Raw genomic sequence first — 57,671 nt, 5'->3', positions numbered from 1 at the left:
AATCAATGCGATCTGTATCAACAACGTCAATGTCCATCACGAAGAAACCAAACTGGTTACGCCTGCGCTGCTGCCCGATGTGGCGCGCCTGGCCAAGCGGTTCGGCCGCTTCGGGATCCGGCTGTTTCTGAGCGTCAATTATGCGGCCCCCATCGAACTGTCGCAGCTGGACACCGCCGACCCGCTGGACGAGCGGGTCCAAGCCTGGTGGAAGCGTACAGCGGAAGACCTCTATACGGCGATTCCCGACTTCGGCGGGTTCGTCGTCAAAGCGGACTCCGAGAACCGGCCGGGACCGTTCACTTACGGCCGGGATCACGCCGACGGGGCGAATCTGCTGGCCGACGCGCTGGCTCCGCACGGCGGACTGGTCCTGTGGCGCTGCTTCGTGTACGACTGCCATCAGGACTGGCGCGACCGTTCGACAGACCGGGCGCGGGCGGCCTACGATCATTTCCGGCCGCTGGACGGCCGTTTCCGCAGCAATGTCGTGCTGCAGATCAAGAACGGACCGATGGACTTTCAGACACGCGAGCCCGTATCGCCTCTGTTCGGAGCCATGCCGCTGACTAATCAGATGATGGAATTCCAGATCGCCCAGGAATATACCGGGCAGCAGCGCGATGTCTGCTTTCTGGTTCCCCAGTGGAAGCAGACGCTCGACTTCGACACGCAGCTGAACGGACCGGGCAGCACGGTGCAGAAGATCGCCGCCGGCAAAGTCTATCCCTGGGCGCACAGCGGCGTCGCGGCCGTATCCAATATCGGCAGCGACGGCAACTGGACCGGCCATCATCTGGCGCAGGCCAATCTGTTCGGTTTCGGCCGCCTGGCCTGGAACCCGCAGCTGACGGCCGATGCGATCGCCGCCGAATGGAGCGTGCTGACTTTCGGGACAGAAGGCAAGGCGGCCGCTTTCGTAGAGGAGCTGCTGCTGGAATCCTGGCCGGTGTACGAAAGCTATACCGCTCCGCTCGGCGTCGGCTGGATGGTCCAGCCCCACTATCATTACGCGGTCGATGTGGACGGCTACGAATACTCGAAATGGGGTACCTACCATTTTGCGGACCGCAGCGGGATCGGCGTGGATCGCACACAGGCGACGGGAACCGGCTATACCGGCCAATATGCGCCGGTCAACCGGGATCGGTATGAATCGCTCGAAGACTGCCCGGACGAACTGCTGCTTTTTTTCCACCATGTCCCTTACACGCATCTGCTGAAATCTGGCAAAACGGTCATCCAGCACATCTACGACAGCCGGTTCGAAGGCGCAGCCCGCGTCGAAGACTGGATCAGACGATGGCGCGAATTGGAACACGAAGTCGACCCGGAGCGTTTTGCTTCCATGCTGGAACGCTTCGAGCAGCAGTTGGAGAATGCCCGCCAATGGCGGGATGTCGTGAATACTTACTTTTACCGCAAATCCGGCATTCCGGACGAGCGGGGGCGAACCGTTTACGCCTGAATGCTTTTGCGAAAATACCTTTTATCCGAGGAGGACTCACCATGCCCCATGCACAGCTCAACGCAGACCGGATCGATGCCTATAAGAACAAAGCCGCCCAGTTGGTCTCTCAAATGACGCTTCAGGAAAAAATCCATCAGATGATCCATGCCGCCCCGGCTATCGAACGGCTCGGCGTCAAAGCGTACAACTGGTGGAACGAAGGTCTGCACGGCGTTGCCAGAGCCGGGACGGCTACAGTATTCCCCCAAGCGATCGGCCTTGCGGCCACGTTCGACGAAGAGCTGCTCGAAAAAGTAGCCGACGCGATCGCGACGGAAACCCGTTCGAAATTCAATATGCAGCAGCGGTACGGCGATACGGACATTTACAAAGGATTGACGCTCTGGGCGCCGAATGTGAACATTTTCCGAGATCCGCGCTGGGGCCGGGGGCATGAGACCTACGGCGAAGATCCGTTTCTGACGGCCCGCCTGGCCGTCCGCTTTATCCGCGGGCTTCAGGGAGACGACGAGAACTATCTCAAGACCGCCGCCTGCGCCAAACATTTTGCCGTCCATTCCGGGCCCGAAGACGTACGCCACAGTTTCGACGCCGTCGTATCGGAGCAGGATCTGCATGAAACGTATCTCCCGGCGTTCAAAGCCTGCGTGCAGGAAGCCCGGGTCGAAGCCGTCATGGGCGCCTACAACCGGACGAACGGAGAACCCTGCTGCGGCAGCGAGAAGCTGCTCGAAGACATTCTTCGGGGAGACTGGGGCTTCGACGGCCATGTGGTCTCGGACTGCTGGGCGATCCGCGATTTCCATCTGCATCACAAAGTCACGGCAAACGAAGTCGAGTCGGTGGCCCTGGCCGTCAAGAACGGCTGCGATCTGAACTGCGGAAGCCTGTTCCTGTTTCTTCAGGACGCCGTCGACCAGGGACTCGTCACCGAAGAACAGATCGACCAAGCGGTGCGGCGCCTGTTCACGACACGTTTCAAGCTTGGACTGTTCGACGATCCGGCGGAGGTCCCGTTCTCTTCGATCGGCTACATGGAGACGGATTCCCCCGCCATGCGGGATCTGAATCTCAAAGCTTCGCGCGATTCGCTTGTGCTGCTCAAGAACGACGGCCTGCTGCCGCTCGACCCGGGCGCTCTGCGCACTGTCGGCGTTATCGGCCCGAATGCCAACAACCGTCGGGCCCTTGTCGGCAACTATGAAGGAACCGCGTCCCGCTACGTGACCCCGCTCGAAGGCATCCAGGATTATCTGGGCGGCGATGTCCGCGTTCTCTATTCGGAAGGCTGTCATCTGTTCCAGGAAAAAGTGGGCGGACTGGCCGCGGCCGGCGACCGACTGGCCGAAGCGCGAGGCGTCTGCGCGGAAAGCGACGTGATCGTCGTCTGCCTGGGCCTTGATTCCGGGCTCGAAGGCGAAGAAGGCGATATGGGCAATGCGTTTGCAAGCGGCGACAAGCCGGATCTCAACCTTCCGGGGCAGCAGGAAGAACTGCTGCGGATCGCTCAGGGCAGCGGCAAACCGGTTATTCTGCTGCTGCTTGCGGGCAGCGCTCTGGCCGTCACCTATGCCGAGCGGCATATTCCGGCTATCGTTCAGGGCTGGTATCCCGGCGCTCAAGGCGGCCGCGCTCTGGCCGAGTTGATCTTCGGCGAATTCTCCCCTTCGGGCAAGCTGCCGGTGACGTTCTACCGGACAAGCGAAGAACTGCCGGCGTTCACCGATTATGCAATGGAAGGGCGAACTTACCGCTATATGCAAAACGAAGCGCTGTATCCGTTCGGTTTCGGTCTGACCTACGGCGGCATCGAGATCGAATCGGCTTCGCTTGATACGGATTCCGCAGGCCGGAACGTCCAGGTGAAGCTCCGCCTCGCCAACCGCGGAGACCGCGAAGTCTCCGAAGTGATCCAGGCGTATGTCAAAGCCGAACGCGAACACACGCCAAATGCCCAGCTCAAAGCCTTCCGCAAAGTCCGCCTGGAAGCCGGCGCCTCGGCGGAGATCGAATTGTCCCTGCCGGACGAAGCTTTCGCCTTGCACGGCCAAGACGGCTCTCCGTCTGTCGCCGAAGGCCGCTACACGCTGCATGTAGGCTTCTCCCAGCCCGATTCCCGCAGTATCGAATTGACCGGCCGTACGCCGCACCGGTTCGAGCTGGTCGCCGGAGAGAGCGGCTTGACGCCAGTCCGCTCTTAAATCTCTAGGGAGGGATCGCGGATGACAGCAACAATCCCCACCGTGCAGACGGTGATCGACGCGCTTCTCGCTCCGGCGGGTTCCATGCCGGAGCCGACCGTGGACAAGCTGCTGCACGGCAGCCGCGATATGCCGGTGACCGGCATCGTCACGGCCTTTATGCCGACCCTGCGGATCATCGAACAGGCGGCCCGGCTCGGTGCAAATCTGGTCATCGGGCATGAAGGCCCGTTCTTCTCGCACCGGGAGCGAAGCGCCGAGGAAGCGGAAAGCCGGATCGCCTGCGCCAAACGGCAGGCGATCGAACGGTCCGGTGTCGCCGTCTACCGCTGCCACGACGCGCCGCACCGCTATGAGCCGGACGCCCTCACCGCCGCTCTCGTCGCAGCGCTGGACTGGACGCCTTATGTAAGCGAACATCGCCCCGAAGCGGCGCTGCTGCAGCTCCCTCCCGCTTCGCTGGACGAGTTCGCGGGACAGATCAAGCATCGGCTCGGCCTCGCTTCGCTGCGAATCTCCGGCGATCCCGAGGCGTTGTATTCACGGGCTGCCCTGCTCGTCGGCTGCCGGGGCGGAGGTTCTCTTGTGATCCCGCTGCTGGAACGAAGCGGCGCGGACCTGATCGTATACGGCGAAGGCCCCGAATGGGAGACGCCGGAATATGTCCGTGAAGCGAACCGGCTGGGTTCTCCGACCGGACTGATCGTTCTCGGCCACGCCGAGAGCGAAGAGCCCGGCATGGCCGCCCTTGCGGCCATGCTGTCCCGGTTGTTCCCACAGATTCCGGTGCGCCATATCCGGGAAGAACCGGTCTTTCGCAGCGTCTGAATCCGCTCTGAAGGAAAGACCGGCCGATCGCCGTCTCTTCAAAAAAACTTCCGGTTCGCTTTCCCCTGCGGGAAAGCAAACCGGAAGTTTTGTCTACTCTGCGTATATGCCGTTTATGCCGTTGTTGCGGATTCCACGTAATCGGCATATTCGGGCAGCAGATCGTAATAGCCGCTCAGCGAGTACCCCATGATCGTGTCAAATACAGCCGGATTCTCCCGGCGCAGAAGGTCGTCCGCATAACGCCAGGCATTTTGCTCCAGGCGCAGCGAGACGCGGGTGCGCGAGAGCTTGCCGCGAATCTGTACTAGTCGGTCGGACAGATATTCAAGCTCGGGATCGTGGGCATGGCCGAGTTCATGGGCCAGTACAACGCGCACATAGTCCTCGAACGGTTCAAGCGAACCGAACAAAAGCCTGCATTGTTCTTCGAGCACGCCAAGATAAAGGGTGATTCGATTGTCGTCGAGATTATATTTGCCGCCGATCAATCGTTTGCCGGGAAACAGATGTTCCAGCACCACTTCGATCTCGCTGTTCGAACGGGTCAAGACGTCGGTCACGGTATGTTCGATAAGGATTCTGTTCATGCGGTTTCTCCCGTTCCTTTTTTACCATACATATCGGCATGCTGCCGCTTTTTATAAAGGGAAGCCGGAGAATAGTATACCGCTATTAGCTGAAAAATGGAAACAAATAATAATTTTACCCGCTTTCTAACTTTTTGAAACAACTTACCAAGAACGGTCACATAAAAGGTTTCAATTTGGGATTGAACAGCGATCTTTACATGCTGTTCGCTTGGAAAATGGGAGCCGGTCCGTTACACTTTTAAGGTGGGATTTTTTTCTATCGAGGAGGCAGTTAACCGTGACCATGATTGAACTCAAGAACCAAACGGCCGTCATTACCGGGGCCGGCAAAGGCATTGGCCGCTCTATCGCCGAAGCGCTCGCCGCTGAAGGCGTACATCTGGGTCTGATTGCACGTACCGCTTCCGATCTGGAGACGCTGCGCACCGAATTGTCGGACAAATACGGCGTCAATGTATTCGTGCATGCGGCCGACGTCTCGATCCGCACAGAGATCGAAAACGCGGTGCAGGCCCTGCACGAACGGCTCGGCGCTATCGATATCCTGATCAACAACGCCGGCATCGGTTCGTTCGGCAAACTGGTCGAGATGGATCCGGACGAGTGGGAGCGCATCATCCGCGTCAACTTGATGGGTGCTTATTACACGACGCGCGCCGCCCTGCCGTTCATGATCGAGCAGAACAGCGGCAATATCCTGAATGTCGCTTCCACGGCGGGCGAACGCGGATTTGCGACCGGCTCGGCTTACTGCGCATCCAAAGCGGGCCTGATCGCCATGGGCGAAGCCGTCATGCAGGAAGTCCGCAAGTCGAATATCCGCGTCGTCACACTGAATCCGAGCACCGTCAACACGGAGCTGTCTATTCAGAACAATCTGCCTGTAGGCGACGAAGACCGGATGATGCAGCCGGAAGACGTAGCCGATCTGGCTGTCGCCACCCTCAAACTGCCGGCACGCGTATTCGTCAAATCGGCCAGCATCTGGACGACGAACCCGCAGTAGAATCGAATAGGAAGCGGGCGGGAGCGCTGTCGTTCCATGCCCGGCTCCGTTTGATGAAGCAAAAGCCTTTTTCGGCCTGCCACTCGGCCGAGAAAGGCTTTTTTGGCTTTTCTGTCCGGCTGCTTGTCCGTAGAAAGCGATCCCTGCTTCTTTTTGCCTATACATCCCACGGGGTTTTTACCGGTATAGCTTCTAGACGCCAGTTGACGATTTAGACACCGAAATTCGATGTGGGAAGAAGGTACATGATGATTATTGATAAAACCAGGACGGTTCTGCTGACACTCTCGCTGTTTGCAGCCGTCGGTCTTGCAGGCTGCGCCCCGGCCGAGAAAACGTCCCAAGCGCCGCAGGAATCGGACGGTCCGGTCACTTTGCGGTTCATGTGGTGGGGATCGGAGCAGCGCAACGAAGGCACCCTCAAAGCGATCGAATTATACGAATCCCAACACCCCGATGTCAAAATCGAAGGGATTCCGGTAGCCGATACCACGGCCGTTCAGACGCAGTGGGCGATCGAAAATGCCGAACAGCAGGCCGCAGACATCATTCAAGCCGATTATTCTTTCATTTTCAACTTTTCCGACCGCGATCTGGTTCAACCCCTGAACGCATTCGTCGACCAAAAAGCCATCGACGTTTCCTCGATCGACCCTTCCGTTTTGGCCCTCGGAAAAAAAGACGACCAGCTGTACGCTTTCCCTATTTCCCAAAACAACCAGGTTCTTGTCTACAATGTTCAAATGCTCCAAAAAGCCGGGATCCAGGCGCCGGAAGGCAGCTACCCGCTGGAAGAGTTTGAACGTATCTTGAGAGCGCTTAAAACCGCAAACCCCGAACCTGGATTCGCTCCGCTTGCCAATATGATCGACGTCAATTACTATCTGCGCTCCCAGGGGGCCCATATGTACAGCGAAGACGGAAGCACGCTCGGTTATACGGACGACAGCATCCTGGCCGATTATTTTGCTTTGAACAAGAAATGGCTGGATGAAGGACTGCTGCTCCAAAAAGCCAGTACCCGTCTCGACGAGAACAACTCGATCGTTACCGGAGAAGCCGCCTTTATTTCTTTTTCGAGCAACAATATCAGCGGTCTGAGCAATCTGACGGACACTCCCGTACAGCTGATGCGTTTCCCTTCCGTAGGCGAAAAAGACGGACACTGGGTGAAGCCTTCCATGTTCCTGGCCGTTTCCTCGTTCTCCAAGCATCAGCAGGAAGCTGCCGAGTTCCTCGACTTTTTTATCAACAATCAGGAAGCCAACGATATTCTGAACGCGGAACGCGGCGTGCCCGTGTCCAGCATGATTGCCAAACGATTGGCCGAGAAAAGTCCTCTGGTCGACGAGCAGGTCCGTTTCCTGGAAAATATCCGCAAAACGGCCGAGCCGCTTGATGCGCCGAATCCGACCAGCCACGTCGTCGTCAACAGTATCTACCAGTTGGTGCTGGAACAAGTGCTGTCCGGAAAACTCACGCCCGAACAGGGCGCAGCCGAATATCGCAAACATGCGGAAGAAATCATGGCCGACACGGTGGAGGAATCGAAATCATGAAAAAAACAAAATCCCTTCGCTTCTCTATCAAGATGAAATTGTACGCCGGATTCGGTCTGGTACTTGGACTGATGGCTATTATCGCCGTTCTCAGCTACTGGTATATGGTCTCGACCAATGACTCTTATACCCGATTGATCAACGAAGAGTCCGCTTCCGTTCAGTCGATCCAGAATCTGGCGCTGGCCGTCGAAGGTCAGCACAGTCATTTGTCCGAATACCTGCTGAACGGCAGCGAGAAGAATCTGACGGCTTACAAAGAGTCGCAGGTCCGCTTCCAGACTTCACTGAAAGAACTGGATTCCCTGATCACCGATCGGAGCGAACGACAGATTCTGGCCGGTCTCGATCTGCTTCAAAGTTACTTCAGCAGTGCGGCTTCGCAGATGATCGAGCTGAAAAAGCAGAACGATCCCGAAGCCTACCTGAAAATTCTGACCAGTCAGGAAACGGTATTGGACAAATTCAGCGGCATTTCGCTGGGCTTCGCCCAAACCAAGCAGGAACAGCTGGCTGCGCAGGCCCAAGAAACGTTCGAACAAGCCCAGGCCACCAAAGTGCTGGTTCTGATCTGCACTCTGATTACCCTGGCGATCGGTGCCTTTATCTCTTTGTATATCAGCCGTATCATCTCCAAGCCTCTGCTCAAGCTGCAGGCGATGGCGGTCAAAATCGCGGAAGGCGACCTGCGCGATACGCGGGTAGAAGTCGCCAACCGGGACGAGATCGGCGAGCTGGCCCGTTCCTTTAACTTCATGGGCGAGAATCTGCGCACGCTGATCCACGAAGTCAGCGCGCATTCCCAGCAGGTTGCGCTGTCGTCGGAACTGCTCTCGGCCAGCGCCGATCAGACCGGTCAGGCTACGGAGCATGTGGCCGGCATCACGGAGGAACTTGCCACGGGCAGCGACTTCCAGGCCGGTCAGGTCTCTTCCGGCGTCAAGCTGGTCCGTCACATGGACGAAGAAGCCCGCCGCATTTCGCAGCGTTCCTCGCAGGTAGCGGACTCCGCCGCGCACGCTTCCACGGTCGCTTCCGAAGGAGGCGACGCTGTCCGTACCGCCGTACGGCAGATGTCCGCCGTTCAGACCAATGTCAGCGATCTGGCTACGCGCGTCGGCCTCATGGGAGACCGCTCCAAAGAGATCGGGGATATCATCACGATCATCACCGATATCGCCCAGCAAACCAATCTGCTCTCGCTTAACGCTTCGATCGAGGCGGCGCGCGCGGGCGAACAGGGCCGCGGCTTTGCCGTAGTGGCCGGAGAGGTCCGCAAATTGGCGGAACAGACGGCCCTGTCCGGACAGCGGGTCTCCACGGTAGTCGGCACGATCCAAGACGACATGCAGTATATTACCGAAATGGTCGCCGAAGGCGCGCATGAAGTTCGCTCGGGTATCGAAGCGGTCGGAACGGCCGGCGATTCCTTCTCCCGGATCGAAGAAGCCGTCAAGGCATTCACCGGACAGATCCGCGAAGTCTCGGAAGCCGCAGCCGATATGTCGCATGAAACTTCGGGTGTCGTCAAAGTATTCGAAGAGATCAATCAAATCTCGGTCCGGATCGCCGAAGGATCCCAAAGCGTTTCCGCATCGGCGGAAGAACAGCTGGCCAGCGTAGAAGAGATCACGGCCGCTTCCAAAGAGCTGGCGGATCTGTCCCACGGTCTGCAGCAGAGCGTAGAAAAATTCGTCGTCTGATCCGTTTCCGGCACAGGCAATGAAACGAACCGACACGAATCGAAACGACAAACAAGCCTCCGGGATCTTTCCGGAGGCTTGTTCGATGATTCGAGGGTCTATACGCGAAACCCCGTTCCTCCCGCGCCCGTAATCGGACAGCCGCCGCTCGGACGGCTTACCGGGCAGCCGGATGAGCGATCGGAAGCGCCGGGTTCCTGCATCCGGGCAGAGTAAGGTTTTTTCCCATAAAAGAAATTCGGCTTCTCGATCGAATTGTCGTACCGTTTATGAAAAACATGCGTGGTCGCGGGCGACATCGGCGGAATCAGCCAAGCCCAATTCCCGGTCACCGCACGCCCCGCTTCCCGTTCGCGCTTCTCGAACGTCTCGAACTGTGCGGCTGCCGTATGGTGGTCGATCATACTGACGCCAGCCGACCGGTAAGATTCCAGCACCGCGACGTTCAGCTCGACCAGAGCCCGATCCTGCCATAATGTGCTGCGTCGGCTGCGATCTAGGCCCATCAGATCGGCGACGGCAGGCAGCTTGTTATAACGTCCTTCGTCCGCGAAGTTCCTCGCTCCGATCTCCGTCCCCATATACCAGCCGTTAAACGGCGCGCCGCCGTAAGAAAGTCCGCCGATTTCCAGCCTCATGCCCGAGACCGCCGGTACCGCATACCATTTGAGTCCCAACTGCTCAAAGCCCGGGATGTCCGGATGGCGGATCTCGACCTCCAGCACTTTTTCCTGCGGAAGCTCGAACCACTTGGGTGCGCCGTCATCCAGTTGGACGACCAGCGGCAGCACATCGAAGTCGGTTCGTGCGCCGCTCCAGCCGAGCCGTTCGCAGACCCGCGTAAATTCCAGAGAAGCCGGATCGCCGATGCGTCCGCCGTTCTCCGACTCATAGCCCGCGTAGCGGATCAGCTGCTCGTTCCACAGCCGAACACCGGGCCGTTCGCCGTGATCCGGTTTGAAGATCGTGATCGTCGGCCGGATCTTTCCCCGGTTCGTCGCATAGTCGAGATGCTCGATCAGCGCCTGCGCAATCTCTTCCTCGGACGAGAGCTTCCGCCGATCGATCACATGCAGACTGTCCCAAGGCAGACGCCCGATGCAGCGGTTGCTGCTGCGCCAGGCCATTCTTGCCCCGTGCCGCAGCTCTTCGTACGTATGCACATACGTCCCGCTCTCTTCGATCTCCCGGGCAATCTCCCCGATCCGCCGATCTGCCTCTTCCCCTGTACGTTCCAGCTCCGCATAACACTTCCGTATAAAAAGTTCCGCTTCTGCAAGCAGAGCCGTACGTCCATTCATCCAAGCTCACCTCGCCTTTGTAAATGATCTGAATCACATCTATTTGTATCATACGGCAGTAGGGTAGAAAGCAAAGAATTCTTTCACGAAGATTTGGTGTCAAAAAACAAAACTTGGCTCCGCCGATCCTTCAGAAAGTCCCGCATGCACCAAAAAACCGGGTCGGCCGCCCTGTTGTACAGGCGTACCGAACCCGGTTTTTCTGGGGAAAATCTTCCGTTCCCTGCATGCTTCCGCTGCATTCGCAGGTGTCGACGCGCTTAGCGGCCCATGTAGGCTTCCAGCATCCAGGCGTCTTTCTCGATGGCACTCTTCATGCCGATCAGCATATCTTCCGTCACTTTGTCTTCAATCGCTCCGGCCATTTCGATCGCTTCTTGGAGTTCCGCCGCTTCGGCGCGGAAATCGCGAACGAGCGTATCGACCATTTCTTCCGCCGTTTCGTCGCCCCGGGCTTCGGAGACGCTTGTCAGTTCCAGATACTCGCGCAGCGTAGCGGCAGGAGCCCCGCCGATCGTGAGCAGGCGTTCGGCCACTTCGTCCATACGCAGTGTCGCGGCATCATACAATTCCTCGAACTTGGCGTGCAGGGTGAAGAAGTGGGTGCCTTTGATGTACCAGTGATAATTGTGCAGCTTGGTATACAGCACCGACCAGTCGGCAACCTGTTTGTTCAGTGCGCGGTGCAGTTCGACGGCGGTATCCATATTCACGTTTGTTTTTACAGTTTCCATTTTATATTCGCTCCTTTATTTTAAATTTAGACTTGTTCTAAATCCTTGTTTAAATTATAACACTGCCGCCCGAAAAAAGCGAGGGGTATTCCAAAATATTTCGCCGGCTGCCCGGCGCAGAAGAAAATCAAAAACCCCGTCCACTGCCGAAGCGGCGGACGGGGTTTTGAGCGGCCTGCGCAGCAAAGCGCGAGACCCAGAGCGTATTATATACGCTCATGTATCGATTTGCGCAGCGTAGCGCGAGACCGGGAGCGTACTAAGCACGCTCCCGTATCGATTTACGCAGCAAAGCGCGAAACCCCGAGCGTACTACGCACGCTCCGGTATCGATTTGCGCAGCAAAGCGCGAAACCCCGAGCGTACTACGCACGCTCCGGTATCGATTTGCGCAGCAAAGCGCGAGACCGGAAGCGTATTATCTACGCTCCGGTGCCGATTCTTTCGCCAGCTCCGTGATGTAGTCGAAGAAGCCGGCTCCGTCGACATCGTACACGAGCTGGACGGGACGGCCGTCGGCCGTCTCGACCGTGCGGCCCTGGCTCGGTCCGTCGGGGATAACGATCGCATTCACGGTACGGCGCTCGACCAGCTCCGGCTTGCCCAGCGAAGCGGTGGTCAGCACATCCCACAGATAATAGGTGGAATTCGTCTCCATATACACCAGCGCCGGACAAAAAGCGTAGCACTGGCCGAGGAAATCGACCCCTTCGAAGCGGCGCTCCGAAGCCCAGCGGCTGCGGACCGCAGGCGTCAGCGGAACTTTGTTCGTACTCTCCAGCGCGACCAGATCGATCTCGATTCCGCTGCGGAATACGCGGTCGGCCGATTCCGGATCCCAGAATACATTCCATTCGGCCGTGCCGTCATGTTCCGGTTCCTGTACGTTGCCTGCCTGGAATGTGCCTCCCATCCAGAACAGACGCGCAATCTTCTCTTCGATCTCCGGCGCTTCGTCCAGAGCGCGAGCCAGATCCGTCAGAGGACCTGTGAACAGCAGGGTCGTCTGCCCTTCGGTGCGCTTGAGCGTCTCGATCAGATGGCGATGTGCCGGAAGAGGCGACAGCGGCGCATCCATTTTGCCGGATTCATTGAGAATCGGCAGAGCGTCCACGTAGAACGAATGCATGCGCCACTCCGCCGGAAACGGATTTTTGCCGCGCGAGTTGGATTTGGCCACTTCGACGGATCTGCCTCTGCCGAAACGGTCAATGATCTTGCGGCTGGCATCGGTTGCGGGTTCCAGGTAACCGTCAGCGGGAATCACCGACACGCCCGTTACATCCACGTCGTCCATTTGCAGCAGCAGAAACAGCGAGACCAGATCGTCCACTCCGCCGTCATGATTGAAATATACCGGTGTTTTCAAAACTTCCACTCCTCTAATCTTCATAATAACGTCCGTTCATTCTTGCCCTTGCCTACTTGTCGCAGCCCTGTTCATTATGACGCGTAAGGCGAATCGAGTAAAGACGGACCGCCGATAAAGCGAGTGGAATTCCGGCCGGCAGCAGCAGATCAGACGCCGGAAGACGGGGCTTCCCGCGTCGTTTCCTTCGTCTCCTGCGGAGCCCGGCCCGGCCAGAAAGCGGCGCGGCCGAGCAGCATCGTAATCGCGGGTACGAGGAAAGGACGGACAATAAACGTGTCGAGCAGGACGCCAAGCGCAGCCACGACGCCGAACTGTACCAGAACCTGGATCGGCAGCGTCGCCAGCACCGCGAACGTACCGGCCAGAATAACGCCGGCCGAAGTGATGACGGTGCCGGTCTCGCCGACGCCTTCGCGGATCGCCTGTCTTAACGGCAGCGTACGGCTTTTTTTCCAGATGCTCGAGATCATGAATATGTTATAGTCTTCGCCGAGCGCTACGAGGAATACGAACGCATACAGCGGAATCGCTCCCTGGATCGCGTCTTGTCCCATCACGTAATGCAGAATGAGCCAACCCAGGCCCAGCGCCGAAAAGTACGACAGAACGACGGTGGCGATCAGATAGACCGTCGCAACGACCGAACGCAGATACGCGAGCAGCAGGATCGCAATCAGACCGATCACGACCGGGATCACGATGTCGGTGTCCCGTTCCGTTGCCGCGCGGGTATCGGCCTGGGTCGCCGTTTGACCGCCGATCCAGACTTTGTCCGCCGCCGAATCGATCCCCGCTTCCGTCAATGCCGATTCGGTAACGGAACGCAGCTGCGCGACGTCATCCATCGCTTCGTTAGCGTACGGATTCACATTCAACTTTACGCTGTACAGCTGGATATCCGCATTCTCCGCTCCTTTTTCCGGTTCCGCCACCGCATCGACAAAGCCAAGATCGGCAAGTTTCCCGGCCAGTCCGGTATCTTGGCCTTCCGAGTCGACCATGACTTGTACCGGAGCCAGCTCACCGGGCGAGAATCCGTCCGCAATCGCATCGAACCCTTCAACCGAAGGCATATCGGACGGGAACGAAGACAGCAGATCATAGGTAAAGCGAACCTGCGACGACGCGGCCGCCAATCCTCCGAGCACGATCAGCGATGCGATGACGACCGTCCAAGGGCGTGTCGTGACCACCCGGCCGATCCGGCTCTCTTTCTTTTTGCGGTGGCTTGTCGGTTTGTTCCTGCGGCGCGCGCGCTCTTCTTCCATCTCCGGCGTGCGGGGCACAAACGGGAAGAACGAAGCCCGGCCGATGATCGCCAGCAGGGCGGGTACAAGCGTCAGGCTCGCAATCCCCATGATCAGAATCGCAACGCCGAACGGAACCGCGAACCGGTGGTACGCTCCATACTGAGCCAGCAGCAGCGTGAACAGCGAGAGCACAACGGTCAGTCCGCTCATGGCAATCGCGCCGGACGACTCCGTCAATGCCGCTTTGAGAGCGCTCCGTTTATCGGTCGTCTCCGTCAGACACTGCCGGAAGCGCGTAATCAGGAACAGACAGTAATCCGTTCCCGCCCCGAACAGCAGCACCGTCATGATCGAAATGCCCTGCGAATCCGCCACGATCCAGCCCCGGTCGGCCATGGTGCCCAGAACCGGACTGATGACGAGATAAGCGAAGCCGACAGCCACGATCGGAATCAAAGCCAGAATCGGCGAACGGTAGATCAGCAGCAGGATGACCAGAACCAGAACCACGGTGCCGATCAGCAGCGAGACATCGGCGTTCTGGAACAGCGCACCGGCATCGATCGCGATACCGACAGGCCCGGTGACCCGGGCCGACAGCTCCTCCGTCCCGGTCTTCACCGCAAACGGATTGCCTCCCAATACCGACTCCGCCCTTTCTTCAAGCAGCTTCGTGTTTTCCTTGAGCGCTTCGGTATCGGCCTCTTCGCCGAACGTCACCGGCAGGACGATCGTGCCTCCGTCTTCCGACAGCAGGCCCTGACGGGCCGGCTCCGGCAGCTTGTGCAGCGGCAGCACACCCGTTTGATCCGGCAGCGGATCGCTTTCCAGCGATTCCGTCAGCTTTGCCAGACTGCCCAGATCCGCTTCGCTTAACCCCCCGCTGCGATTCCAGACCAGCAGCGCGGCCTGGCCGCCGTCGCCGGGAAACTCCCTTTGTGCAATTTGGGCGGCCTGAACGGACGGATAATCGCTGCCCAGATCCGCCGCACCGTTATTTTCGCGTTCGCCGACTCCCGGCCAGATCAGATTAAGCAGAACCGCTGCGGCAATCCAGACGGCCAGAACGACCCATCTGCCGACCTTTCCGGCCAAAGCGCCCGCTATTCCTTTTCCTTTTCCGTTTTCCATGTCTTCCTCCTTCAGGGCATATCGACTCTGCCTCTTGGTAGATCTGTAATAGGTCATCGTTTTCCCATAGAAATGCGACTTTTCTTAAGCGTACAGTCATTGAACAACATTATGACTCATGAGTCATTTTTGGTCAACATCTAATATTTTTCTCCGCCAGAAGCTGATATCCCGTTTGGTTAACCCGTTAACTTGGCACACTCGCTCAAGAAGCGGGAACCGCACGTGATTCGGCGATTCCCGCTTCTTGAACGCTCTGCTCCCTACTGTCTGCCGGTCGAACCGGAGTTTACAGCCGGGGGCCGGATGATTCCGGTTCGATCGCGGGAGTACCGCCGATCAAACTGCCCGCTGCGGCTTCGGGTCCGTAAAAGAACCGGAGCTTGGACGGCAGAACCGCGATATCGGCCGGCGTCTCGAGATAGATTTCGCCGTCGCTGTCGATTCGCTTGGGCTCGTCGGTCTCGATCCGCAGCGCCGAAGTCCGGATATACTCGATCACGCCTCCGCTTTCCCGATAATCCGTCAGGTCCCCTCCGTTAATCACCTGCCAGGCCAGCGACAAGCCCGCTTCCCTCACGATCAGCACATCCAGCTGCCCATCGTGCACGCCTTCTCCGGGAAACGGCAGCTTCGCCGTGCCGAGCGACCGTCCGTTGGCGGCCAAGATCATTACGGCTTCGCTGTCCACGATGCCTTCGTCGTGCGTAAGGCGGAACCGGAACGGTTCGGCCTGGCGCAGCGTACGCAGCGTACTGAGGAAATAACTCAGCTTGCCCATCCGTTCTTTTTGATCGGAGTCGATATTTTCCGAAGTGTCCGTAATCAGTCCGATGCCGACAAAATTCGTAAAAATCCGTCCGTTGACCGTTCCGACATCGGTATCCAAAAGCCGGCCGGCCAGCACTTCTTCCGCAGCTCGGCCGATTTGCAGAGGCAGCCGCAGCGTACGCGCAAAATCGTTGCAGGTGCCGCCGGGCAGAATCGCGATTTCCGGTGCGGGATCCGCGGCGGCCGCACCGTTGATGCACTCGTGCAACGTACCGTCTCCGCCCAACAGCAGCAGCAGATCGAATTGGCCTCCGCGCTCGCGGCAAATCTTTTCTCCGTCGCCCGGATTCTGCGTCTGTACCAGCGTAAGTTCGCCGATTTCCCCAGCCAGTGCTTCCACCGCATCTCCCAGCTGTCCCGCTTTTTCCTTACCGGCTTTGCTATTGTATACCAGCATCGCTTTTTCCCAACGCATAGGCTCATCTCCCGTTCGCTTGATCGCGGGTCGGACGCTGTCCGGCCTTCTCCCCTAGTTATTACCCAGAAGACGAATCGAAAGATCGCACGACACCGGGAAAACCAGGAGAAGGCTCTGCCTGAATCTTCAATCGGCGGTATAAGCCTGCTGCGGAGCGGCCGTGATCTTCCAGGCGCCGGCTTCGACTTCCTGCGGAAGCATCGGACGCCCGTAGTAATAACCCTGCATCAAGATGCAGCCGCGGGATAACAGGAAGTCGGCCTGCTCTCTCGTCTCCACGCCTTCCGCGACTACTTCCAGGTCGAGCAGACGCGCGATTCCGATAATGCCGACGATCAAAGCCTGCTTGGAGACCAGGTCGCTGCTCTTGACGAAAGACTGGTCGATCTTGAGCGTATCCACCGGGATCTCGTCCAGTCTGCCCAGCGAAGAATGGCCGGTTCCGAAATCGTCCATGGAGACTTTGACTCCCAGATTGCGTACCTCTTGAAGCTGCGAGAGCGTGATCTCCATGTTTTTCATGGCGATCGACTCGGTAATTTCGAGCTCGAGCATAGGGCCCGGCAGGCCGCTCGAGCACAGCGCTTCGTCGACCATATCGAACAGAGTCATACTCTCGAATACCCGGTAAGACATATTGATCGAAACGCAGACCCGAAAAGTCTTCGCGTCATGCCAAGCTTTGTTCTGCCGGCACACTTCGCCCAGCATCCAGCGGGTCATCGGCACGATCAGCCCCGTTTCTTCGGCGATCGGAATAAATTCGCCCGGCGAAACGACTCCTTTTTCCGGATGCTGCCAGCGAAGCAGGGCTTCGAAGCCGGCTTCGCTGCCCAGACGCGCATCCCACTTGGGCTGGTACACGATAAAAAACTGCCGGTGTTCAAGCGCCAACCGAAGATCTTTCTCCAGCTCCATCTTGCGGCTGAGCTGCCCGCCGATTCCGGCATTGAAGAAAACGGTTTTGTCTTTGCCGGAGGTTTTGGCCTGGTACAGAGCCGCATCCGCCGCTTTCAGCAGGGCCGGACGGTCTTTGCCGTGAATCGGAAACAAGCTGAGGCCGGCACTGGCTGTCACATACAGTTCGTTGCCTTCGATCATGTACGGCCGACTGATTTCTTCGAGCAGGGCGTTTACCCGCTGCAGCAGCCGCGCCGGATCTTTTTCGGTTCCGACCAGCAGAAATTCATCCCCGTCCATCCGAAACAGCGATTCGCTCTCTTGGATCCGGGTATCGATACGCCGCGCGGCATGCGCCAGCAGCATGTCGCCGAGATCGCGGCCCAGCGTATCGTTGATCACTTTGAAACGGTCCAGATTGATCAGGACCATCGAACCCAGCCGGTTCTCGGTAAGGCGGCGTTCCGATTCTTCCGGAAGCGCGTAACGATTGCGCAGACCGGTCAGCGGATCGAGGAATGCGATCTGCTTGAGCGTACGGCGTTCGAACACCATGAAGATCCAGGTGATGCACAAAATAAGCGAGACCAACACCGATACGCCGGCCACCACATAGGAGGAAGGCAGTTCGGTATAGCCAAGTACGGCCGCGGGGGAACGCAGACCGTCGATCCGCAGCGCGCCCAGAAGCGCATACTGCATGGCGAATATGCCCGAACCGAGAATCAGCGCGGCCACCGGCTTCGACAAAGCGGACGAGGCCGAATGGCGAAAGTTGCCGAGCACATACAAAGCAAAGTAGCAAGCAATAAACATAATCGCCACCGAGAAAAAACCGACGACCGGATCAATGGCGACCACAAGGGCGGGTCTCAGCGCGAACAAGCCCAGAGCGGACATGACGGTCACGCCGAAGCCGAACACGCCGCCCGCAAGGCGGCTGGTTAGAGGCTTCTGTCTGCCGAACAGCAGAAGCATTATGTATGCGGACAAACTGGAAATCGCTACAGCCGAGACGGCAAGCTTAGGCTCGTAATGCAGCGCAATGCGATGATGATAAGACAGCAGACTCATAACATGGACCCACCAGGTTCCCATTCCGAGAACGATGGCAGCGGCGGCGGTAACAAGCCGCTTCTTGCCTTTTCCCGTCCAGCTTTTTCCCATGGCCAAACCAAAAGCCAAATAAGCGGAGAGCAGCGCGACCGACAGCGACAGAACGACAAGCATGCCGTTCCAATTCTCCGTTAAACCTGAGACAAGGACAGAGATCATAAATCGGTACCCACTTTGCGTTATGATAGTTGTTCGGACGGTATGTAAGGCGCTTGCTTCAGGCAAGTAAAACCTTCCCTCATTATATCGAATAAATATGCGAAATTCATTAAATCGATGGATTTAAGGTCAAAAAAATGCAAATTACGCAGCCAAACGCACAAAAAGAACCGGCAGCGGCTGCCGGTTCTTGTTTGTTCGGGATATCGGAGGATCGGATTGGCAGGTTCCCGGGCCCGAAAGCTTCGGACCCGAAAAGTCCGCCGCCGAATTATACGGCTTCTTCCGAGAACTGGCTGTTGTAAAGATCCGCATAAAACCCGCCTGCGGCCAACAGTTCGTCGTGTGTCCCCTGCTCGATCACTTCGCCCTGATTCATGACAAGAATCAAATCGGCTCCCTTGATCGTAGAGAGACGATGCGCGATCACGAAGCTCGTCCGGCCCTTCATCAGCTCGCCCATGGCCTGCTGGATAAAGATCTCCGTCCGGGTATCGACACTGCTTGTCGCTTCGTCCAGGATCAGGATGCGGGGGTCGGCCAGTATGGCGCGCGCAATCGTGAGCAGCTGCTTCTGTCCCTGCGAAATGTTCGACGCTTCTTCATTCAGCACCGTGTCGTAGCCTTCCGGCAGCGTACGGATAAAGTGATCGGCTCTCGCCGCTTCCGCCGCGCGCACAATTTCGTCTTCCGTAGCGCCCTCGCGTCCATACGCGATATTCTCGCGAATCGTGCCGCCGAACAGCCACGTATCCTGAAGCACCATGCCGAACAGCCCTCTCAGCTGTTTGCGGTCCATTTCGGACGTATCCACGCCGTCGATCTTGATCGCTCCGCCGTTCAATTCATAGAAGCGCATCAAGAGGTTGATCAGCGTCGTCTTGCCTGCACCGGTCGGTCCGACGATCGCGACGGTTTGTCCCGGAGCCGCCTGGATATTCATGTCGTTGATCAGCATCTTCTCTTCCGTGTAACCGAAACGCACATGCTCGAACTTCACTTCGCCTTTGCCGGTCAAGTGGCGTTCCAGCTTGCGGTCCGGCGTTTGTTCTTCCTCGTCCAACACCTCGAATACCCGCTCCGCCGAAGCGATCGCCGATTGGATGATGTTCGCGATGTTCGCGGTCTGCGCAATCGGCTGCGAGAATTGTCTGGCGTATTGGATAAAGGCCAAAATGTCCCCGATGTTGATCCGCCCGTTGGTCACGAAGATACCGCCGACCACACAGATCAAGACATATCCGATATTGCCGATGAAAGACATCAGCGGCATAATCATGCCCGAGATAAACTGGGCTTTCCAGCCCGATTCGTACAGCTCCGCATTATGACGGTCGAACTCCTTGAGAGAAGCTTCTTCGCGTCCGTAAGCTTTGACGACCCGCTGGCCGTTGTACATTTCTTCGACGTGTCCGTTCAGGTCGCCGAGCGAACGCTGCTGGCTCGCAAAATATTTCTGCGAACGTTTGGCGATGACAATGGTCACGACCAGACTGAGCGGAATGGTCAGCACCGTAATCAGCGTCATGATCGGACTGATCGTCAGCATCATGATGATGACGCCGATGATGGTCACAAGCGACGTAATGATCTGCGTCATGCTCTGCTGGAGGGTATTGCTGATATTGTCCATGTCGTTCGTGACCCGGCTCAGTACATCGCCGTAAGGATGCTTGTCGTAGTATTTAAGCGGCAGCCGGTCCAGCTTTTCCTTGACCTCTTTGCGCAGGCTGTAGGAAGTGCGCTGGGCGACGCCGGCCATCACGTACTGCTGGATGTAACCGAACAGGGCGCTGAACACGTACAGTCCGGCAAGAATCATGATGATCTGCCAGATGTAGGTGAAATCGACCGCGGCTCCGGGAATTCCCTGCGCTTTGGCGATCACGCCTTCGCTCAGCCGGTTAACCGCTTTGGCCATCACTTTCGGTCCCAAAATATTGAATACGGTACTGAGAATGGCCGTGATCAGCACGACCAGCAGATGGAACTTGTAAGGGGAGAGATAACGTGCAAGACGCTTCAGCGTCCCTTTGAAATTCTTCGGTTTGACAACAGGCATTCCCATGCCTCCGGGACCCATTCCCGGCGGGCCTCCACCGGGTCCCCGGTGCGGCGCTTTTTTCTGTTCACTCATAATAGGCTTCCCCTTCCCGAAGCGATTGGAGGACCGGCGTTGAGGCTGCAAAGCTGCGTTTCATCATCCCGCAATCTCCTCCGCCGACAGCTGCGAAGAGACGATCTCCCGATACACTTCGCTGCTCTCCATCAATTCCGCATGCGTGCCGATTCCGGCAATCCGTCCTTGATCCAGCACAATGATGCGGTCCGCGTCCATAACGGTGCTGACCCGCTGCGCGACCATCAGAACGGTCGAATCCTGCGTCTCCTGCTTGAGCGCGGCCCGAAGCTTTGCATCCGTCTTGAAATCGAGGGCCGAGAAACTGTCGTCGAAGATATAAATCTCCGGCCGGCGTACCAAGGCCCTGGCGATCGAAAGACGCTGCTTCTGTCCGCCCGACAAGTTCGATCCGCCCTGGGAAATCGGCGAATCGTAACCTTCGTCCAGCGTTTCGATGAATTCCGCCGCCTGGGCCGTCCGTGCCGCCTGGCGCACTTCTTCATCGGTCGCCGAATCGTGGCCGTAGCGGATATTCTCGGCTACGGTCCCCGTAAAGAGCAGCGCCTTCTGCGGCACATACCCGAGCTTCAGGCGAAGTTCGTCCTGCTTCATCTCGCGGATATCCACTCCGTCCACCCGTACGGAACCTTCCGACGCTTCGTAGAAACGCGGAATCAGACTGACCAGCGTCGATTTGCCGGAGCCGGTTCCCCCGATGATCGCCGTGACTTCGCCGGGACCGGCTTCGAACGAAATGTTCGAGAGCGCGGGTTCTTCCGCTCCGTCGTAGCTGAACGTTACATCGCGGAATTCAAGCCAGCCTTTTTGCCGTGAAGCGGTTGGGGAAGCGGGATCCGTAATATCGGGAATCGCCTCCAGCACTTCGTTGACCCGTCCGGCCGATACCGACGCCCGCGGAACCATGACGAAGATGATCGAGACCATGATCAGGGAGAACAGGATCTGCATCGCGTACTGGACAAAGGCCATCAGGTTGCCGAGCTGCATCTGGCCCGCGTCGATCCGAATACTGCCGAACCAGATAATGGCGATCGTCGAAAAGTTCAGGATCAGCATCATGGCCGGCATCATAAATGCCATGATCTTATTGACGCGAATCGCGGTATCTCTCAGATCGCCGCTGGCGTCGTCGAAGCGTTCGCGCTCGCTGTTCTCGCGGCCGAACGCCCGGATGACCCGGATGCCCGTCAGATTCTCGCGCAGTACAAGGTTGAGTCGGTCGATCTTCTTCTGCATCGCTTTGAACAGCGGCAGCGCGCTGCGGCCGATCAGCAGAATCAGCAGCGCCAGCACCGGAATGACGACTACCAGGACGAGAGAAAGCTTGGCGTCTTTGGAGACGGCCATGATAATGCCGCCGATCATCATCATAGGGGCCATGGCCATCATGCGCAGCATCATGGTCAGGACCTGTTGAATCTGCGTAATATCGTTGGTCGTACGCGTAATCAGCGACGCCGTGCCGAACTGGTCGAACTCTTTGAGCGTAAAACGCTGCGCGTGCGAGAATACCCGGCTGCGCAGATCGCGGCCGAAGCCCAGCGAGACTTTGGCGGACAGATAACTCGCCGCGATCGAACAGATCATCCCGATCATCGCCACTCCGAGCATCAACCCGCCGATTTGCCAGATGTACGGAATATCGCCGTTCGAAATACCTTTGTCGACGATATCCGCCATCAGCGTCGGCAGATACAGTTCCGACAGGGCCTGCACGAGCACCATGAACAGGACCAGAACGACGCCGACCCGGTAAGGCTTCAGCATGCGAAACAATTTCATCATAACGGTCTCTCTCCTTTATCGTCGGACGCACAAGCGCCCTTCTCTTGCCCGGACTCTTCGTTCTCGCGCTCGGCGAAATAATTGTGAGTCCGGTTCAGCAGCTGAACCAGAAGCCGGGTATCTTTTTCCCCCAGATAATCCGTCAATCCGCCGACCATCGATTCCATCTCGCGGATAAAGGAATCGGTAACCCGCACGCCTTCGTCCGTCAACGAAATCCGCACAGCCCGCCGGTCCGACGGATCGGAACCGCGCAGCACAAGACCGTCCGCTTCCAGGCCCTTGATCAGCTGCGTTACGGTCGGCGACGCCACATCCAGAATACGGCTGATTTCCGATACCATGATGCCCGGCTCGCCATGATCGACGCGGCTGCGCAGGACCATCAACAGCATGCCTTCGCTCTGTTTGCGGCCGGCCATCGGTCCGGAATGCTTCTTCTTGCCCCTGTGCTGGAACTTGCGGATCGTAATCATCAGTTCGCGGGCCAGGGGGCTTATACGGGGTTCCATTTCGCTGCTCCTTTCTGTTTTCCGTTATCGGCATAGGGATACGTTTTGCAAAAGAAAATCTACTTAGGTCGACTAATATTTAGCCTGCCTATCTATTAGCTAACTAATTGTATGCCCGGAAACGACGAATGTCAACTTTGACCGAAAGACCCTCATACGAGGGCCTCGGTGATGTAAGCGTACAGATCGGCGTCCAGTCCGAATTGAAGCGAGAATTCCGGATTTTCGGAATGGAAACGTTCGGCATTTTCTCGCATATGGTGATCGTCTCCTCCAAAAGCAAACGCAATTTCCCGCCACTGCGCGGCCAGCTGCCGCACGGCTGCGGAATCTGCGGGAGTCCCTTTCTCCATTTCGACCCGCAGCATGCGCACGACATGGGCAAACCGTTCCGCAGCCGAATCGAGTGAAGCGGAATCGCTGCTTTTGTAATAGCTGAGCATGCCCTGAAGCTGACTTTTCGTAAAATATTCATCCCGCCCCGCTTTCATCGCTCCCAGCAGCACGGTCAATTCTTCGACGCTCATCGCCTGCCGGGATTGGACGGTCCGCAGCGCTTCTTCCAACTCCCGAAGCAAGCGGTTTTTGGATTTCAGCTCTTCTCTCAGCCGCGCAATCTGCATGCCGATTGCCTCCGCCGTCCGATCCTGTTCTCCGCCCAGGATCCGGCGAATATCTTCGAGCGCAAGCCCCGCCGACTTGAGCGACAAGATGCGCTGCAGCCGGGACAGGTCTTCCGGCGTGTACAAGCGGTGCCCCGAAGCTGTATGCGCCGACGGAGAAAACAATCCGATCCCGTCATAATAGCGCAGCGTTCTGAGCGTCAACCCGGTCAATGCGCACAGCTCTCCGGTCTTCCAATAGTTCTGCATAGGCTGTTCCTCCTCTGAATCGGCTTGGTGCATACGGCTACCGCTCAAACTTCGTAACGTCTGCCGCACACGCGGCATATCGCTTCAGACGGCGAATCGCCGGCCATTCCGCTGGACCACGCCGCCATTCCCGCAAGCATCTCGCGCGAACAGTAACACTGCAGGCGAACCGGACGTTCCCCCAATCGCCGCATGCCGGATACCCACTCGTGATCATGCCAGGACTCTTCGCTGCGCAGGCTGCGGCGCAGCTGCGCCATCAAGCTTGCAGGCGCTCCCGGCAGCGCTTGAACGAATAAGGCTTCCGACGATACGCAGACGCCTTCCCTTATATCGGTCCGGGTACGCAGGCAGGTATCGATCTGTTCGCTCTGCCGGAAATAGTGTTCCAGATTCAGATCCATTCTGTCGTAGGGCAGATCCGTAATCCCCGTAAATTGGCGGGTTCCCGAAGCCCGGATGCAGCGAATACTCCCTTCGGAAACCGCGGCAGGTTCTTCCGAGAGATACGCCCTCACGTTCCCTTCGGCATCCGCGTCGACAAAGATCCGGCTGCGCAGTTCTTTCGAAACTATTTTGAACGTGAGCCGCTGTGTATCTTTGAGAGTACCCGTCAGTAAGCAAAGCGTCGAGAAACTTTGCGCCAAGGCCGCGGCAAGAAGCGGTGCCTGCTGCTTGCTGCGGGCCAACAGTTGGCGTACAAGCTTCGTATTGTCGATATGGAAGATTCGCACCCGATTGTCTGCGTCGATTCCCTGTACAAGCCGGTCTTCCTCCGAACGTTCAAACCCAAATGGCTGCATGACCTTCTCCCCTTTCTTACCCCCACTATAAAACATGACGTTACGTCAGGTTCAACCCCAAATTTTTGTACGCCAAAAAAACCTTCGCCGGATTGGCGAAGGTCAGGCTGTCGAGAAAGTCCTATTCGTAAGAGAAGCTTGTCAACTGCGGGAGAAATTCGTTAGCGGATGCTTACGATGTGCCTTTCTTCGAAAGGCTCTAGGTCGCGTGTTGAAATCGGGGAAAGGGATTGAAATTTAGCAGAATTTCCCCGATTAACGGTGCAAGTTCATATCCTGATTTTGGATGAACTTGCACCACAAAGGCGAACACTATCGTTCCTACACTGAATTTCTCCCTCCGCCTCCTCGCTTCACTTGAGTTCAGACCTTTCTCGACACGTTGACCTTCGCCGGATTGGCGAAGGTTTCTTTTTCGTCGGGCCGCGTTATTTCGTTCCCCATTCGTCCGGCAGCAGCGAGCGGTAAGGTTCCTGCAAAAAGCGGTCGTCCGCCAGGATCAGCACGCCCCGGTCTTCCTCGGTCCGGATCAGACGGCCTCCCGCCTGCTGGACTTTGTTCATGCCGGGGTAGACGTAAGCGTAGTTGAAGCCGTTGCGGCTCCGATCGTTGTAGTAATCCCGAATGATATCGCGCTCCAGCCCGATCTGCGGCAGGCCTACCCCGATCACGGCCACGCCTGTCAAGCGGTCGCCGGCCAGGTCGATCCCTTCGGAGAAAACGCCACCCATGACGGCGAAACCGACCAGCGTCTTCTCCCGATCCGCCGAGAACGCGTCGAGGAACCCCGTGCGCGCAAGTTCCGACATGCCCGCATCCTGTCCGAGAATCTCGATCTCCCCCGGGTCGATGCGCGTCTCGAACGCCTGCCGGATCTCCTGCAAATAAGCGTACGACGGGAAAAAGAACAGGTAGTTGCCCGGACGCTTGTTCACCGTGTCGGCCAGTGCTCCCGCCAGCGCATCCCGCGTCCGTTCGCGGTCGCGAAAGCGCGTGGAGAACGGCAGCACCGTGACGTCGAGCTGTTCGGGACTGAACGGCGACGGAATCGACAGCGTATAATCGTCTTCCGCAGAGCCGAGCATCTCCCGGTAAAAACCGAGAGGAGCCAGAGTCGCCGAGAAATAAACGGCGGAGCGGTAGTTTTTGGATGACTGGAGCAGCAGCTGCGACGGATCGAGGCAGAACATCTTCATCCGTACTTCGCTGCCGTCCGTCTCCACGTAAGTCACGTATTGATCGCCGTACAGCCGCCCGACCCGCAGAAAAGCCTGCGCGGAGAAATAGGCTTCCAGCAGTTCTTCTTCGGCTTCGCTGCCGTGTACGGTCACAAGCGCATGCTCCGCCTGTTCCACAAACGGCTCCAGCAGCTTGAACATGACTTCCGGCGGCTCGCTGCCGACGAAACGTCCCGCTTCTCCGGCCTGTTTGCGCAGCAGAATCAAATACGCGTTGACGCGGTCGGCCGCGCCGCGCACGCCTTCATGCACCTCTTTGTAGCCCCGCTTGATCGCGAGAAAAGCCGACTTCAGCAGTTCCGCAGAGAACATCTCGCGGCCGCGTTCGACCAGGTTGTGCGCTTCGTCGACGAGCAGCATCGATTTGCCGCGCTGTTCGTCGGACAGCCGCTTGAACGCGATACGCGGGTCGAAGACGTAATTGTAGTCGCAGACCACGACGTCCGCCGCGTAGGCGGCATCAAGCGAGAATTCGAACGGACAGACCGTATGTTTGCGCGCGTACTGTTCCAGCACCTCGCGTGTGATTCTCGTTTCGTGTTCGAACAGATCCATCAGGGCATCGTTCACCCGGTCGTAATAACCGATAGCGAACCGGCACTGGCCGCCCGCGCAGTCTTCTTCTTCCTTGAAGCAGACTTTGTCTTTGGCGGTAATCGTGATGGAACTGAGGTAGGCGCCGCTGCGTTCCAGCAGGCCCAGCGCTTCTTCCGCCCCGGCCTGCGTGGTCGTCTTGGCGGTCAGGTAATAGATGCGGCCGACCAGTCCCTCTCCGATCGCTTTGATTGCGGGAAACAGGGTCGAGATCGTCTTGCCCGTACCGGTCGGTGCCCGCGCGAGCAGGTTTTTCTCTTCGCGTACGGTCTTGAATACCGCTCCGGCGAACAGACGCTGTCCTTCGCGGTAGCGGCCGAACGGGAAAGGGAGTGCCGCGGCTGCGGTATTCCGCTTTTCTTCGCGCTTCTTGAGCAGCAGCGCATACGGCGCGTAACGCTCCGCCACCTCCTGCACGAATGCGGTCAGTTCTTCCGCCGTCTGCATGACTTCCCGCACGCTGCGCTCGCCGCCCGGCTTGTGTACATAGGTCAGCCGCACGCCGACCCGGTCCAGCTTCAGATCCAGCATCAGCATATAGGCATAGAATTTGGCCTGCGCCCAATGGACCTCATGTCCGGATTCGATCTGGTCCGCCGTTTCCGACGTCGATTTGATCTCGTCGATCGTATACGAACCGTCCTCGCCCTGCAGCAGACCGTCGCAGCGGCCTTCCACCTGAACGATCAGCTCGCCTTCGGCGCAGGTCAATTCCGTTTTCAAAAATACTTCCTTGCGGTCGTTCTCTCCATAATTCTCCTGGACTTCGCGGTGAATACGGGTTCCTTCCTGCAGCGCACTGCCGCCGAAGCGGGTGCCGGATTCCAGACTGCCGCTGCGGAACACGTACTCAACCAGCGGACGAACCGATGTTTTGACTTGATAAGCCATCTTGATTCCTCCTTTCCGTGAAACAAATCGCCGTTTGGGGCGACTTTCTTTTTTTGGGGACAATAGGGCAGACGAAACAGCGGCTGCGCACGTCTATCCATTATAGACGAACGGCTGCGCAAGTTCAGCCGGTCCTCGATGGCGCAAAAAAGCGGCTTTCGCAAAAGCGAAAACCGCCGATTTCGTGCAGGAAACCGCTTGGGGCATCCGGGCGCGAGAATCCGCTTCCCGGTGCCGTGCCGTTTACTGCAGCACGCGTCTTGCCGACACGTAATGATCCTGCCAGTATTTCAGATCGAGATCGGCGATCGCCACGCCGTCTTTGCTGGCGCTGTTGTGCACCAGATGGCCTTCGCCGTCATAGATGCCCACATGCCCGATCAAGCCGGGAATACTGCTCCAGAAAAACAGCAGATCGCCTTTTTGCCATTGGTCTTTCTCCACCGGAATGCCGATGTCTTTCTGGTAGGCGGTTCCGAACGGAAGATTGACCCCCTGCAGGCCGAATACGTACCGCGTGAACGACGAACAGTCGAACAGCACCGGCGCTTCGTTGCGGCCAAAGCCGTAATGGGTAATCCCCTGCAGCGCCAACGCATCCTGGATCACCCGGTCGGCCGATCCCGAAGCGACCGTTCCGCCAGGCAGGATATCCGAGGAAGGGAGAACCGGCAGAGGCAGTGCGACCGGCATCTCGACCGCCGGAGCGGGCGCAGGCGGAGCCTGAACGGACGGAGCCGGGGAAACCGTGCCCAAGCCCGGCAGCGTATACGTCACGTAACTGGTGGAGACGTAGCCGGTTACACCGCTGGTATCCGTGATCCGGAGCCAGGCGGAGTTCGCGAGTTCGACGGCGGCGAAGGTCTCGCCTGCCGACAATACGCGGTACACGTCGCTGCCCGTAACGGGTTCGGCGCGGAAATTCACGTTCTTCACGACGACTCCGCTGCCTGCTGCGGCCGGGACCTCTGCAGGGACAACCGTTTCCGCCGACGTCTTAACCGAACCGGCGGCCGGAGCGGGCAGCGAAGCCTGCTTGACGGGCGGGGCAGGCGTCTTGACCGGAGACGAAGCGGGCTTGACGGTCGAAGCGGAAGCGGCGGGCTTGACGGCGGCAGCAGCCGACGCCTTGCTGTACGTAATGTAGGAAGACGATACGTAGCCGGTCTTGCCGGACACTTCGACTTTGAGCCAGGACGTGTTCAGTTCGCTCAGCACTTCAAGCTTGGTGCCGGGCTGTAGCGTGCGGTATACGCTGCCTTCGGAAGCCGAAGGCGCGGAACGAAGGTTGACGGGTCGATCGACTTTGCCGCTCGATGCTTCCGCGGCGACGGGTACGGTCACTAGAAGAGCGGATGCTGCGAGCAGGCTGAAGAACTTTCTTTTCATGAGTGCCTCCTTATACGGGACATGCGCAGGCGGCAGACCGGCGCACGCGTCATGGGGTCGAGAGCGCTTCCGCAAAAAAAGCGGAAAACGACGAACAGTCGGGAATAACGGATCGATTTGCATTCTACCGATATTTTATCTTCTATCGGCCCGAACTACCAGCTTTTTGAGCAAATTAACGACAAATCGGAAACGGTTTTGACATCTTTTGCGGCCGGGAGCATAATAGCTAAGGATTTGCAGCGTTTTCGCCAAAGTGGGACAAAACGCGCCAAACGGTTTATCCCTATATAAAAGGCCTGCCGGCACAGGATCACCTCTGCGGCATCCCTAACATTTTCCTCTATAGAAAAGGAGCTTTGCCCTGTGGAGCCGATCAAAAATGTACGTTCCTTACTCATCCAACCTTTCATTTTGTTCACGCTGATTCTATTGGTTAAAGGCTATATCGCCTGGGGACCGATCTTCGAGGATACGCCGCTCTGGGGTCCTCTGCTGACGGAGATCCCGTTCCTCTGGATCATCTTCTGCCTGTTCGAGTGGCTGGCCACCAAACGCAAACTGCTGTGGTACATGGTGACCAACCTGTTCGTAACGGCACTGTTCTTTACGGCAATCATTTATTTCAAATATTACGGCGTCGTCGTCAGCTACCATGCGCTTGACCAGAGCCGCCAGGCTGTCGAAGTCAGCGACAGCGTATTCTCTCTGCTCGCGCCGCAGTATCTGCTGATCTTCACCGATATCATCATCTTGACCGTCTGGTTCTTCGCGAGCAAAAAAGCGCGCAGCTGGCGCGAGAGCGTCGTGCATCACCGGATGAGCCGCCGGATGCTCGGCAGCGTGCTGATTCTCTCGCTCGTTCTGTGCACGATGAATATCTGGCCGAACCGCGCAAGCATGAACGAAGTCGTCAAAGCGGAAAAGATGGGGATTCTCAACTACGAAGCCTTCACCCTGCTGACGGACCGCGATGAAGAACCCGTCCCGCTGGAGGAAATCAGCCAGGCCCGAATCGACGAACTCAAAGGCATCACCCCGCCCGAGACGCCGGCCTATTACGGCTCGGCCAAAGGCAAGAACCTGATTATCCTGCAGATGGAATCGCTGCAAAACTTCATGGTCGGCCTCAAGGTCGACGGACAGGAAGTCACGCCGAATCTGAACAAGCTCGCAGGCGAAGGGCTGTATTTCCCGAACTTTTACCAGAGCGCGGGACAGGGGAACACCTCGGATGCCGAATTCACGGTGAATACCTCGTTCTACATCCCGCCGCGCAAAGCGGCCGTTATCGCCTACGGCGAGAAAGATCTGCCAAGTCTGCCCAAACTGCTGAAAGAAAACGGCTACCAGACGGCTACGTTCCATACCAACCAGGTCTCGTTCTGGAACCGGAATCAGCTGTACGCCGCTCTCGGGTTCGACCGCTATTACGATCAGGAATTTTTCGGCACGGACGATACGGTCTTTTTTGGCGCTTCCGATGAAGTGCTGTACCAGAAGACGACCGAGCAGCTGCAAAAGATGGACGAATCCGAGCAGCCGTTCTATGCGCAGATCATTTCGATGAGCTCGCACCACCCGTTCACGATCCCGGAAGAAAAATACAAGATGACCCTTCCGGACCGCTACGAAGATACGCTGGTCGGCGATTATATCCGTGCCCAGAATTATGCGGATTACTGCCTGGGCCTGCTGATCGACGAACTCAAGGAAAAAGGGCTCTGGGAAGACAGCCTGCTGATGCTGTACGGCGATCACCTGGGCCTGCCGCTGCATTCGATGAGCGAAGAAGACCTGGCGCTGGCCCGGGACATCTTCGGCCACGATTACACGTACAGCGACATGCCGAATATTCCGTTCATGATCCTCGGATCCGGCGCGAAGACTTCGAACGAGCAGCCCCAGCTTGGCGCCCAGGTGGACATTATGCCGACGGCGGCGAACCTGCTCGGCATTTCTCTCCAAGACCATATCCATTTCGGACAGGATCTGCTGAACCAGAACGAGAATATGATTCCCGAACGCTATTACTGGCCGTCGGGTTCGCTGATTACCGGCGATACGCTGTTCATCCCCGGTACCGCCTACGCGGATGGCACTTATTATCCGCTCAAGAAAGGCGGTACCGCCTCTTCCGGCGTGACGGAAGACCAGTATAACCGCATGCTGCAGCTGTTCGAGCTGTCGAGCAGCTACGTCCGTCAGCAGCCGGACCGCCCGGAAGCTTCGGAAGAAGAATAGGAGCGGGGGCGAAGCGAAGCTCCGCACGGGTTACAGCATGACCCTGATTCAGGATTAACATGAATATAGAAAAGCCCGCCGAGGATCGCAGGATCCGCCCGGCGGGCTTTTTGGTGCGGGTAAGAAGGCGTCTTCAACCGGCTTCTCCATCTCTTCAATGCCTGGACCCCACTAACTGCACAGGAGCCGTTATTTCGGCCGGAGAAGCCGGTTAAGCCCAAATAACTGCAGGAGAAGCGTTATTTCGGCCTGGATCCGCTGTGGGCAGACCGAATCGGGCAAATAACGGTTGTGAGGACGTTATTTGGTTGGTAGGGCTCTGATTGGCGAAAATAACGGCCCTACTGCCGTTATTTCGGCGTATTATGCTGCTGCGCGGCCAATCGGCACCGAACAGCCGCCCGGCAGCTGTTCGGGCGCGCGGTCTGCCAGGCGGCCGGAACGACCTCCGGGCAGGCCATTCGGCGTATTGCGCTGCTGCGCAGCAGCGGCAGCTCCCGGCGGGCTTGATCGCGGCCTTTCTCTGCCGCGGCCAAGCCGAAGCCCGCCGACCTCAGTCGAGTTCCGCGACGGAGAAGGTCACGCACGCGCCGCCCTCCGGGCGGTTCTGCGCGGCGATCTCGCCGCCGTGCCGGCGCACGACGGTCCGGGCGATGAACAGCCCGAGACCGGAGTGCCCGCCGCCCGGGTCGGCGGCGGCAGGCCTTGCCGCATCTTCGCGATAGAACTTCTCGAAGATGCGGCCGCCCCCGGCTTCCGCGAAGCCGGGGCCGTCGTCGCGCACTTCGAATTCGGCCCCGCCGGGCCGGATTCGAAGCTCAAGCGCGACGAGACTGCCCTCCGGCGCATAGCGGAGGGCGTTACTGACCAGATTGTCCAGCACCCGGTTAAGCCGGTGCTGATCCAATCGCTGCGGGCCGCGCCGGTCTTCGGCGCGCAGGTCCCGCACCGCAAGCGCGAAGTCCACGCCGCGTTCCCGGCAGAGAAAAGCGTACTCCCGCCCTTTGGCGCGGACGGCCGTCTCCAGGTCGACCGGCTCCGGACTGAGCGCAAAGTCCGGGCGTTCTACCTGCGCGGCTTCCGACAGATCCGCGGTCAATCGGATCGAACGGTCCGCCGCGCCGAGAATCGTCTCCGCGTAGCGCACGGCACGTTCCGGACGCCGCCCCGCATCGTCCAGCAGCACTTCCGCATGTCCGCGGATCACGCTGAGCGGCGTGCCGAGGTCGTGCGCGACGGCGGCGATCATATCGCGGCGGTCGCGCTCCGACTGCCATTCGCGCCTCAGCGATTCGCGCAGCGCTTCGCGCATCTGCTCGAACGCGGACAGCAGCTGGTTCAGTTCGCGCACGCCGGTTCCGCCCCGCTCCAGCGAGAAATCCAGGTCGTGCTCGCGGATCTTCTCCGCCCCTTCGATCAGGTGCCCGAACGGCTCTTCAAGCCTGCGGCTCAGCCGGCGGCCGCTCCACAAGGTGAAGCCGTACAGATAAGCGAACGGGGCCGCCGCCATCAGCAGCCCGCCCAGCAGAAGCGGAACCGCCTCCGCGGGATTCGCCGAAGCCATCGTCAGCTTGTAGCGCAGCGCGATCGCTCCGGCGAATTCCCCGCCGGGCCCGGTCAGCGGCTCGTACTGCACGAAATAGCCGCCGGAAGCCGCCGGATCGTTCAATCGTTCCAGCAGATCCGCCGTGCTGCAAATCGCGCCTTCGCCTGTATACGATCCGTACATCCGCTTCCCCGAAGCGTCGAACATCTCGTAACCCATCCCTTCGGCGGGCACGATCCGCTCTACTTCGACGCGCGATGCCGGAGAGACCGGATGGTCCAGCTGCCGGATCTGCGAGACAATCTGCGGAATTCGGCTCTCGTAGTAATTGGCGGGCCGCAGCGAATTCCCCCAGACCAGCAGCGCGGAGAGTCCGACCGCCCAGGTCAGCAGCGTAGCCAGCACGCTGAGCAGAAAGGTCCGGTGGAAACTGCGCTGGATCAAGCTTTTCAAGCGTCTTTCCTTAGGCGTTTTGCCGGCCTCCGGGCCTGTCGAGCCCGCGGATTCGATAGGTCCCCTCTGCCGGGCTTTTTTTTTCACATCTGCCATTTGTAGCCCACGCCCCAGACCGTCGCAATCGGATTCAGGCCCGGAGCGGCCGCTGCCAGCTTGGCCCGGATCTTTTTGACATGTTCCGTTACCGTCGCCGAGTCGCCGTCCGCTTCCAGTCCCCAGATCCGTTCATATATGTCTTCCCGCGCAAATACCTGGGACGGATGCAGCGCCAGCAGCAGCACGATATCGAATTCGCGTCCGGTCAGCGCAAGCGGCTTCCCGCCGGCCTGCACTTCGCGACCCTGCGCATCGATCGCCAGATCGCCGAAGCGCAGATAACGGTCCGCGGCGCCGCGGTCCCTTTTTTCCCGGCGCAGATGCGCGTAGATCCTCGTCTTGAACTCGCGCAGGCCAAACGGCTTCACCAGATAATCATCGCCTCCGGCCATCAGCCCGCGCACGCGGTCTTCCTCCGAACGCCGGGCGCTGACGAACAGAATCGGACAAGCCGCGCTCTCGCGGATCGCTCCGCAGAGTTCGTACCCGTCCATGCCGGGCATCATCACGTCGAGCACGACCACATCGGGTTTATAGGGCAGCAGCGCCAGCGCTTCTTCCCCGCCGTATGCGCACAGCACCTTATACCCTTCGTCTTCCAGCGCATCGCGCATAAACGCTACGATATCGCGCTCGTCGTCGACCAGCAGCACCGTCTCCGCCATCGCGCACCTCCTTTTTCCGCTCTTTTCCCAAAGTCCGTTCGATCGTTCCCCCTACTGCATCCACTCTCTCCGGCTCCAGCTCCATGTCCCCATTATAGCGCAGCCCGCAAGCAGCGCACAGAGGATCCAACCGAGCGAAGCGTCGCTTCCGCCCGTATGCCCGAGGAAATGAAAGATCGAGTCGGATACCGACAGCAGAAAAGCCAGGCCGTCGGAGACGTAAATGCCGCCCACGATCACCGCCAGCATCCCGATATAGGCCAAGACCGGATTTGGCGCCAGGCGCGATACGATCCCTCCCACCCCGATCAGGGCCAGAAAAATGCAGAAAGCCAGCCCGTAGAATCCGAGTCCGTAACCGATCGCGCCCAATCCGCCGACCGTCCCTGCGCCCATCAGCGTCGTCTCGGCGGCCGCAGGCATAAAGATCCGGCCGAACACGGTACCCGCCGCCCAGGTGAACAAGGTCATCGCGCCGACCGCAGCACCCAGCACGGCCCATTTGACCAGAAACATTTTGACCCGCGAGACCGGACGAATCAAAGCCAGGCGCAGCGCTCCCGAAAACACATCCCCGTTGAAACTGTCCGCCGCCAGCATCGGAATCACGACAAAGTTCATCAGAATCGCCAGCTCCCGCAGCAGAAAAGGCGCCGTGTTGAGCGAATTCAGCGGCACGCTGTGATCCGGATCGTAGAAGCTCGTATTCATCATCGTCAGAAACAGACATTCCAGCAGCACGAAGATCAGATAGACGGCGATCACCGCCCAGGTTCGTCTGCGCTTGAACACCCGCTGTGCTTCGCTTCGGATCAGATTGCTTATTCCGACCGTTTGTTTGTTATTCAAAAGAATCCCTCCTTCTCCAGACCCACATCGTCATGGCGCCAAACAGCAGTCCGTATCCCCCTATGACCCCCAGATTCCACAGCCGCAGTCCGTGCAGATTCGCAAGCATCGCCGCAAGGCCTTCCCATTCGATCATCAGCAGGGACAGAAAATAAACACGTACGTATGCCTGCGTCTCGAACCAGGGGCGGAAATACGTCAGCACCGTCGGCAGCAGATACGACAGCAGCAGAAATCCGATACCCAGTCCCAGCGTTACCGTGGACGAACGTCCGACGGCGGCAATCCAGAAGAACACGGCGAGCAGCGCGGCCAGGACCAGGGCGGCCAGAACGTAATACCCCAAATCGTACAGCAGTCCCTCGGCGTAAGTCGCCTGTCCCGCTTCATAGAACAGGGGGTAAGTTTCGGGGTTCGGGAACCAGATCTTCCCCACCACCGCCGAACAGACAAAGTACGCGGCCAGCTGTATCCACATAAAGGCCAGACAAACCAGCCACTTGGCCGACATGATCCGCGTCAGCGAAGCGGCGCGCAGCATGCCCATCCGCAGCTGCCCGCTGCGGTATTCTTCCGTTACCGTCAGGCCGGCCAGCACCAGCATCATGCCGCTGAATGCGGTGATCAGCATCTCGGCCAGCGCCAGCACCGGCACGCTGCCCGCCGTCGCGTATTCCGGCAGTCCCGGATGAAGCACGCCGTTTTGCGACAGCAGATACTTGGCCGAGACCAGCGCCATCAGCGGCGCGGCCAGCGCCATGAGGCGAACGGTGCGCCTTTTCCACAATCTGCGCCACTCCGCCTGCAGCAGCCTGCCGAAGGGGACTCCGCCCGACTTCTCCGTCTCGTACAGCAGCAGGCTCATGAAGTCATCATCTCCACGAAAGCTTCTTCCAGACTCGAATGACGGCCGATCATCTCTTCCCGGCTGCCCGCAAAGATCTGCTCGCCTTCGCGAATCACAACGATCCGGTCGCAGATCTTCTGCAGCTCGTCCAGCAGATGGCTGGAGACCAGCACCGTTTTGCCCAGTTCGTGCTTGAGTCTCAGGATCAGCTCCCGCAGTTCGCGAATCCCCATCGGATCGAGGCCGTTGGCCGGTTCGTCGAGGATCAGCAGTTCGGGATCGCCCAGCAGCGCCTGCGCGATGCCGAGCCGCTGTTTCATGCCGAGCGAATACGTCTTGACTCGCTCGTCGGCCCGTTTGTCCATTCGTACAATCTCCAGCACTTCGCGCACCCGCTGCTCCCGCTCTTTGCGGGTAGGCAGATTCGGATGCAGCAGCGCCAGATTGTCCAGGTTATCGCGTCCGGTCATATAGGGAAAGAAAATCGGGGATTCCACGATCGCTCCCATATGCGCTGCTGCCGCTTCCCTCTCCCGCACGACACTTCGTCCGCCGATCCGGATATCGCCCGAGTCGGGCCGGATCAATCCGGTTATCGCCCGGATCAGTGTCGTCTTGCCGGCACCGTTGGGTCCGAGCAGCCCGCAGATTTCGCCGCGTTCCACCGTGAATGACACATTTTGCAGCAGCGTGCGGCGCCGTACTTTTTTGGTGACATTCCCGATTTCGACCAGCACCGGCTCCGCCTGGGGAATCACGATTCTTGGGGTCGTTTGCGTTTCCGCTGTGTTCATCTTCTCATCGCCTCTTTCTTGTGCTTTCGTTGACCCCAGTGTAGAAGGCAATTCTAAAGAAAGAATAAAAGCCGCAAAAAAAGTCAAAAAGCCGCTCCCTCCCATCTGTTACTCTGGGTACAAGGAGGCGTTCACGTGAGCTATCATCCTGCCGTACAACATACGATCGACTATATCGAACGCAATCTGGAACAGGAGCTGACGGGAGAAGACATCGCGGCTCAGGCCGGGTTCTCGTTCTATCATTTCCACCGCATTTTCCTAAAAGAAATCGGCATGACGATGTCGGAGTATATCCGCGCAAGAAGACTGGCCGGTGCGGCTTCCGCCCTGCTGCATACGGACGAGCGGGTACTCGAACTGGCTTTTCGGTTCGGATTCGAATCACAGGAAGCTTTTGGACGGGCATTCAAAAAAATCTACGGTCTGCCGCCCGCACGTTATCGACGATGGATCGGCGGCATACTGAACCAGGAGGAACTTTCCATGCAAACGAAACCCGATCAGACCGCTTCCCCGATTAAAGGATGGTTTATGAGCGGCAGCCATCCTTTCCATTATGAAATGGGGGTCGACCGCAAAACCGTTCACCGCGGAACCGGATCCGGTTATCTCAAATCGGTCTCGGCCGATTCGCCCGGGCAGTTCGGCACGATGATGCAGGCTTTCCGCGCCGATGCCTACAAAGGCAAACGAATCCGGCTGTCCGCCTTCGTCAAAACGGAAGCGGTCAAGCGCGGATTCGCCGCTCTCTGGATGCGCGTAGACGCCGACGACGGCGAATCGCTGCAGTTCGACAACATGGCGAACCGCACGCTGACCGGTACACGGGATTGGAACCACTACGCGATCGTGCTCGACGTCCCAGGCCGGAGCGACCAGATCTCGTTCGGCGTTCTGCTGAGCGGTTCCGGACAGGTCTGGGTCGACGGCTTCGTATTCGAAGAAGTCCCGGACACCGTGCCGACTACCCATCTCGAGACATCCGCCACACTGAATGATGAACCGGTGAATCTGTCTTTCGAAGAAGAATAGACTCGAGACGTTCCATCCGCCCAAGAACGGCAAAAAGGCTTTCTCCCCTACAAGGAGAAAGCCTCAACGTGTCGAGAAAGTCTGATTCCGAGAGAAGCGAGGAGGCGAAGGGAGAAACTCAGTGTAGGAACGACAGTGTTCGCCTTTGTGGTGCAAGTTCATCCAAAATCAGGATATGAACTTGCACCGTTAATCGGGGAAATTCCGCTAAATTTCAATCCTTTTCCCCGATTTCAACACGCGACCGGAACGAATTTCTCCCGCAGCCGACGATCTTCTACAACGAATAGGACTTTCTCGACAGCCTGAGGCTTTCTCCCCTACAAGGAGAAAGCCTTTTTCGTATGCCGAATCGGTCAGTCTTCCGGTCAGTCTCCACGCTCTTCTACCGGAGTGCCGCCCAGCCAGCTGCGTGTGAACGAGATCCACTCGCGCGCCGCGTAGGATTGATAGCGGTCTTTGCGCCAGATCACGCCAAGCCGCCACCAGATTGCCGGTTCCTGGAGCGGGACAATGCGGACGGCTTTGCCCGAAGCCTGGCGGCAGATCGTTTCCGGCAGCAGGGCGACGCCCAGTCCGGCCGCCACCATCTCGCTGATCAAATCCCACTGCGAGCTCTCGTAGACGATCTTCGGACGGAAACCGGCCTGCAGGCATTCGCTGATGATCCGGTCATGTAGCGTAAAGTCTTCCCGAAAAAAAACAAAGTTCTCCTGGGCCAGCTCGCTCAACTTCGCACTCGGCGCCCCTGCCAGGGCATGCGCGGCCGGAACGATCAGGTTCAGCCGCTCTTCGGCAAACTGGAACGAATCGAAGACGTCGAACGACAGCGGCAGCACCACCACCCCGATATCCAGCAGTCCTTCCGCAACGTCGGATTCGACCGTTTTGGCCCCGTCTTCGAACACCTGAAGCGTCACGTCGGGATAACGGTCGTGGAAAGCGCCGATGACTTTGGGGAAAAAGCTCGATCCCACCATAGGCGGCAGGCCGATCCGGATATGTCCCCGCTTCAGCTCCGTCAGATCCCCAAGCTGCGCCGACAGATTCGAGAACGACTGCGTAATCGCCTGGGCCTGTTCCACCACCACGCGCCCGGCATCGGTCAATTCGATACGCTTGCCAATCCGGTCGAACAAAGTCGCGCCCAGTTCTTCTTCAAGCTGACGGATCGCTTTGCTGATCGCCGGCTGGCTCAGATAGAGCGACTCGGCCGCTTTTGTGAAGCTTTTGAGCCTCGCCGTTTCGAGAAAGTAAGTCAGATGCCGGATCTCCATACGTTCGCTCCTTTTTCATCCATAACTATTAGGAATGATTTTGATTCCTTTTATTCATTTTACTCATGAAAAGAATAGATGTAAAATTTTCATTATAGAAGAGAGATTACAGAAAGGAGCGTCCTTATGAAAAAAGTAGGCCTTGCCGCGATTCAAATCGCGATTCTGATGGGTTTCTCCGAGCTGATGAACCGGCTGGCGGTCTGGACGCACTTTCCGCTGCCCGGCAGCATCCTCGGCATCCTGGTCTTGTTCCTGCTGCTCCAGTTCCGCATCGTCAAGTTGGAGTGGATCGAACTGGGCGCCACCTGGCTGCTCGCCGAGCTTCTGCTGTTCTTCATTCCCGCCGCTGTTGGCGTCATGAATTATATCCCGATGCTTGAACAGGACGGAATCCGCATCTTCGCCGTCGTGATCTTGAGTACCCTTATCGTCATGACCAGTTCGGGCCTGTTGGCCGGAGTCTTATCCAAAAGAAAGGAGAGCCGCCTATCATGATCAACCAAGCCGTTACGTATCTGACCGCGACACTCGTCATTTATTATGCCGCCAAGTGGGTGTATCGCAAATACCCCCGGGTCTATCTCTCGCCGCTGCTCATCACGCCGGCGATTCTGGTGGTCGTTCTGCTGACCACCCATGCTTCTTATTCGAGCTACAATGAAGGAGGCGTCTGGTTGTCGAAGCTGCTCCAGCCGGCTACGGTCGCCTTTGCCGTTCCGCTGTACAAGAATCTGCAAACGCTCAAAAAGCATGCCGGAGAAATCTTCGCAAGCGTCTTATTCGGTTCGATCATGGCCATGCTGTCTTCCGCTCTGCTCGCGCGTATGATGCATCTGAACGGGGAGCTGGCCAGCAGTCTCGTGCCGCGTTCGGTGACGACGCCGATTGCCATGAACGTATCGCAGATGATTGGCGGCGTACCGACGATCACGGCCGTATTCGTCATCATGACCGGCCTGCTGGGAGCCATGATGGGTCCTTCGGTCGTGAAGGTGCTGCGGATCGACGGGGATATCGCCCGCGGAATCCTGTTCGGAACAAGCGCTCACGGCACCGGCACTTCGAAAGCGTTCGAGCTGAATGCCCTCACCGGCACCGTCTCCAGCATCTCCATGATTCTGGCCGCACTGTTCACCCTGCTCGGAGCTCCTATGCTGCTGGGTTTATTGGGTTGATTCCGCCTTGTGTGCAGCCCTTCTTATCGGACTTACCAAAGAACCCCCTGAATCTCTGTCGTACAGAGATTCAGGGGGTTCTTGCGTCAAGCCGCAGGCTGCGTATTCAACCGATTCCCCGATTGAATACCCGCGCAATCGCTTGGGCCCGGTCGCTTACGCTCATCTTGTTGAAAATGTTGGTCAGATGGTTCTTGACCGTATGTTCGCTGATAAACAGCTTGGCGGCGATATCCTTGTTGCTCGAAGCACGCACGACCAGCTCCAGCACTTCTTTCTCGCGCTTCGACAGCCCGAACTCTTTGACGATCGCGTCAATTCCCCGTTCTTCGGCTTCGGCGGGATTGAAGGAAGCGGTGGCTCCGTCCGACAGAACCACTTCGCTCTGCACGGTGTGACGGACCGCCATAAACTTGCGGAAATGATTGAACAGTTCCGGCGATACGCCGGTCAGATGCAGACGGCCTGCCGTCTCTTCATCCAGGGAAGCAAAATACAGAGCCGTTCTAAGCAGCTGCGCAGGACGCGAATAGGAGAAATTTCCTGTTTTTCCTTCGGAGTCGACCATGGTCTGATGTTCCTTGAGTACAACCAACTCGTTAGCGAACGCTTCGTGCAGTTCGCGGCGCGCGGCGTCGTCCAGCACCGACAGCATACTTGCCCGCTGAAGCAGAGCCGCTTCTTCCGGAGTCGTTCCGCCGTAGCGTGCGTATTCGTCCAGCAGCCGGAGCGAGAGATCGGAGTTTTTGCCCTGATCGGCCGTACCCATCTTGGCCGACGTATACATCAGGCGAAGGAAACGTTCGTTCTGGAGGCCCAGCTGCTGCTGGTCGTGTACGGACTGCAAGATGATGCTCCCCATTGTAGCCAGTGCCAGCAGCACTTCGCGGCATTCCTCGGCTTCTTGTTCACTGCTCAGCGATACGGCCAGGACACCGCGGGTCTTGCCCGCGTAAACGATCGGATACTCGATTATCAGCTGTCCTTCTTCGGTCTGCGACAGTTCGAAGCCGGGCGCCTGCGCCGGATTCTCGCGCAGGATACGCTTGGCGACGTCGCGTGCATACTGCTCGGCGAAATCGTTGGCGATTCCTCGCGATACGATCTGCACTTTTTGCCCGTTGGAACTTTCATGCACGATAATCGCGGACGAAGGATTCCAGACCAGACTCAAGCTCATATCGACGAGCATGAACATGATCCGCTGCGTATTCTGGGCGGAGATCATAAAGCGGGTGACTTCCATCAGAGGGCGCAGACGCTGGATCTGCCGTTCCATCCGCGCTTCGACCGCGCCGCTTGCGATATATTCGCTGACCAGTGCAATCAGCAGATCTTCGAAATCGCGCAGCAGCGGATCGACCTGAACTTTTCTTTTGCCGATGATAAACAGAATGCCGAGCTGATCGCCGCCTACGCGAACCGGGAAGCAGCGAAGCCCGTAGAAATCGCCGATTCCGCGCTGTTTGAGGAACAGCGAACGCGGGTCCCGCTGGATATCGGTCCACTGCATCGGCCCATCGCTCAGCGCGGCCTGTCCGAGAAAGCCTTCGCCTTCACGGAATTCGGCATCCTGCAGCCCTTCGGCTCCTTCGCCGGCTGCCCGCCCGATCCGGTACTCGCCCGGTCCGGTCTTCTCGGCGTATCCGATGATGTCGGCTCCCCCGCTGACATTGATAAACTGTTCGAAAGCCTTCTCGACCGAGGAGCGCTCGCGGCGGGAAGTCGCCAATACGCCGCGCAGCTCGACCAGCCGTTTGCGTACATAGGTTTCCCGATAAGCCGAACGCAGAATACGCTCGGCCGTTTCGGCCAGCTTGCCGACTTTTTCGCGCCATACTTCGGCTTCTTCGCCCGACAGCTCTTCGGCTTCCAGCACAAGGTCCAGCAGCAGCTTACGCCCTTCGTCGTACAGTCCGGCCCTGCCGACTTCTTCTTCCAGCATTTCCTTCGTGCCCGATTCGATCAGCACGCCCGCCACCACATAATAGACCGCATCTCCGGCCGGAGACTTGAAAGGCGCAATGATAAATTTGACGCCCGGCAGCCAAAGATCGCAGATGGCCGGACGTGTCAGTCCCGCGTAATGGCTCACTTCCTGCCAAAAGCGTTCGCGCGTTTCCCCGTTCGTTTCCGTCAATTTCTGAAAGAACGGGTGATAAGAGGAAGGTTTGACAAGCGGACGGCCTTCGCCATCCACAATCAGAATGGAGAGGCGCGTAAATTCCGCATAGGTATGTTGAATTTCTTCGACGGTTTTCTTGACGTCCATTGCCCAGCTCTTCTCGATCATATTAATGGATCTCCACTTCACTTTGAGTATAAGGGGTTTTGTACGAATAAATAGCCATGTTCCCTTCACCTCTTTTATCCAGGATGGAGATTGCGGCCAAGCGGTTCAATACAATTTGCAGCGGTTCGATCCCGCGTCCCAGCTTCTTGGCGAGCCCTTTAGCGGTTTCATAGGCGTAAGGGTTGTTTTCAAAAAACATCGTGCACTCCATCTGCAGCTTTAACAACTCCTGATCCGAAATCGTCATCTTTCTCGTGTGCCCCCTATATCAGCCTAACATACGGTCTGTCCCTGATATTGTCGACGATATGGGGAGCCGACATGCGGCCGCCCGGGGATTTCGTGATCTGGAGATACTGATAGCTTCCGTCCACCCAGGTACGGATGACTCCGTTCGAGGCCCGTTCGAGGAAGGAAGACGTCTCCAGTCCGATTTCCGTAAAGTTGCTTTGGCAGAGTACCGTAATGCCGGCCGCCCTGCATCGGGCCATCTCGTCGGCGAAATTCCGTTTGACAAATTCGCGCCCGCGCTCGGATATGATCGTATTAAGGTCGTAATGGATAAACCAACGTTTGCCCTGTACCATCGTTTCGCGGAAATGCGGGTTGATCGCTTCGTAGACCTTCTTCTGATACTCCTCATTCGAGAGACGGTCGACGTAGATGACCAGCTTCTCGTACTCGGGTGCCACTTTGCGATGATAATGGTCGATGAAAAAGACTCGTTCCTCGGCTGCCGCTTCTTTTAACGATACGTCGAACAGCGCAAGCGTCTGCTCCAGCGTATCGATCGAGCTCAACCCCGACAGCATGAACAGTACGCAGTCTCCCTGTCTGAGGCGTTCGGCATGGATCGAATTCATCAGGTAATTGTAATTGGCTTTGCTGTTGCTGTCCAACATGAACGCGCTTCCATGCGGAAGCCCGCCAATAAGAATCTCGTCCAGCGACTCGATCCCCGTGCTCAGCCGGTCGACGCCGTCGTTCAGGATTTTGTCCTCAACCATCGACAAGGCAGGCAGGATGCAGATGCCGTCATTCATAAACCGGTAATGATGTTCGCCTTCGACGATACACGTACCGCGCATCTTGAGGATTTCGATCGTGCGCTTGCGGTATTTCTCCAGATGCTCGCGCAGCGACAGGCGGATAATGCCGTCACAGACATAATTCTCGAACGGCGTCGAACGCCCTTCCGTTTCCCCGTATTCCCTGAGAAAAAAAGCCGTCAGATCGAACTTGCGCATAATGTTGCGGATCGAATAAATCTGCTCGCGTCCATCTGTCTCCAGTCCCCCCAGCTTGCGGAACAAGCTGATACTGTCGATTACGACGCGCTTGCAGTCGATCTCGCGGATCAATTGTTCGAACAACCCGTCGGTACGCATCATCTGATCGAGCAGAACGTCCGGCTCCAGACAGATGATCCGAAGTTTATTTTGCCGTTCGAGCTCGCGCAGGTCCCACCCGAACCCCGCCATGTCCCGATAAATCTGTTCAGGAAGCTCTTCAAAAGTAATATAGATGCCCGCTTCGCCGTACTGCCGGGCTCCTTCGAGCAAATACTGGATGCCCAGCGTCGTTTTGCCCGTACCCGGATTCCCCTCGAGTATGATCGTCGTCCCGCGCGGGACGCCTCCGCCCAGCAGTACATCAAGCCCCGGAACCCCCGTGTGTACGATATCTTGACCCAGCCCCGTCTCTTGCATAAGTTCCGCCGCCCCCCTTGAATCGAAGTGATTGTTGACCGTGACCCTCTATCTATGGGAATAGGAAATTCCTCTTATCTTGATCTTACCCGATTACATTAAAGTTTGAAATAGCTTTTCCATTTTTTCCATAGTGCTGTAAAATGCGTTTCATTCGGTTTTGAAAAGGGTACTTCTCCATCCCCAGAGGTTGGCGGCAAGTACGGAGGCGAGCAGCACCCAGATTCCCCAGTCCGGCGTATAGGCCTTTACCGCGTAATGCGCGCCAGCCATCACACCCAGCAGCAGCATGACCCCGATGGTCTTGAGACCGTTCGGATCGGACGACGGAAAAGGCAGCGAGAAAGGCAGCTCCATTCCGGTCATACGCAGCGTAAGAGGAAGCAGCAGCGCCGAGACGGCAAGCATCACGAGCAGATCGGGAACGATGCGGATACCGAACAAGAACGTGAACACGGCCGATTCGACCAGGAACAGCGGCAGGAACAACCGGACGAACAGCGCTTTGAGCGTTCCCCGGACCGCGTCGTCCAGCCGGGCGATCGGCGCGCTGCCGTAAATCCAGCTTCCTTTGAAACTTCCCGAATACTTGACCATGAGCACAAGAGTCGGGATCATAATGGAACACGCGTACAGGTTCAAATACCCGGCTCCGCTCTCGTAATCGATCGCGGATAGTCCGCCGCCGCTGGTGGCGAACGTAAACAGGAAGATAAACGGGATCGCGAGGGAGAACCCGAGCGAAGGATAGACCTTAAGCTTGAATTCCCGTTCTCCGGCAAGCATCGAAGCGGCGAATACGTAGAAAGCCTGTTCCTGACCGCTCCGGCAGAGCAGCTTCGACAGCATCCGGTTCCAGCGCCGCGCCGGCGCGGTGCGTCCGCGCGGATCGGCTCCTCCCAGTTTCTCCAGGCTGCGTTCGAACAGGGGCATCAGGCGGAAAAACACCACGGCCCCCAGCAGGGGAACCCCCGCTCCCAACAGGGCCGGCAGCACATACAGCCATTCGCTTCGTCCGTTCAGCAGCCACTCGAAAGCGGCCGCATACCACAGCGGAGGCAGCGCAAGTTCCCACCAGCCCGGTACGAAGTCGGCCGACAGCCGGGCGAAGTCCAACGCGCGGATCGCGACCTGATAACCTACCAGCATAAAGATCGTCATCGCAATCTGTACGTAGTTGACCATGTCCTTCAGCGTTTCCCCGTCGAACAGCTTCAGGACGAGCAGATACACAAAAGCGGTGAAGACGGCGACCAGCAGCCCGCCGAATGCCAGCGAAGCCAGCAGCAGAAGTCCGAAAGGCACCCCGTAGCGCACAACGCCGACGACAATCGGGACCGCGCCGAGCGCCAGAGCGAACTGCGTGAAATAAATCAGGATATGCAGCGCCTTCGCCATCCCCAGTGTCCGGCCGTCCACCGGCTTCGTATGCAGGATCGCTTTGTCCCGCACATCAAGCATCACGGACGAGAAGTCCGACAGCATGGCCGTCATCATGACGAACAGCAGCACCGCGATCACAATCCCCGCCTGCAGCATATAGCTGCCGCCGGCCACCAGAAAGAACGAAGACACGGCGCCGTACAGGCCGTAGAAGAACAGCGTTTTCCCCATTCCGCCCGCTGCGTCCGGCTGCTCTTTGGGCTTCAGGAAGTTTCCGCGGTCAAATCCCGGCCTGAATCCTCCCGAACGGACCTTGGCTCCGCCAAACAAAGCCGCGGCTCCCGTGGTCCGCCTCCGGTCGAGCGTAAGCTTGAGCCCCAGAATAAGGCGCATGGCCGGATAATCGATTCCGATCCGTTCAAACAGGAACCGGATCCGGTCGAGCACCCGCAGCATCCGATAATCCTCCATCGCCTATCGCTCCTCCAATACGCCGACCAGCCGCTCCGCAATCTGACGGTGCTCGTGAAAATCCGTCAGCTGGTTGAACAGCTCTTCCAGCGATTTCTCCCCGCCCCGCGCGCGCAGCTCTTCGAAGCTGCCGTCGGCGGCTACCCGTCCTCCGCTCAGCAGCACGATCCGGCTGCTGATCTTCTCGACCACATCCATGATGTGGGACGAATAGAACACGGTCTTGCCCCGGGCAGCCAACAATTCCAGCAGCTCCTTGACCACCATGACGCTGTTGGCGTCAAGACCGCTCAGCGGCTCGTCGAGGAAGATCAGGTCGGGATCGTGCAGCAGGCACGAAGACAGCAGCACCTTCTGCTTCATCCCTTTGGAATACGCGGCGATTCTCGAATCGATCGCTTCGGATAAGCCGAAGGCCTCCATCAGCATCCGCGCTTTGCGTTCGGCAAGCTCCGGCGCCAAGCCGTACAGCTCTCCCGTAAAAGTCAGATATTCGCGCGCCGTCAGGTTATCGTACAGCTCGGCCGTCTCCGGCACGTAGCCGATTCGGCGTTTGTACTCGCTGCCGGCTTCCGCGATGTCCCGGCCGAACAGCTTGACCTCGCCCGAATAACCTTTGACCAGTCCCAGCATGATTTTGATCGTTGTGCTCTTGCCCGCTCCGTTGGGCCCTATGTAACCGATAATTTGTCCCGGACGTGCCTCCAGATCGATTCCGTTCAGCACATAACGGTCTGCGTACTTCATCCGCAGTTCGCGGATGGACAGCACCGCTTCCGCCTGCGCTTCGCGGTCTTTCGGGGGAATGGCTTGTTCCATGTGATTCTCGTCTCCTCGCATTCGAGAGGCCGAACCCGCCGTTCTCGGCGGAATCCGGCTTGTCGTTATCGTCAGAAAGGGACGCCCGCTCCGGCAAAGATGCCCGATCAGCGGTACTCGTCATAAGGGGTAAACACGGCCGTCCCGGCCTGCAGCACACCGTTCTTATACGTATAGCCAAGCGTAAGGTCTCCGATAAATTCGGACATGCCGACCTGTACGCCCGCCGTCGCGGTCAAACGGCCGTCTTCGATTCCGTAGCGGATGACCTGGCCAAAAGACGGACGTTCTCCGCGCTGCGCCCGCTCCGTCAAGATCCGGTCCGCGGCGATTTGCGTGGTCACGCCGCCCGCTTCGATCCCGACGCTTCCGTCCGCGGCGAATTCGGCGCGAAACTGCTTGAGCATGGCGATGGCTCCGTCTTCGAGAGGAATCGGCTCCAGATCCGACGTATAGACGACCGCTTCATTGACATACACGCCCGTCCCGTAGCCCTGGGTCAGCAGAACGACCGTATCGGGAGCGGCTCCCGCCGTCAGACTGGCCGATACGAACTCAGGCGGATACGGGCTGTTTGGACCCAGCGTTTTGCCGGGCAGAGCCGCCGTGCGGCTGCCGCTGTGCAGACGAAGATCGTCCCACATGCCGTTCGGGCTTTCCATGCCGGTGATAGACAGCGTTCCGTCCACCGATTCGGCAATTTGGCCGGTTCGGTTCTCGACTTTCAGAATGCGGTTTTTGGTGTCATAGCTCATGTGCTGGTCGAACAGCTCTCCGGCAAGGCCGAGGGGAAGCATCACTTGTCCGTCGACAAAGCGCGGCGAAGCTTCGGTCACGACCTCGGTACCTTCCCGGTAGACTTTGATCGGAGCGGCGGCGGAAGCCGTCAGCGCGGCGGCGGCAACCGAAAGACAGACCAGGACGGAGACGGCAAGGCGGCGTGTGTTTTTCATGTTTGGATGTCCTCTTTTCGTTCCCGAAGGATATATGAAATGGAAGGCGCTTGTCTCGAAGCGCCGAAAAGGTTCAGGGGAATTCATACGGCAGTTCGGATCCGGGCGGTACAAAACCGGGCGGTCCGAAGATAGGTTGGGCCGTTCGTCCGGGATTTTCGTCCGGCGATACGGAGTTCATTCGGTGTCGGTTTCCCATTCAGGGAAAAAAGGGCTTGTCCATCGGGAAAAACCCTCTTCTTCTAGCTTAAGACATCCTGGCGATTTTTCCAGAAAAAAAGTTGTAACCCTATATTACAGTTCCATGACAAAAGCCCCAATCCTTCCGGAAAGGGGCAAAAAGAGGTTCAATTTCTCGAAATCCCGGCCTCGGGCTTCCAGATCGAGCGGCCGAAGACAAATCCGGCCGTTCCGAGCAGCAGAATTGCCCCGCCCGCGGCTTCGAACACCGAACCTGCGCCGAAGTGCTGGACCGACAACCCGCCAAGCGGCGGAGCGGCGATCATCACCAGGCTGAACAGGGTATGTTGAATACCGAAGACGCGCCCGGTCATGGCAGCCGGGGTTTCTTTTTGCAGGGCGTAGTTGAACGTAATCATAAACAATCCGTTGCCCGCTCCGAGCAGCAGACCGATCCCGAGAATAGCGGCGACCGATGCGCCCGGCTCAAGCAGGCCCAGCAGCAGCACCGACAGTCCGATCAGGATGTAGCTTCCTCCCAGCTTGACCGCGTATCCCTGCCGGCGAAGCGAAGATTGGCGGCGGAGGTCAGCGCGGCCGAAGACCGGGTGCCGGAGCAGCGAAGGCCTGCCGGCTGCCGCTCCTTTTTTACTTTTTTCCGTTGTGAATCCCGGACGTTTCCGACTGCCGTTCCCGGTTTGTTTCTCGATCATCTGTCTTCTTCCTCCCCCGGCGATCCGATCGAACCGCTTCCGTAATCAAGCACGGATTCAGGTTATCCGGGAAATGTCAGAGGTTTATCAGAGGGAAGAAATTCGGCGGAATGGATATTGCCGTTCACCGCCGCGGACAACCCGAAGACTGCCGCCTACCGGCCGGACTGCTCCAATCGGTCGAGATAGTCCCGGATGCGTTCGCCCAGTTCCTGCCGGAGTCCGCTGAGCCCGAATCGTCCGTATTCCGCCTGCAGACGGGCGGAATAGAGACGTTCGGCGGCTTCGCCCGGCGCATGCCGGCGCAGCACGCCGCAGAGCCGATGCAGCGCCACGAGGCGATGCGGCACGAATCCCGAACGCTCGAACGTATCCAGTCCTTCGCGGATCAGCGCTTCGCCTTCTTCGCTCCGACCGATCAGCTCCAATCTCGCGCCTTCCAGTATCCGGTAGCCCGCGAGCTCCCGCAGATACGGTTCACGTTCGAGCAGCCCGGCAGCAAGAGCAGACTGCTGGGCCGCAAGTTCCGCACTCCCCTGCATCAGCCGGACGTACAGGGCACTGATCTCGATCGGCACGACAAAGCCGTCCAGCCGCTGCTCTTCGGCCACCCGGCGGGCACGGTACAGCACGGCCAGCGCTTCGTCGATCCGATCTTCGGCCGCATACAGATCGGCGATATTGAGAATCTCCATCTCGCGGTGTCCGTCCGGCGGCAGCGCTCCGAGGCGGAGCGCCCGCTCGCAGATCTCCGACTTGCGGCCCGGCGTATCCACGAACAGCTCGAACAGCAGCAGCCAGTAGATCCGTTCGTTCATCGGCGTCTGTTCATTTTCCAGAAACCAGCGCAGATCGCCTTCCACGAAATGCAGATACAGTCCGTAAAAGGAATCCAACCGAAATCCCAGCGCCCGGTGCTGCGCCGCCAGAGCCAGCATGGCGCGACCCTGACCCAACCGGTGATACCGGGAAAATATGCCGTTCACGGCTTCCTGGACCGCCGGATCATGCAGGGAAGGCACCTCGTCTTCTTCCGCCGACGGACGCGGTGCCAGGCAGTATCCGATACCGCGAATCGTCTCGATCGGCGGTCCGCCCACGGATTTGAGCTTTTTGCGCAGCCGGTAAATATGATCGTCCACCGTACGGTCGACCGGGTATTCGCCGGGCCATACCCGATCGAGCAGCTGCTCGCGGCTGAACACCCGGTTGGCATTGGCATGCAGAAAACGCAGCAGCGCGTACTCTTTGGCCAGCAGCGTAATTCTCGCGTCGCCGCATTCGGCTTCCATCCGTCTGTCATCAAATCGTAGAGGCGGCATCTCTATTCCCTCCTTCGATCCGAACCCGGCAGCCTGCGCCTAGAGCGGCGTAGACGGTTCGGACAACTTTCTCGTCCCGCCATTATACCGCATGATCCATTCTTCGCTCTATGCCAATGTGAGCCCAACCCCCGTCGCTGCGCAGCGCAAAAAGCGTCCGGAACGACCGAAGGCCGTTTCCGAACGCTTTTCCAACCGAACCGCGGGGCTTCAAGCCAAGCGTTACTTCACCGCGCCCTGCGTAACGCCGTTGATGATCCACTTCTGCGCGAACAGATAGATCACGATCATCGGCAGCATCGCCAGCAGATACGACGCGAACGCCAGATTGAACTCCGTGTTGAATTGTCCCTGGAACACGTACTGCACGAGCGGCAGCGTGTACTGGTTCTGATCGCTCAAGATGACCAGCGGCAGCAGGAAGTCATTGTACGTCGACAAGCAGATCAGGATGCCCACCGTCGCGTTGATCGGCGCCATCAGCGGGAAGATGATCCGGACGAACGTCCCGAACGTGCCCGTGCCGTCGACCGTCGCCGCTTCTTCCAGATCGATCGGAATGGAGCGGATGTAGCCGACATAGATGAACACGTTGAACGCCAGGCCGTACACCGTGTGCAGGATGATCAGGCCCAGCAGATTCGTCATGCCCAGCGAAGCCGTCAGCTTGACGATCGGCAGCATGATAATCGGGAACGGAATGAACATGGCGCTGATGAAGTAGAAATACAGTCCTTTGAAAAACTTGCTCTTGCCCATGTTCCGCGCGACCGCGTAGGCGACAAGCGAGTTGCTCAAGATGGTCAGCACGACGGTCGATCCGGTGACGATCGCGCTGTTGCGCAGCGCCTGGAAGAAGTTCGTCATCTCGATCGCCCGTGCGAAGTTTTCGAAACGCAGATTCGTCGGCAGGCCGAAAATGGAATTCAGCATGTCCGTCTGATTCTTGAGCGCGATGGTGACGGCCATGTACAGCGGGAACAAGATGAAGATCGTCCCGAGCGCAATCAGGATCATGGCGATCCAGTTGGTCCGTTTGCGGGTTTTCATTACATATCCGTCTCCCTTCTCTGCAAGTAGCGGATCTGCACGATCGAGATGACCGCGATCACGATAAAGTAGATGACCGAGTTCGCCGACTGATACGCGAATTCGCCGCCTTCGAAGCCGCCCGTGTAGATCAGGTGCGAGATCGACTGCGTGGCGCGGCCCGGTCCGCCGTTCGTCAGCGCGACGATCAGGTCGAAGACCATCAGCGCGTTCTTCATCGCCAGGACCATGTTAATGGTGAAAAAAGGAGCGATGAGCGGGAACGTGATTTTCCAGAACTCCTGCCACTTGTTGGCGCCGTCGAGACCGGAAGCTTCGTACAGCTGGACCGGAATCGTCTGCAGGCCGGACAGATACAAAATGGTGTTCAGCGCAATGCCCTGCCAGATCGCGACGAACGCGACGCCGATCCAGGCCAGCGTCTGGCTGCCGAGCAGGTTCGTGGACAGCGCTCCGATGCCGAGGTTCTCGCCCCAGACGGTGAACACGTTGGAGAACAGATAGTTGAATATGTAGCCGACGATCAGGACGCTCAGGATGTTCGGCAGGAAGTACACGCCGCGGAAAAAGTTTCGCGCTTTGATGCTGGCGTTCAGCCCCATCGCGATCAGCAGGCTGAGCACGTTGATCACGATCGTGACGAGGATCGCGAACTTGAACGTGAACCAGTAGGCGTTGCCGACGTTGTCGTCCTGGAACAGGTAATAATAGTTCTTGAAACCGACGAAGTCGTACGTTTGGGCGAAGCCGTTCCAGTTGGTGAACGAGTAGAACACCCCCTGCAGGGCCGGGAACGTATGGAAGACGAAAAACAGCAGCAAAGCCGGGACGGTCATCCAGTAAAAGGCGGCTTTTCTTTTGGCCATCGGATTCTCCTTTCTCGACGGTTGAGCGGTGCGGGTGCTCGGAGGCGCTTCGGGTGCTCGGAAGACGCTCCGGGCGGGGAATCCCTTCAATCGCTGTTTCGGTCCGATTTTTGGATTGAACGTTTGCAAGGTGAAAATCGGACCTCAAAGGCGACCGCTTCGCTTTTCCGGGATTTCCCCGCCCTCCGCCCGCGCTCGCGCGTCGAGTTACTTTTTGGGGTGTAAGGGCAAGGCGGCCTTGCAGCGAGGCCGCCGGGCAAACTTTAAAGCGACGGATAAAAGAGGGTAATGCGGCTCGCCTGTTTAGGCGAGCTTGCGGCTGCGCCGCGGCGGGAATTGTCGGCGGCCGGGGGCCTGGACGATTCCCGCCTGCGAGAGCAGATCAAGATCAAAGAGATCAAGATCAAGGACGGGTCAAAAGAGCCGCGTAGATCAAAAGGTCAGGATCTGCGGTTGGCGACTTTGGTCCATTCGCTGTCTAGGCGCTTCAGGAAAGCGTCGGCGTCCCCGCGCTGCAGGAACTCCTGTACAAGAGAATTCAACTGAACGGCGGCCGGGATGTAGTGGTCGGCAAAATCGACGAGGCGGCCGGAGTCGAAATAAGGCTGAAGTTCGGCCACGGCCGGGTCGTTCTGATCGATCCCTTCGACAGCGGAGAAAGCGGTCTGTTCCTTGATGTACTGGGCGATGTTCTCGTCTTCGATTAGGAATTCGATAAACTTCATCGACTCTTCGCGATGTTCCGTGCTCTCGGCGACCGCGAGCAGCGTATCCACGCCGGAAACCAGTTTGTTCGCTTCGGCATCGTCGCCGGTCGGCGTTGCGAAGAATCCCAGATCGATATCGGCATTGGCTTTGCGGATTTCAGGAATCGCCCAGCTGCCCTGGATATACATCGCGGCTTCGCCGTTGGCGAAAGCGCGGTTGCCGTCGGCGTAGGTGCGGCCGAAGTTGTCGTTCGTGCCGTAAGGCAGCACGGCGAGCGCTTTGTCCGCCACTTCCTGCATCACGGGATCTTCGAACGACACCTTGTTATCGCGGCGCTCCAGGAAAAAGTCGATGCCGGCAATGTTCGGAGCCAGGGCGTTGAACAGCAGGTTCGTTGTCCAGTCGTCTTTGTAGGTCAGGTAGAAAGGCGTAACGCCCGCTTCTTTGACCTTCTGCGCGACCTCCATGAATTCGTCCCAGGTCTTGGGCACTTCCAGATTCAATTTCTCGAAAATGGCGCGGTTGTACATAATGCCGTCGGCGTTCGCCGCGTAAGGGATCCCGTTGATCGCTTCCTGTCCGGTCAAATCGTTCAGCATCTGCATGTAGCGGGGATTGATCCGGTCCAGGAACGGTTCTCCCGCCAGATCGGCGAAAATCCCGCTTTGTCCGAGCACGGAATACGTATCCGTCGCGCCCATTCCGATGATGTCCGGCACATCGCTTTTGACGACCCGCGTCATGAGCACCATTTCGGCGTCGGGCGGATTGGTCTGCGTAACGACAATATCCGGATTTTCTTCATTGAATTTCGCAATCAGTTTGTCGAACGATCCTTTGGCTTCCGGCTTGTTTTGGAAAAACTCGATATGTACTTTGCCGTCGGCCGATTGGCCGCTTCCGCAGGCCGTCAGCGTCAGCAGTACGCCGAGTAGGCTTGCGGCGCCCAGCCGTCTGATCCATTTTGCCATCTTATGCGCCTCCCCGCAGTCTTGTGTAGGTTGCCGATCGGGCGGCAGCGGCGGAAACTCCCCGGGCTTTCAAACGTCTTTTTCCGATGCCCGTGTTCAAATTCCGCTCGTTCGCCGCTCGCCCATCCGTTTAACAATACCCCCAACAAGTCGGCAGCGAATCGGCTATATAAAACGCTTTCGAACAAGAAAACGCCAAAAGTCCGCGTACGGCGCGAAGCCTGCGGACTTTTGGCGCTTCAAAAATTCAGCTGCCGACCGGCACTTTTTGGGACAGGTAGTCTTCGACCGCCCGGGTCCGCTTGCCGCCTGTACGATCGAGCAGATCCATCAGCCCTTGCAGGTCCGTCAGCACTTTGCTCGAAGCCAGTTCCGACTCGCTTTTGGCCGACAGCAGCCGGGTGTAGGCCGCTCTCGCTTCCGGATCGACAGCGCCCGTATCGTAGTCGAACAGCGGCGTATTGCTCTGTCCGTAGAAGACCGAAAGCTTGGCCCATCGGAAGCGTTCCCGAATCGCTTCCCGCCGGTTGGAGACGCTGTATGTCGCAAGAAACGACTCGAAGTCGACCGCGCGCTGCAGCGCATCGTCCCAGCCGATCAGCAGCGCCGCATCGCCGTTGGCTGGATCTTCGGATTCGCGGGCCATCAGGTCGAGGTAGGAAGCGATATCGGATTTGACGTACGGCTTGAAGCGCTTGTAACTCTTGTAGTGGATCACCGGATAGAACAGGCCTTCACCCGTTTCGAGCTTATAGTCGATCGCACGCATGTCCTGCAAGGCGATTACGGCTTCCCGGGCCGATACCCGGCTCAGGACTTCATTCAGCGTCATCCCCGGCTTGTAGACGGCTGCGATCGATTTCTGGACGGCCGGCCGATCGATTCGCCGCAGCATGACGTCGAGATACGCATTCTGCGCATTCTCGAGCTTCAAAACGGCGAGCGTTGCCTGCGATTTCGTAAACGATTTGGCGTGATTGATCAGCACGGCCCGTGCGGACGACAGCGATTCCGTCGACGGCGAACGGCTCAAGTAGCGATTGAAACGGTCGTACGCGCCCGGGTCCTGTGCCGCCTGGACGGACACCGAGGCAGGGGACCCGGCTGCCGGTTCGGCCGCCGCCATTCCCGTGCCGGAGAGGGCGACGCCCAAGCCCAGACCGGCCATGAACAGTCGATAAGCTGCGGATTTGCTCATATCGATTCCTCCTTGGTTTTTCCCTTTTTTTACCCTTTTCTGCCGGAAGCGGACCACGCCGCTTCTTCGGTAGAAAAGAAAGCCCGCGACTTTTTTTGACAACCGGTAGATTCAATTCCCATTTGCGGGTAATAAGAAGAAGTCCGGCCGTCGTCCTTCGCCGTGGGCCGAATCCCCCGGCCTTGCGGCGCGGAACGGTCGCGTACTGCATTACAGCCTCTTGAAGATACAGCCTCTTGAAGACAAGAACCGCACAGCAGATGACAGAAGAAGCACCCACTCAAGGAGGCTTTTCAGATATGGGAAAATATATTGAAGTGGAATCGGGCATCCATATTTATGTAGAAGATATCGGCGCAGGGCGTCCGGTCATCTTCTTGCACGGATGGCCTCTCGATTCCCGAATGTTCGAATATGCATATATGCGCCTTCCCGCGCTCGGCTTCCGCTGTATCGGTATCGACTTCCGAGGCTTCGGCAAATCCGACGCGCCCTGGGAAGGCTATACTTACGACCGCTATGCGGACGACGTACGGGCGGTCATCGACAAGCTGGGGCTCGAAGATGCCGCACTGGTCGGCTTCTCGATGGGCGGTGCGACAGCGCTGCATTATGCGGCCCGGTATCAATCCCACGGAATCTCGAAGCTGCTGCTGATCGGCGCGGCCGCACCGAGTTTCACGGCGCGCGAAGGTGCACCCGGAGCGATGAGCGTCGAAGACCTGAACGAGCAGATGATCCGTCCGACCCTGGAAGACCGGCCGAAGATGATTACTTCATTCGGCAAGAAGCTCACCCACAAGACGCCAAGCGCTTCTTCGGCCGCCTGGGTCGAAATGGTCGCTTTCCAGGCTTCCGCCGTCGGCACGCTGCGTGCTGCCGAGATGCTGCGCGACGAAGACCTTCGCGGCGATCTGGATCAGATCACCGTGCCGACCGCCATCTTCCACGGCGAGAAAGACCGGATCTGTCCGTATGCCCTGGCCGAATCCATGAACGCGGGCATTTCTACTTCCCATGTCGTGACATTCGCCAAGAGCGGCCACGCCCTCATGATGGACGAACCGGAGAAATTCAACGAAGAACTCGTTTCGTTCCTGAGCTGACCCACAACCCTAGTCCGCATACCCAACAGCCATACGCCTACCGCGTATGGCTCAACGTGTCGATAAAGGTCTGCTTCTGAGTGAGGCGAGGAGGCGGAGGGAGAAATTCAGTGTAGGAGCTAAAGCATTTCGAAGAAATGCACTTCGGAAGCTTATGCTATAGTTCGCCTTTGAAATCGAGGAAATTCCGCTAAATTTCAATTCTTTTCCCCGATTTCAACACGCGAACGGAACGAATTTCTCCCGCAGCCGACGAGCTTATACAACGAATAGGACTTTCTCGACAGCCTGAGCCATACGCCTACCGCGTATGGCTGTTTTTGAATCGTTTAATGCACAATCCAGGCGGCGATTACGATCACGACGACGCGGACACCGGTGAGCAGCACGAAGTTTTTGACCGCGAGTACGAAGGTCAACCGCTTGGACGGTTCGCGCGTGAAAGCCCGGATATTTCGGCGCAGGGGCATAAGCGTTGCAAGAATCGGCAGAAGCAGCAGCGGATGCACGCCAAGCCAGAGCAAAACGAAGAGATCGAGGTAAGAAACGTAATAAATGATCGAAAACAGCTTAAGTGCGTTCGCTTTGCCGATATAGACAGGGAGCGTATACCGGCTGTTCTCGACATCTTCTTCCATATCGCAGACATTGTTGGCCAGCATGATATTGGCGATACTCGCAACGGCCGGCACCGAGACGAGCAGGATCAGCAGGACCTCCGCCGCATTCACATGCAGATCGAACCAACCGCCTTCATGGGTCAACAAAGCGATGTGTCCGGGTTCTACCTGAATGTAGGCGGCGACGAACGTGATGACAAAACCCATGAACAAGCCGGAGAAGAATTCGCCGAGCGGCATACGCGAGATAGGCACGGGCCCGAATGAATAAAGAATGCCGACCCCGAACGAGAGGAATCCGAGCAGCAGAACCAGCCAGCCCGTCTCGCGCACGAGAAGAATCCCGGCCGTTACGGCCGTCGCAAACAGTAGGGCGATCGTCGTGACGACCACCCATTCCTTGAGGCCGTGCTTCACCACGGCGTTGTGTTCTTCGTAGCCGTAGCCGTGCGTCTGCTTCGCTTTGCGGTAATCGTAATAATTGTTCATCGCGGTGACGACCAGATCGAATGACAGCAAGGAAATCAGCATCAGCGCAAAATGCAGCAGGCTGAATTCGCCGAAGCGCAGCAGCGCGTACACCGTTCCCAGCGCAAAAGGAAGCATGCTGGCAGCCTTTGTGCGGATTTCGACCAGATCGAGGAAACTTCGAAACGTAAACATGGGATCTCCTTTCCGGCCTCGGCCGGTTTTTCCAATCTTCAAATCTTAGCACGAAGCGTCTTTCCCGTCACCGCCCGGACACAGCCGATCCTTTACTTTGACGGACGCCGGTAATACAATGAATCGGAAATCCCATTTCTATCCTACTGACGCGAGGGCAATGTTATGTTCAAACCCATAAGAAGCCGAAATCCACTGTTAAGACTCAATCCGCCCCAAGTTCTGGCCTTAGGGTTTATCGTCATGATTCTGGCCGGTTCCGGCCTGCTCTACCTTCCGGCCGCTTCAACCTCGGGGCATTCCATGGATTATCTGGACGCCGTATTCATGGCCGCTTCGGCGACTTGTGTCACGGGTCTCTCCGTATTGAATCCCGGCGTCGATATGACCCCGTTCGGACAGATCGTTCTCGTCGGACTCGTCCAGATCGGCGGTCTGGGCTTCATGACCGTCGCCACCTTGATCGCGCTGGTGTTCCGCCGCCGCATTACTTTCCGCGAACGGCTAATTTTGCAGGAAACGCTGAGCCAGAATTCGACCGAAGGCATCATTCGGCTGATTCGCAAAGTCCTGCTGTACGCACTCGTGATCGAATCGATCGGTGCCCTGCTGCTGTTTGTCCGCTTTTCATTTGAAATGCCGCTCGGACAAGCCGCCTATTTCGGCGCTTTCCACAGCATCTCCATCTTCAACAACGCGGGATTCGACCTGTTCGGCGCTATCGAAGGCCGGGCCGGCAGTCTGATCCATTACGTGGACGATCCGTTTATCAACCTGATTGCCATGCCGATGATTCTGCTCGGAGGCATCGGCTTTATCGTCATTGCCGACCTGCTTGCTTTTCCTCAGAAACGCAGAC

Annotated in this window: 46 protein-coding genes (2 of these 46 running past the window's edge); 12 read left to right on the top strand and 34 right to left on the bottom strand. The window is 58.0% G+C overall.

Going from position 1 to position 57,671, the window contains the following annotated elements; genetic code table 11:
- The 3 genes in view from HRQ60_RS05915 to HRQ60_RS05905 are tightly spaced (at most 41 nt apart) and all read left to right on the top strand, a layout consistent with a single transcriptional unit that may run on beyond the window.
- Positions 1 to 1,468, top strand: partial view of an alpha-glucuronidase family glycosyl hydrolase gene (locus HRQ60_RS05915; protein ID WP_172194708.1) — the 3' portion only. Its footprint begins 611 nt before the window's first position; the window shows 1,468 of its 2,079 coding nt (coding positions 612-2,079); its start codon lies off the left edge, out of view; its stop codon occupies positions 1,466 to 1,468.
- A 41-nt stretch (positions 1,469 to 1,509) separates the two neighbouring features.
- Positions 1,510 to 3,672, top strand: a complete 2,163-nt coding sequence (locus tag HRQ60_RS05910; RefSeq protein ID WP_172194707.1) for a glycoside hydrolase family 3 C-terminal domain-containing protein — start codon at positions 1,510 to 1,512, stop codon at positions 3,670 to 3,672.
- A gap of 21 nt (positions 3,673 to 3,693) precedes the next feature.
- Complete coding sequence (locus HRQ60_RS05905; protein ID WP_172194706.1) at positions 3,694 to 4,500, top strand: Nif3-like dinuclear metal center hexameric protein; 807 nt, start codon at positions 3,694 to 3,696, stop codon at positions 4,498 to 4,500.
- 113 nt (positions 4,501 to 4,613) lie between these two features.
- Here the strand turns inward: HRQ60_RS05905 and HRQ60_RS05900 are convergent, their stop codons facing one another.
- Positions 4,614 to 5,090 carry a hypothetical protein gene (locus tag HRQ60_RS05900; protein ID WP_172194705.1) on the bottom strand — a complete coding sequence of 159 codons (477 nt, stop codon included), beginning with the start codon at positions 5,088 to 5,090 and terminating at the stop codon, positions 4,614 to 4,616.
- A gap of 289 nt (positions 5,091 to 5,379) precedes the next feature.
- Here HRQ60_RS05900 and HRQ60_RS05895 point away from each other — a divergent pair, with 289 nt between their 5' ends.
- From HRQ60_RS05895 to HRQ60_RS05885, 3 genes are all read left to right on the top strand, one after another.
- Positions 5,380 to 6,099, top strand: coding sequence for a 3-ketoacyl-ACP reductase (locus HRQ60_RS05895; protein ID WP_172194743.1), 720 nt, complete (start codon positions 5,380 to 5,382; stop codon positions 6,097 to 6,099).
- Between the two features lie 245 nt (positions 6,100 to 6,344).
- Positions 6,345 to 7,658: an ABC transporter substrate-binding protein gene (locus tag HRQ60_RS05890; protein WP_172194704.1), complete on the top strand. Its 1,314-nt coding sequence runs from the start codon at positions 6,345 to 6,347 to the stop codon at positions 7,656 to 7,658.
- On the top strand, positions 7,655 to 9,361 hold the full coding sequence (locus HRQ60_RS05885) for a methyl-accepting chemotaxis protein (protein WP_172194703.1): 1,707 nt from the start codon (positions 7,655 to 7,657) through the stop codon (positions 9,359 to 9,361). Before HRQ60_RS05890 ends, HRQ60_RS05885 begins: the two co-directional genes overlap by 4 nt.
- A 98-nt stretch (positions 9,362 to 9,459) precedes the next feature.
- Here HRQ60_RS05885 and HRQ60_RS05880 read toward each other — a convergent pair whose 3' ends face one another.
- From HRQ60_RS05880 to HRQ60_RS05820, 13 genes are all read right to left on the bottom strand, one after another.
- A complete protein-coding gene (locus HRQ60_RS05880) occupies positions 9,460 to 10,662 on the bottom strand; it encodes a nitric oxide synthase oxygenase (RefSeq protein ID WP_172194702.1) in 1,203 nt (400 codons plus the stop codon).
- 260 nt (positions 10,663 to 10,922) lie between these two features.
- Complete coding sequence (locus HRQ60_RS05875) at positions 10,923 to 11,396, bottom strand: Dps family protein (RefSeq protein WP_172194701.1); 474 nt, start codon at positions 11,394 to 11,396, stop codon at positions 10,923 to 10,925.
- 418 nt (positions 11,397 to 11,814) lie between these two features.
- A complete protein-coding gene (locus tag HRQ60_RS05870; RefSeq protein ID WP_172194700.1) occupies positions 11,815 to 12,789 on the bottom strand; it encodes a nucleoside hydrolase in 975 nt (324 codons plus the stop codon).
- 125 nt (positions 12,790 to 12,914) lie between these two features.
- Positions 12,915 to 15,149: an MMPL family transporter gene (locus tag HRQ60_RS05865; protein ID WP_172194699.1), complete on the bottom strand. Its 2,235-nt coding sequence runs from the start codon at positions 15,147 to 15,149 to the stop codon at positions 12,915 to 12,917.
- 289 nt (positions 15,150 to 15,438) lie between these two features.
- Positions 15,439 to 16,395, bottom strand: a complete 957-nt coding sequence (locus HRQ60_RS05860) for a diacylglycerol/lipid kinase family protein (protein ID WP_172194698.1) — start codon at positions 16,393 to 16,395, stop codon at positions 15,439 to 15,441.
- 129 nt (positions 16,396 to 16,524) lie between these two features.
- Positions 16,525 to 18,528, bottom strand: coding sequence for a putative bifunctional diguanylate cyclase/phosphodiesterase (locus HRQ60_RS05855; RefSeq protein WP_172194697.1), 2,004 nt, complete (start codon positions 18,526 to 18,528; stop codon positions 16,525 to 16,527).
- A gap of 316 nt (positions 18,529 to 18,844) precedes the next feature.
- Positions 18,845 to 20,710, bottom strand: a complete 1,866-nt coding sequence (locus HRQ60_RS05850; protein WP_172194696.1) for an ABC transporter ATP-binding protein — start codon at positions 20,708 to 20,710, stop codon at positions 18,845 to 18,847.
- A gap of 63 nt (positions 20,711 to 20,773) precedes the next feature.
- Positions 20,774 to 22,501, bottom strand: coding sequence for an ABC transporter ATP-binding protein (locus HRQ60_RS05845; RefSeq protein ID WP_172194695.1), 1,728 nt, complete (start codon positions 22,499 to 22,501; stop codon positions 20,774 to 20,776).
- Positions 22,498 to 23,013, bottom strand: a complete 516-nt coding sequence (locus HRQ60_RS05840) for a MarR family winged helix-turn-helix transcriptional regulator (protein WP_246281144.1) — start codon at positions 23,011 to 23,013, stop codon at positions 22,498 to 22,500. Before HRQ60_RS05840 ends, HRQ60_RS05845 begins: the two co-directional genes overlap by 4 nt.
- Positions 23,014 to 23,165: 152 nt before the next feature.
- Entirely contained in the window at positions 23,166 to 23,885 is a 720-nt protein-coding gene (locus HRQ60_RS05835) for a MerR family transcriptional regulator (RefSeq protein ID WP_172194694.1), read from the bottom strand.
- Between the two features lie 44 nt (positions 23,886 to 23,929).
- Complete coding sequence (locus tag HRQ60_RS05830) at positions 23,930 to 24,688, bottom strand: Hsp33 family molecular chaperone HslO (RefSeq protein WP_172194693.1); 759 nt, start codon at positions 24,686 to 24,688, stop codon at positions 23,930 to 23,932.
- A gap of 428 nt (positions 24,689 to 25,116) precedes the next feature.
- Positions 25,117 to 27,411, bottom strand: coding sequence for a helicase C-terminal domain-containing protein (locus tag HRQ60_RS05825; protein ID WP_172194692.1), 2,295 nt, complete (start codon positions 27,409 to 27,411; stop codon positions 25,117 to 25,119).
- 243 nt (positions 27,412 to 27,654) lie between these two features.
- Positions 27,655 to 28,800, bottom strand: coding sequence for a C40 family peptidase (locus HRQ60_RS05820; protein WP_172194691.1), 1,146 nt, complete (start codon positions 28,798 to 28,800; stop codon positions 27,655 to 27,657).
- A gap of 366 nt (positions 28,801 to 29,166) precedes the next feature.
- Here HRQ60_RS05820 and HRQ60_RS05815 point away from each other — a divergent pair, with 366 nt between their 5' ends.
- Positions 29,167 to 31,044 (top strand): sulfatase-like hydrolase/transferase, encoded by a 1,878-nt coding sequence (locus HRQ60_RS05815; protein ID WP_172194690.1) that lies wholly within the window; start codon positions 29,167 to 29,169, stop codon positions 31,042 to 31,044.
- A gap of 350 nt (positions 31,045 to 31,394) precedes the next feature.
- Here the strand turns inward: HRQ60_RS05815 and HRQ60_RS05810 are convergent, their stop codons facing one another.
- The 6 genes from HRQ60_RS05810 to HRQ60_RS05785 form a co-directional block, all read right to left on the bottom strand.
- Positions 31,395 to 31,580 carry a hypothetical protein gene (locus tag HRQ60_RS05810; protein WP_172194689.1) on the bottom strand — a complete coding sequence of 62 codons (186 nt, stop codon included), beginning with the start codon at positions 31,578 to 31,580 and terminating at the stop codon, positions 31,395 to 31,397.
- A gap of 17 nt (positions 31,581 to 31,597) precedes the next feature.
- On the bottom strand, positions 31,598 to 33,043 hold the full coding sequence (locus HRQ60_RS05805; RefSeq protein ID WP_172194688.1) for a HAMP domain-containing sensor histidine kinase: 1,446 nt from the start codon (positions 33,041 to 33,043) through the stop codon (positions 31,598 to 31,600).
- Positions 33,044 to 33,126: 83 nt separating this feature from the next.
- Positions 33,127 to 33,807, bottom strand: a complete 681-nt coding sequence (locus HRQ60_RS05800; RefSeq protein ID WP_172194687.1) for a response regulator transcription factor — start codon at positions 33,805 to 33,807, stop codon at positions 33,127 to 33,129.
- 51 nt (positions 33,808 to 33,858) lie between these two features.
- Positions 33,859 to 34,656, bottom strand: a complete 798-nt coding sequence (locus HRQ60_RS05795; protein WP_172194686.1) for an ABC transporter permease — start codon at positions 34,654 to 34,656, stop codon at positions 33,859 to 33,861.
- On the bottom strand, positions 34,649 to 35,521 hold the full coding sequence (locus HRQ60_RS05790; RefSeq protein WP_172194685.1) for an ABC transporter permease: 873 nt from the start codon (positions 35,519 to 35,521) through the stop codon (positions 34,649 to 34,651). Before HRQ60_RS05790 ends, HRQ60_RS05795 begins: the two co-directional genes overlap by 8 nt.
- Positions 35,518 to 36,297, bottom strand: coding sequence for an ABC transporter ATP-binding protein (locus tag HRQ60_RS05785; protein WP_172194684.1), 780 nt, complete (start codon positions 36,295 to 36,297; stop codon positions 35,518 to 35,520). Before HRQ60_RS05785 ends, HRQ60_RS05790 begins: the two co-directional genes overlap by 4 nt.
- 135 nt (positions 36,298 to 36,432) lie before the next feature.
- On the opposite strand from HRQ60_RS05785, the gene HRQ60_RS05780 reads away from it, so the two are divergent.
- On the top strand, positions 36,433 to 37,332 hold the full coding sequence (locus tag HRQ60_RS05780; protein ID WP_172194683.1) for a helix-turn-helix domain-containing protein: 900 nt from the start codon (positions 36,433 to 36,435) through the stop codon (positions 37,330 to 37,332).
- 368 nt (positions 37,333 to 37,700) lie between these two features.
- On the opposite strand, the gene cidR is transcribed toward HRQ60_RS05780, so the two are convergent.
- Complete coding sequence (cidR, locus tag HRQ60_RS05775) at positions 37,701 to 38,609, bottom strand: cidABC operon transcriptional activator CidR (RefSeq protein WP_172194682.1); 909 nt, start codon at positions 38,607 to 38,609, stop codon at positions 37,701 to 37,703.
- Positions 38,610 to 38,735: 126 nt separating this feature from the next.
- Between cidR and HRQ60_RS05770 the strand changes: the two genes are divergently transcribed.
- Positions 38,736 to 39,107, top strand: a complete 372-nt coding sequence (locus tag HRQ60_RS05770; RefSeq protein ID WP_172194681.1) for a CidA/LrgA family protein — start codon at positions 38,736 to 38,738, stop codon at positions 39,105 to 39,107.
- Positions 39,104 to 39,787 carry a CidB/LrgB family autolysis modulator gene (locus tag HRQ60_RS05765; protein WP_172194680.1) on the top strand — a complete coding sequence of 228 codons (684 nt, stop codon included), beginning with the start codon at positions 39,104 to 39,106 and terminating at the stop codon, positions 39,785 to 39,787. The genes HRQ60_RS05770 and HRQ60_RS05765 overlap by 4 nt, the downstream gene beginning before the upstream one ends.
- Before the next feature lie 106 nt (positions 39,788 to 39,893).
- Here HRQ60_RS05765 and HRQ60_RS23875 read toward each other — a convergent pair whose 3' ends face one another.
- The 12 genes from HRQ60_RS23875 to HRQ60_RS05705 all read right to left on the bottom strand — a co-directional run bounded on the left by HRQ60_RS23875 (position 39,894) and on the right by HRQ60_RS05705 (position 54,423).
- Complete coding sequence (locus HRQ60_RS23875; protein WP_281358056.1) at positions 39,894 to 42,080, bottom strand: LuxR C-terminal-related transcriptional regulator; 2,187 nt, start codon at positions 42,078 to 42,080, stop codon at positions 39,894 to 39,896.
- 1 nt (position 42,081) lies between these two features.
- Positions 42,082 to 42,327, bottom strand: coding sequence for a hypothetical protein (locus HRQ60_RS05755; RefSeq protein WP_172194679.1), 246 nt, complete (start codon positions 42,325 to 42,327; stop codon positions 42,082 to 42,084).
- Between the two features lie 16 nt (positions 42,328 to 42,343).
- Positions 42,344 to 43,789 carry an ATPase domain-containing protein gene (locus HRQ60_RS05750; RefSeq protein WP_172194678.1) on the bottom strand — a complete coding sequence of 482 codons (1,446 nt, stop codon included), beginning with the start codon at positions 43,787 to 43,789 and terminating at the stop codon, positions 42,344 to 42,346.
- 150 nt (positions 43,790 to 43,939) lie between these two features.
- Positions 43,940 to 45,643 carry a hypothetical protein gene (locus tag HRQ60_RS05745; RefSeq protein ID WP_172194677.1) on the bottom strand — a complete coding sequence of 568 codons (1,704 nt, stop codon included), beginning with the start codon at positions 45,641 to 45,643 and terminating at the stop codon, positions 43,940 to 43,942.
- Between the two features lie 3 nt (positions 45,644 to 45,646).
- The gene (locus tag HRQ60_RS05740) at positions 45,647 to 46,462 is read right to left on the bottom strand and encodes an ABC transporter ATP-binding protein (protein ID WP_172194676.1); all 816 of its coding nucleotides are present in this window, start codon (positions 46,460 to 46,462) and stop codon (positions 45,647 to 45,649) included.
- Between the two features lie 107 nt (positions 46,463 to 46,569).
- A complete protein-coding gene (locus HRQ60_RS05735) occupies positions 46,570 to 47,415 on the bottom strand; it encodes a hypothetical protein (RefSeq protein ID WP_172194675.1) in 846 nt (281 codons plus the stop codon).
- Positions 47,416 to 47,762: 347 nt separating this feature from the next.
- A complete protein-coding gene (locus tag HRQ60_RS05730; RefSeq protein ID WP_172194674.1) occupies positions 47,763 to 48,308 on the bottom strand; it encodes a hypothetical protein in 546 nt (181 codons plus the stop codon).
- 155 nt (positions 48,309 to 48,463) lie between these two features.
- Positions 48,464 to 49,630, bottom strand: a complete 1,167-nt coding sequence (locus tag HRQ60_RS05725; protein WP_172194673.1) for a winged helix-turn-helix domain-containing protein — start codon at positions 49,628 to 49,630, stop codon at positions 48,464 to 48,466.
- A 222-nt stretch (positions 49,631 to 49,852) separates the two neighbouring features.
- On the bottom strand, positions 49,853 to 50,680 hold the full coding sequence (locus tag HRQ60_RS05720; RefSeq protein ID WP_172194672.1) for a carbohydrate ABC transporter permease: 828 nt from the start codon (positions 50,678 to 50,680) through the stop codon (positions 49,853 to 49,855).
- Positions 50,680 to 51,546, bottom strand: a complete 867-nt coding sequence (locus tag HRQ60_RS05715) for a carbohydrate ABC transporter permease (protein WP_172194671.1) — start codon at positions 51,544 to 51,546, stop codon at positions 50,680 to 50,682. The genes HRQ60_RS05720 and HRQ60_RS05715 overlap by 1 nt, the downstream gene beginning before the upstream one ends.
- A 440-nt stretch (positions 51,547 to 51,986) precedes the next feature.
- On the bottom strand, positions 51,987 to 53,225 hold the full coding sequence (locus HRQ60_RS05710; protein ID WP_172194670.1) for an ABC transporter substrate-binding protein: 1,239 nt from the start codon (positions 53,223 to 53,225) through the stop codon (positions 51,987 to 51,989).
- A gap of 247 nt (positions 53,226 to 53,472) precedes the next feature.
- Entirely contained in the window at positions 53,473 to 54,423 is a 951-nt protein-coding gene (locus HRQ60_RS05705) for a hypothetical protein (protein WP_172194669.1), read from the bottom strand.
- Positions 54,424 to 54,722: 299 nt separating this feature from the next.
- Between HRQ60_RS05705 and HRQ60_RS05700 the strand changes: the two genes are divergently transcribed.
- Positions 54,723 to 55,529, top strand: coding sequence for an alpha/beta fold hydrolase (locus HRQ60_RS05700; protein ID WP_172194668.1), 807 nt, complete (start codon positions 54,723 to 54,725; stop codon positions 55,527 to 55,529).
- A gap of 329 nt (positions 55,530 to 55,858) precedes the next feature.
- Here the strand turns inward: HRQ60_RS05700 and HRQ60_RS05695 are convergent, their stop codons facing one another.
- Positions 55,859 to 56,812 (bottom strand): 1,4-dihydroxy-2-naphthoate polyprenyltransferase, encoded by a 954-nt coding sequence (locus HRQ60_RS05695; protein ID WP_172194667.1) that lies wholly within the window; start codon positions 56,810 to 56,812, stop codon positions 55,859 to 55,861.
- A 165-nt stretch (positions 56,813 to 56,977) separates the two neighbouring features.
- Here HRQ60_RS05695 and HRQ60_RS05690 point away from each other — a divergent pair, with 165 nt between their 5' ends.
- Positions 56,978 to 57,671, top strand: the 5' portion of a protein-coding gene (locus tag HRQ60_RS05690) for a TrkH family potassium uptake protein (protein WP_172194666.1). The gene runs 671 nt beyond the window's last position; the window shows 694 of its 1,365 coding nt (coding positions 1-694); it begins with the start codon at positions 56,978 to 56,980; its stop codon lies off the right edge, out of view.

Origin of the sequence: Saccharibacillus qingshengii (assembly GCF_013185195.1) — a bacterium.
Classification (GTDB): Bacteria; Bacillota; Bacilli; order Paenibacillales; family Paenibacillaceae; genus Saccharibacillus; species Saccharibacillus qingshengii.
Note: the sequence above shows the minus strand (reverse complement) of the source record. Positions and strands in the feature narration are given on the sequence as shown.

Excerpts from the sequence above, each read along its gene's own strand:
- HRQ60_RS05910 (WP_172194707.1), top strand. The coding sequence starts at position 1,510 with ATGCCCCATGCACAGCTCAACGCAGACCGGATCGATGCCTATAAGAAC.
- HRQ60_RS05905 (WP_172194706.1), top strand. The coding sequence starts at position 3,694 with ATGACAGCAACAATCCCCACCGTGCAGACGGTGATCGACGCGCTTCTC.
- HRQ60_RS05900 (WP_172194705.1), bottom strand. The coding sequence starts at position 5,090 with ATGAACAGAATCCTTATCGAACATACCGTGACCGACGTCTTGACCCGT.
- HRQ60_RS05890 (WP_172194704.1), top strand. The coding sequence starts at position 6,345 with ATGATGATTATTGATAAAACCAGGACGGTTCTGCTGACACTCTCGCTG.
- HRQ60_RS05885 (WP_172194703.1), top strand. The coding sequence starts at position 7,655 with ATGAAAAAAACAAAATCCCTTCGCTTCTCTATCAAGATGAAATTGTAC.
- HRQ60_RS05880 (WP_172194702.1), bottom strand. The coding sequence starts at position 10,662 with ATGAATGGACGTACGGCTCTGCTTGCAGAAGCGGAACTTTTTATACGG.
- HRQ60_RS05875 (WP_172194701.1), bottom strand. The coding sequence starts at position 11,396 with ATGGAAACTGTAAAAACAAACGTGAATATGGATACCGCCGTCGAACTG.
- HRQ60_RS05870 (WP_172194700.1), bottom strand. The coding sequence starts at position 12,789 with ATGAAGATTAGAGGAGTGGAAGTTTTGAAAACACCGGTATATTTCAAT.
- HRQ60_RS05865 (WP_172194699.1), bottom strand. The coding sequence starts at position 15,149 with ATGGAAAACGGAAAAGGAAAAGGAATAGCGGGCGCTTTGGCCGGAAAG.
- HRQ60_RS05860 (WP_172194698.1), bottom strand. The coding sequence starts at position 16,395 with ATGCGTTGGGAAAAAGCGATGCTGGTATACAATAGCAAAGCCGGTAAG.
- HRQ60_RS05855 (WP_172194697.1), bottom strand. The coding sequence starts at position 18,528 with ATGCTTGTCGTTCTGTCGCTGTCGGTCGCGCTGCTCTCCGCTTATTTG.
- HRQ60_RS05850 (WP_172194696.1), bottom strand. The coding sequence starts at position 20,710 with ATGAGTGAACAGAAAAAAGCGCCGCACCGGGGACCCGGTGGAGGCCCG.
- HRQ60_RS05845 (WP_172194695.1), bottom strand. The coding sequence starts at position 22,501 with ATGATGAAATTGTTTCGCATGCTGAAGCCTTACCGGGTCGGCGTCGTT.
- HRQ60_RS05840 (WP_246281144.1), bottom strand. The coding sequence starts at position 23,013 with ATGGAACCCCGTATAAGCCCCCTGGCCCGCGAACTGATGATTACGATC.
- HRQ60_RS05835 (WP_172194694.1), bottom strand. The coding sequence starts at position 23,885 with ATGCAGAACTATTGGAAGACCGGAGAGCTGTGCGCATTGACCGGGTTG.
- HRQ60_RS05830 (WP_172194693.1), bottom strand. The coding sequence starts at position 24,688 with ATGCAGCCATTTGGGTTTGAACGTTCGGAGGAAGACCGGCTTGTACAG.
- HRQ60_RS05825 (WP_172194692.1), bottom strand. The coding sequence starts at position 27,411 with ATGGCTTATCAAGTCAAAACATCGGTTCGTCCGCTGGTTGAGTACGTG.
- HRQ60_RS05820 (WP_172194691.1), bottom strand. The coding sequence starts at position 28,800 with ATGAAAAGAAAGTTCTTCAGCCTGCTCGCAGCATCCGCTCTTCTAGTG.
- HRQ60_RS05800 (WP_172194687.1), bottom strand. The coding sequence starts at position 33,807 with ATGGCGGAGACGGTGCTGCTGGTCGACGACGAGCGCGATATCGTAGCG.
- HRQ60_RS05790 (WP_172194685.1), bottom strand. The coding sequence starts at position 35,521 with ATGAGCCTGCTGCTGTACGAGACGGAGAAGTCGGGCGGAGTCCCCTTC.
- HRQ60_RS05785 (WP_172194684.1), bottom strand. The coding sequence starts at position 36,297 with ATGAACACAGCGGAAACGCAAACGACCCCAAGAATCGTGATTCCCCAG.
- cidR (WP_172194682.1), bottom strand. The coding sequence starts at position 38,609 with ATGGAGATCCGGCATCTGACTTACTTTCTCGAAACGGCGAGGCTCAAA.
- HRQ60_RS05770 (WP_172194681.1), top strand. The coding sequence starts at position 38,736 with ATGAAAAAAGTAGGCCTTGCCGCGATTCAAATCGCGATTCTGATGGGT.
- HRQ60_RS05765 (WP_172194680.1), top strand. The coding sequence starts at position 39,104 with ATGATCAACCAAGCCGTTACGTATCTGACCGCGACACTCGTCATTTAT.
- HRQ60_RS23875 (WP_281358056.1), bottom strand. The coding sequence starts at position 42,080 with ATGATCGAGAAGAGCTGGGCAATGGACGTCAAGAAAACCGTCGAAGAA.
- HRQ60_RS05755 (WP_172194679.1), bottom strand. The coding sequence starts at position 42,327 with ATGACGATTTCGGATCAGGAGTTGTTAAAGCTGCAGATGGAGTGCACG.
- HRQ60_RS05750 (WP_172194678.1), bottom strand. The coding sequence starts at position 43,789 with ATGCAAGAGACGGGGCTGGGTCAAGATATCGTACACACGGGGGTTCCG.
- HRQ60_RS05745 (WP_172194677.1), bottom strand. The coding sequence starts at position 45,643 with ATGGAGGATTATCGGATGCTGCGGGTGCTCGACCGGATCCGGTTCCTG.
- HRQ60_RS05740 (WP_172194676.1), bottom strand. The coding sequence starts at position 46,462 with ATGGAACAAGCCATTCCCCCGAAAGACCGCGAAGCGCAGGCGGAAGCG.
- HRQ60_RS05735 (WP_172194675.1), bottom strand. The coding sequence starts at position 47,415 with ATGAAAAACACACGCCGCCTTGCCGTCTCCGTCCTGGTCTGTCTTTCG.
- HRQ60_RS05730 (WP_172194674.1), bottom strand. The coding sequence starts at position 48,308 with ATGATCGAGAAACAAACCGGGAACGGCAGTCGGAAACGTCCGGGATTC.
- HRQ60_RS05725 (WP_172194673.1), bottom strand. The coding sequence starts at position 49,630 with ATGCCGCCTCTACGATTTGATGACAGACGGATGGAAGCCGAATGCGGC.
- HRQ60_RS05720 (WP_172194672.1), bottom strand. The coding sequence starts at position 50,680 with ATGAAAACCCGCAAACGGACCAACTGGATCGCCATGATCCTGATTGCG.
- HRQ60_RS05715 (WP_172194671.1), bottom strand. The coding sequence starts at position 51,546 with ATGGCCAAAAGAAAAGCCGCCTTTTACTGGATGACCGTCCCGGCTTTG.
- HRQ60_RS05710 (WP_172194670.1), bottom strand. The coding sequence starts at position 53,225 with ATGGCAAAATGGATCAGACGGCTGGGCGCCGCAAGCCTACTCGGCGTA.
- HRQ60_RS05705 (WP_172194669.1), bottom strand. The coding sequence starts at position 54,423 with ATGAGCAAATCCGCAGCTTATCGACTGTTCATGGCCGGTCTGGGCTTG.
- HRQ60_RS05700 (WP_172194668.1), top strand. The coding sequence starts at position 54,723 with ATGGGAAAATATATTGAAGTGGAATCGGGCATCCATATTTATGTAGAA.
- HRQ60_RS05695 (WP_172194667.1), bottom strand. The coding sequence starts at position 56,812 with ATGTTTACGTTTCGAAGTTTCCTCGATCTGGTCGAAATCCGCACAAAG.